The organism is Chrysosporum bergii ANA360D (assembly GCF_029891735.1).
GTDB classification, from domain to species: domain Bacteria; phylum Cyanobacteriota; class Cyanobacteriia; order Cyanobacteriales; family Nostocaceae; genus Umezakia; species Umezakia bergii.
Window position 1 is genome coordinate 1 of record NZ_JANQDH010000012.1, and the last position, 57,671, is coordinate 57,671.

Genomic DNA, 57,671 nt, shown 5'->3' on the forward strand with positions numbered 1-57,671 from the left:
CCAATATTTTTAGAAGCAGAAGAAGATATATTACCAGTACCAGAGTTTATCAGTGGTTTACAGTTGACTTTAGGGCAATTATTTGATTGCTTGAGATTATAAAGCATTTCTTAAAAGCATTTCTTAAAAGCATTTCTTAAAAGCATTTCTTAAGCACTAGGAGTTACGCATTGACAGAATAACAAAATAGTGAATTAATCTAGGGGGACTTTGATTCTCGGTTATTGCATCGGGTTGTAATGTGGTATCAGTAGCACCGGCTTCTAGCGGGTATTGGTGACAAGCAGGATGCTTGTGTTACAGGCGCTCGCGCATTCCGTAAGAGTCCGTTTTAACGGACTTGAGCTTTGAGACGGGGAATTTATTCCCCGGCTTCTTGTGTTACAGGCGATTGGCTTCGCCAGTGCCGTAGGCAATCCCATGATCTATATCTCATAGATCATGTTTTTTGTCAATGCGTAAGTCTTAAGCACCTGAAATACAAATGTAAATAATCGTCTTGTAGCACAAGTCCAGCTTGCTAAAAATGTACCTCACTTCGGCAAAATTCGCTCTAAACAATTAGCTCCTACCAATTATGAATTTACCTAACTTGATAACTTTTTCTCGACTACTGGGAATACCATTTTTACTTTATGGACTATATAATCCCACACCCCAAGCCAGATGGGTATGTTTGACCATATTTTTAGTTGCGGCGTTAACCGACTGGTTAGATGGGTATTTAGCGCGTCAACTCAACCAAATTACTGATTTAGGTAAGTTTCTTGATCCTTTGGTGGATAAGTTACTAGTATTTGCGCCATTGTTAGTCTTAGTTGAACTAGAGAAAATTCCAGCATGGGGAGTGTTTGTCATTTTAGCGCGGGAATTAGCGATCGCGGGTTGGCGGGTCAATCAAACTACAATTACAGGGGCAAATATTTGGGGTAAACTAAAAACCGTTAGTCAGATCATAGCCATATCCCTATTAATTGCACCTTTATCATTAGCTTGGCAACTTCCCACATTAATTGCTTTTTGGTTATCTGTGGTGTTAACAGTGATCTCTGGGGTAATTTATATTCTTGGAGCTTACCTATTTTCATAATTTTCTTTTAACCAATACTTATGTTCTCCCGAACGTACTTGATTCACCCAGTCTGAATTATTGAGATACCATTGCACAGTTTTTAATAACCCACTGTCAAAGTTTTCTTCCGGTTTCCAGCCCAACTCATCAGTGATTTTATGACAATTAACTGCATATCTCCGGTCATGACCCGGACGGTCTTTAACAAAAGTAATTAAAGCAGAATATTTGTACTCTGGTTTGGGTGCTAGTTGGTCAAGAATAGCACAGATTTTCTCAACAACTTGTAAATTAGTTTGTTCATTTAATCCACCAATATTATAAGTTTCGCCAATTTTACCTTGTTGTAGAACTAAGAGAATAGCCCGGCAATGGTCAATCACATAAAGCCAATCACGGATATTTTGCCCATCTCCATATATAGGTAGGGGTTGACCCTCCATAGCATTGAGGATCATCAAAGGAATGAGTTTTTCAGGAAACTGGTAAGGTCCATAATTATTAGAGCAATTTGTGGTTAAAGTAGGCAATCCATAGGTATGATAGTAAGCACGGACAAAATGGTCAGATGCAGCCTTAGAAGCAGCATAAGGACTATTGGGTGCTAGTGGGCTAGTTTCTTGAAAAGCCGGTTCTTGGGGATTGAGAGAACCATATACCTCATCTGTGGACACATGGAGAAAGCGAAATACCTGCTGTTGTGCTGCTGATAAACCTTGCCAATAGACGCGACTTGCTTCTAATAGACCAAATGTGCCAACTACATTAGTTTGGATAAAATTTTCAGGATTTAAAATAGAACGGTCTACATGACTTTCAGCAGCAAAATTAATAATTCCCTCTGGCTGATACTGTTGTAATAAATAACTAACTAATTCAAAATTACCAATATCCCCTTGAACAAAATGATAGTATGGGTCAGCCTGTACTTGAGATAAATTACCTAAATTACCAGCATAAGTTAACTTATCCAAATTAATTATCTTAGCCCATCCCAACCGTCTAGCCAGCAGGATAAAATTAGCCCCAATAAACCCCGCCCCTCCTGTCACTAATACTGTTTGCATATCCGTTCATAACCCCACGGTATTAATAAAACAACCACCCCGACTTAGGGAAAAATCGGGGAGCAAACTTAATTACATTTTAAACAGCTTGTAAAATCTCATCATCCAGGGAAAAATCAACATCAGCTTGATCTCGTCTATTAGCCAGATAATCATTTTCAAAAGAATCAGTCAGCCCAGAAATTAAATCATATTGAGGTCGCCAAGCTAACTCAGTCATAGCCTTATTTACTGATGCGAAAAAGTGCTGTACTCGCATGGGAAAAGCTTTACCCTTGCCAAAATCAAATTTTTTCGGGTCGTAGTGGACAATTTTCATGGTATCAGGTGACTTACCAGCAGCTACAGCACAAGCACGGGCTAAACCGTCAAAAGTAACATAGCGATCGCCCGAAACATTATAAATTTGTCCTATGGCTTGTTGATTACCTATCACCTGTGACATGGCTGTGGCTAAATCCTTAACATGACCTAACTGTGTAATATGTAACCCATTACCAGGAATAGGAATAGGGCGATGGCGGACAATTCTATCAAAAAACCAACTTTCTAAATCATTATAGTTACCTGGTCCGTAAATATAGGTAGGGCGAATAGAACTAAAAGGTAAATTCTCTTGAGTTAAGTAAGCTTCCGTTTCATGCTTACCTCGGTGACGACTCCTAGGGTCCACTGCATCACCCTCTGTGTGGGGTAATTGGTCAGACTTGAGATACACACCAGCAGAACTCATATAAACAAAATGTTGCACTTGACCCTGGAAAATTTCTGCCAATGGTTGAGTATCAGTAAGTTCCCGTCCGTTATTGTCAAAAATAACATCAAATTTTTCCGATGATAATTTTGCTTTGAGTTGGTCAGAGTTAGTGCGATCGCCTATAATTTGTCCTAATCCCGGCCAAGTCGGTACAGGACGATTACCACGATTAAACAGTACCACCTCATGTCCTTGTTCTACAAGCAACTGAGTCAGGTAAACACCAATAAACCTTGTACCACCCATGATTAAAATTCGCATAAATTCCCACTTTTTAACTTTTACAGGATGGGGAGTGGGGTAGTAGCTTTCCCCTCCCCAATTTGAGGTTAACAGGTTAGAGAGTTCATCTGGAACCTTTTTTGAGATAATCAGGTCTTTTGCCTCATCAAGATGCAAACTCAAGTAGTCACACAGCTAAGTATAATCTTAGTCAAGGTGAGTAAGGGAGTGTCAAACTCCCAAATGGTAAAGGTTGCGTAGGGTGTCTTCAGACCGCGTAGCAACAACAGTATAAAATCCCCTGTGTTTCCACCAGGGGAGATGTCAACCCTAAAAGTTAGCTCAGGTGTCCTTGAAATACGCTTTGGTTCATGAGTGGCTTACACCAAAAGCCACAGGCGGTTCGGAATTAGTTGTGCGGCAAATTCTCAATCATATTGATGCGAATTTATATGCCTTGATTGATTTTGAATCCAGCAATTGGGAAAGTTATTTATACAAACGTCAGATTGGTACAACCTTTCTCCAACACTTGCCTTTTGCCCGTAATGGCGTACAAAAGTACCTGCCCTTGTTGCCATTGGCCATTGAACAATTAGACCTGCGGCAGTATGACGTAATTCTATCGTCATCCCACGCGGTGGCTAAAGGAGTTTTAACCACTCCGGATCAGTTGCACATTTGTTACTGTCATAGCCCCATGCGCTATGCTTGGGATTTAACTTTTGATTATCTACGCGAAAGTAACTTGGGACAGGGTGTAGCTGGATGGGTAACTCGCTATTTATTACATGAATTGCGCCAGTGGGATGTATTGAGTGCTAATCGCGTTGATTACTTCATCGCTAATTCCCAGCATACAGCCCGGCGGATTTGGCGTTGCTACCGACGGGAAGCAACAGTCATTTATCCCCCAGTCAATATTGATAGTTGCCCATTTTTGGCCAATAAAGAAGATTTTTATTTGACAGTTTCCCGATTGGTCAGTTATAAGCAGGTATCTTTAATTGTTAAAGCCTTCAATCAATTAAAACTACCCTTAGTAATTATTGGTACAGGTTCAGAAATGCCCAACATTCGCAATATGGCTAACTCTAATATCCAAATACTGGGATGGCAGCCCGATGATGTTGTCAAAAAATATATGTCTAGAGCTAAAGCGTTTGTGTATGCAGCTTGTGAGGATTTTGGCATCGCTTTAGTAGAAGCACAAGCTTGTGGGACTCCAGTAATTGCCTATGGTGCTGGAGGTGCTTTAGAAACAGTGCGCGATTTACACTCTTGTATGGATACAGCAACAGGTATATTGTTTAAAAACCAAACAGCAGCGGCTTTAATGGAGGCAGTGGAAAAATTCACAGCTGATCAAAATTCTTTTAATCTGGAGTATATGCGATCGCACGTTTCCCAGTTTTCCTTGGAAATCTTTGGCCAGCGCTATCTCCAATTTATAGACCAATGCAACCAACAAAAAGCACGGTCAAAGTGATCAAATCAATGTAGTTAGGTGTTTTGTGGGCTTTTGGCAATTTATTCCCAGGAGCAGTTCATTTTAGCTTTAAGATTGAGATTATGTGTGGTGTGGATTATTAAGGAGTATAATGACTGCCCAAAGCTCACTCCTCTCCGGTAAGCGAGAACTACCCTTTAGGAATGGCAAAGCCCAACGGCAAGATGCTAACGCTTCTAAGCGTGCTTTTTTCAGACGCGGCCAAAAAACAAAACCGCCGGGGCTGAAACCTACAGGCTTGTCTTTTCAAGGTTTAAACGGAGAGTTTGCTAAACGACTATTTGATATAGTTTTTTCCCTGTTGGTATTGATTTTGTTCTGCCCTGTTTATTTAATTTTGTCCCTGCTGATTGCTGTAAGCTCAGAAGGTCCAATTTTCTACGTCCAAAAACGGGTGGGGAAAAACTACAAGGTTTTTAATTGTATCAAATTCCGGACAATGGTGACCAATGCCGAGGAAGTGCTTGTGCAAATGATGGAAACATCCCCCGATTTGCGCCAAGAGTTTGAAAGTAACTTTAAACTCAAAAAAGACCCGCGAGTTACTAAAATTGGTCAATTTCTGCGATTTACCAGCTTAGATGAATTTCCCCAGTTCTGGAACGTTCTCAAAGGAGATATGAGTGTTGTGGGACCGCGCCCTTTAGTTATTTCAGAATTGCCAAAATATGGTTGTCACATGGATTATATCTTAACCATTCGTCCAGGCATCACTGGATTATGGCAAGTTTCTGGACGTAATGACATTCCTTACCCAAAAAGAGTACAAATAGACCTGCATTATGTCAAATTTAGAAATTTTTGGCTTGACTTATGGATAATATTGAAAACAATTAATGTGGTTATTTGCCCCAAAAATAAAGGAGCATACTGAAGATACAGGGGTGATTAAAATGACAGTTAACCCCACCCCTTACCCTAGAAAATTAATTCAAGCTTAACAAAGGGAAGTTTATCTAAGAAGTTTATATAAATTTTTGACCAAGATTAAAAAAATTATACAATTGATCAGGTCGGTTTTGAGTTAAGCTGCTTGAGGTAACTTGTGAAATTAGGTTTTAATAAGTATATTTAATGACGGATAATTGTTAGAACTATTAGGTTGACTATTTCAAGGCAATCTGGTTTTCAATGACTAGGTTGCCAAAATCAACATGGGACTATATTGATTAAAGATAACAGGGGATAATTGAGCATGACCCAAAGCAAACGCGCGTTAATTACTGGTATTACTGGTCAAGACGGTTCATACCTGAGTGAGTTATTGCTAGAACAAGGTTATGAGGTGCATGGTATTATTCGCCGTACCTCCACCTTTAACACAGACCGCATTGATCACATATATGAAGACCCCCACAAACAGGGAGTGCGGTTGTTTCTTCACTACGGCGACTTGACCGACGGTACAACATTACGCCGCATCTTAGAAGCAGTGCAGCCCACAGAAATTTATAACCTAGGCGCTCAATCCCATGTGAGAGTGAGTTTTGACTCACCAGAGTATACTGTTGATGCCGTGGGTATGGGAACATTACGTTTACTAGAAGCAATCCGCGACTACCAGCAACGTACAGGAATTCAAGTGCGGTTTTATCAAGCCGGTTCCTCAGAAATGTTTGGTTTGGTGCAAGCAGTACCCCAAAAGGAAACAACGCCTTTTTATCCCCGCAGTCCCTATGCTTGTGCTAAAGTTTATGCCCACTGGCAAACGGTGAACTACCGCGAATCTTATAACTTGTTTGCTTGTAATGGCATTCTGTTTAACCACGAATCACCACGACGGGGGGAAACTTTCGTTACCCGTAAAATTACTAGGGCAGTAGCCAAAATTGTGGCAGGTAAACAGAAAAAACTTTATATGGGTAATTTGGATGCCAAGCGAGATTGGGGCTATGCTAAGGATTACGTGCGGGCAATGTGGCTAATGTTGCAGCAAGACCAGCCAGACGACTACGTAATTGCCACGGGTCAAACTTACTCTGTACGGCAATTTCTGGAAAAAGCATTTGGTTATGTCAACCTAAAGTGGGAAGATTATGTAGAGTTCGATGAGCGCTATATCCGTCCGGCAGAAGTAGATTTGTTAATTGGTGATCCTACCAAGGCTAAACAACAGTTGGGTTGGCAACCATCTGTAACCTTTGATGAGTTAGTAGCTTTGATGGTAGAAGCAGACCTACAGGCCTTGGGTCAAACTTCACCCAATGGTAATGGTACAGTTTCTCATGATATAGCCACTATTCGTCCAGAACTGGGCGCTCTTCATTTCTGATTTGTCCCCACACCATAAGATTATGAACGCCTTAGAACTAAACAATAAACGGATTCTCGTCACCGGCGGCGCTGGCTTCCTCGGCCGTCGCGTGATTGATCAACTATGTCAGTCCGGGGCCGATAGTGCGAAAATTACAGTGCCGCGATCGCGTGATTATGACTTACGCGTTCTGGAAAATTGCCAACGCGCCGTTGACCAGCAAGATATTGTCATTCACCTAGCAGCACACGTGGGCGGTATTGGTCTTAACCGGGAAAAACCCGCCGAGTTATTCTACGACAACTTGATCATGGGGACTCAGCTAATTCACACTGCCTATGAAGCTGGAGTAGAAAAATTTGTTTGTGTGGGGACCATTTGCGCTTATCCCAAATTTACACCAGTACCATTCCAAGAAGATGATTTATGGAATGGCTACCCGGAAGAAACTAACGCTCCTTACGGCATTGCTAAAAAGGCGCTTTTAGTTCAATTGCAATCTTACCGCCAACAGTATGGCTTTAATGGCATTTACTTGTTACCTGTCAACTTATACGGTCCTGAAGATAACTTTGACCCTCGTAGTTCCCACGTGATTCCGGCCTTAATTCGCAAAGTCCATGAAGCCCAAATCAGGGCAGAAAAACAACTTCCTGTTTGGGGTGATGGTAGCCCCACCCGTGAGTTTTTGTATTCAGAAGATGCAGCCAGGGGCATTGTTATGGGTACACAACTTTACAACGATTCCCAACCGGTTAACTTGGGAACTGGTGCAGAAATCTCCATCAGTGACTTAATTACACTGATCTGCGAATTGATGGAATTTAACGGTGAGATTGTCTGGGAAACAGATCAACCCAATGGTCAACCCAGGCGTTGCTTAGATATTGAACGGGCCAAGCAAGCCTTTAACTTTACCGCCCAAGTAAGTTTTAGGCAAGGGCTAAAAAATACCATTGACTGGTATCGACAAAACGCTGCATAGTAATAAGAATGTGGGCATTGCCCACTTTTTTTTCAGCAACATCACAGTGAGAAAAAGTGAACAAATTGGCAGTTTACCATGGATAAAGTTGATTTACGCCGTATTTTGCTTAAACAACGGCAATCACTATCTGTGACACAATGGAGAGAAAAAAGCGATCGCATTTGTCAGCACCTGCAACAGTCCCCTGTATTTACCCAAGCTCAAACAATACTGGCTTATTTTAGCTTTCGTCAAGAACCAGATTTGAGTCCCTTATTTAAAAATACTAATTATAATTGGGGGTTTCCCCGTTGCGTGGGTAAGTCTCTCCAATGGCACACCTGGAAACCTGGAGATTCCCTTCAAGTCGGTACTTATGGAATTACTGAACCTCATGCCCATACCCCCAGTATAGAACCAGGAGAAGTTGATTTAATTCTAGTTCCCTGTGTAGCCGCCGATTATGACAGATATCGTCTAGGTTATGGCGGTGGGTATTATGACCGCTTACTTAGTTCACCCCATTATGCCCATAAACCCACCATAGGCATTATGTTTGATTTTGCTTATCTCTCTCAAATACCTCGAGAAACTTGGGATAAACCCTTAAAGTATATTGTTACAGACAATCCCCACTATCTTACAGGTAAGATGAGGAATGATTAGAATTGAGGAACAAAATTGAGTAATTTTAAGACCAACCCTCACCCACCCAAATCACAACGTATTTTCACCTACGGGTTATTGTCTGCCATTGCACTGGTGACGCTTTTTCCTTTGTTATGGTTGCTTAGTACAGCTTTGAAGTCCCCCACAGAAAATATTTTACAGTCACCCCCCCAAATATTCCCCACTCAACCAACAATAGATAACTTTTTCAGAGTGTGGCAAGCCTTGCCCTTTGGACAATATTTATATAATAGTACCTTAGTGGCAGTGCTAACCGTGGCATTGAATTTACTATTTTGTTCTTTAGCTGCTTACCCTTTAGCCAGACTGTCATTTGTGGGGCGAAACTGGATTTTTATCGCCATTGTTTCCACCATCATGATTCCTTTTCAAATTGTCATGATTCCCCTTTATATTTTGACAGTGCAATTAGGACTAAGAAACACTTATTTAGGGATAATTTTTCCTAGTTTAGCCTCAGCTTTTGGAATTTTTTTACTGCGACAAGCCTTTATGGGCGTACCCAAAGAACTAGAAGAAGCAGCCCGCATTGATGGTAGTTCAGAATTGGGTTTATGGTGGTATGTGATGTTACCTGCCATTCGTCCGGCTTTAGTTACTCTGTCTATTTTTGTATTTATCGGTGCTTGGAGTGATTTTCTTTGGCCTTTAATTGTCATTCAAGATGAAAGCTTATATACCCTACCTTTGGGAGTCGCCAAACTAGCCGGCACATTTTCCCTAGACTGGCGGTTAGTAGCCGCAGGTTCGCTAATTTCCATCGCCCCAATCCTGCTATTATTTTTATTTTTACAGCGCTACATTGTCCCTACAGAAACCAGTAGTGGCGTTAAAGGCTGAATCAAAATTCAAAATCAACAGAGGGAACAATCCAAAATCCAAAATCCAAAATCTAAAACAGAATCCTAATCAGTCACTTGTACAGCAAAATTCACTGTGTAAGGTTCATTGATGGGTTGTTTAGTACTGGCTTTGATGGCATTTAAATAAGTTTGCAAAACCAACACCTGTGAAAAATTGGGACGATAAGAAAGATTTCCTTGCTTTTCAAACAGTGGTGCAGAAGCGATCGCCTTATAGTCTCGGTTATTCCGAGAACTAGAACTAAGCCAGGTAGAATCTGGAATTGCAGGTATCAAACCCGGAGGTAACTCATTTTCCAAGAAAGCTAATAAGCGTCGTTGACAAATACTGGTATTAATGCCGGAATCTTCAAATAACTGGAGAATTTCACCAAAAGATACTGTTCTATCTGGCACAAGTCGCAGCAATTCCATAAATAAGAAATAGTCGGTGTAATGTTGCTTGGGTTGTTCTAAAACCTGGGGATGTAGAGGTAAGGTTGCCAAACCATAGGCTACCCGACTACAATTAGGAGCGCCGTTTTCACCCAGATACAAATATTGAATAATTTTCGTGTGAGGCAATTTTTGACGTAGCCAATAATTTACAGCCCCTAAACAAGCCCCCCCTCCAGTGATAATGGCTTGATTAATTGCTTCCGTAGTTATACCACGAGCCGCCAACAACTTATTAAACTCTCGATTTAAACTGCGGACAAAAGGAGCAAATACACGGTTTTCTAAATCTCGTCGCTGTAATACCCATTGCACATCTGCCAATTCTAGAGTAAAAGAATCTTGCTGTTGTAAGATTAGCTTCAAAGCCAGAGCCGCATCAAGCACAGCCCGTCCCAACAAAGAACTTTCTAATTTTTGCTGGAGACGAATTCGAGCAGTCATATCCGGTTCAGCTACTTGGGGTAAATCCAACCCCTCCAACCCTAAACTTTCCCAACGCATTTGCTCCAAACCAGGAAAAGGGTTTTGCCATTGCCAAGAGTTATTAGTAGTTGTTGTATTATCTGGTGAATTAATCTGCCGAGGTTGGCGATAATCTGGAGGAAGTAACAACTGGCAAATAATATCTTGCTCAATTCCGTTACCAGCGTAAGCGAAACTATGCAGCATAAAGTCATCATGCTTCAGTTCCTGCAAATTATCAGGTAAGTCTACCAGTGTCATTTCTGTTGTACTTGCCCCAATGTTAATGACAAAACTATTACCAACTAAAGAATCATAGCTGGATTTAACCGGATGTAAACCTTCGGAATCGCTGATTTGCACTGTTTCACCATCAGCGCCATCCAGTATGCTAAGTAAACTAGCGATCGCCTCTTCCACAAAAAATATTTGCTGTGGATGTGAGACCAATTGGCTATTAAGTACAGCCTCCCGCACATTAAAGCGATATTGTTCCGACCAGCTAAATGGACAGGTACAGACAACACCAGCAATATTATTGATAATGTGACGGAAAGTTTCATGACTTAAACCCACAGCACTAGCGATTAAACCTTGAGTAGTACTGTAGCGATCTGACTTTAAAGTTAACAGTAACTTAGAAAGCGATCGCACCACCCAAGTTAAAGGACCAGCAGAAAATTGATTGAATTGCAAAACCGGCTCCCATCTTTGCTGTTCATTTTTATATGGGATAGCCACCTGCAAATAAGGCTTCAATTGTACTGAGTAAAAATTCTGCTGGTGATTTTCCGCCATTTTCTGAGCTTCTCCCCTCTCAGCCTCCCCTTGTGGTGAAGTAGGTAGATAAACTTCTGCTGGTAAACGAAACGATAGCGGAAAAGAAGTCAATCTTTGTTGGTTTTCTGCTGACCAGCAAATGGGATAAACAACAGCAGTAGAACGATTCAACAAAGCCGCAGAAATTCCACTTGTACCCACATCAACACCCAAGTACCAAACCGAGTCCAGCATATTGGGGGTAATATTTGTACTATTCACAGAGTCAGCACCCCCAAAAGAACTTTGTTGGTCAGCACTAGTTTGGGAAACTGTTATCTCATCTTTATTTGTGGGACTAAAATCTAAATCTATTTCTGTTTGCGGCCATGATATTGGCTTAACCTCCCGTAACTCCACATTAGACTCAGCAAGATTAGGAGTATCATAATCAACATTCAATTCATCAAAATTCGCTAAATCTTGATTTAATTGTTGGATCTGCTCCTCATCCAGAGTGATATCCGCCACATTAGCAGACTGGCTCTCATGTGATGCAAGTAAATTTTCTTGTGGAGAAGCTGAAATGTAGTTATCTAAATCCCCATCTTCTTGGTTAGGAGTTGCTACTTGCAATTGTTGACTATGAGCTATTACTGCTGCTGCTTCCCAACTAGAAGCAATTTCTAGTTTTTGCTCCTCAGTAAATAATTCACTCAGGGCTGTGATAGTATCAGCACTACTTGGTTGTACAGACAAATTATCAGGTGACATCACTGCTGTAGACGACGACCCAGAAAAATCTCCCCATTTTTCCGGGTTGGTATCCTCCTCAAAAAACAATTCTGTCCAAGACTCTAATTCTGCGTCTGCTTGCTCAAGCCAAGGGTCTGGAACCCTTGTTATTGGCGTAATTCTCGATGCTAATGTACTTTCAGTGATATTATTTTCTGGTATTACCTCTGGTTCTGAGGGATGAATTACAAATGTAGGTTGAGTTTCTGTGATGTGAGACGATGATAAATTTTCTTGATCAACCCTCAGATCATTGACATGATCAGTGTCTAATAAACTGGCATACAGTTGATCTACTTCATCACCTACTAACTCCAAATCATCCTGCTGTGCTGTCTTTGCCTTATCAAATGAGGAAGAATCATCTACACTTAGATCCAAAAGCATAGCATCCAGATCATCTGCCATACTGACATCATTTACATCTTCCTGTTCAGCTTCCGGTAATGAAAATCCCCAAGACTGGGATGTTTCCCCACTAGTGTAATCTTGTGGTGCTAGTTCTGGTGCAGTGGTGTTTGTGGGGATTGGTTTTGTGGGGATTGGTAATGATGCTGATGCAAATGGGGGTTGAGTTATTTCTAAATCTGGAAAAGATAACTCTGTCATCTGGGCTTGTTGCTGCAAATGCTGGGTTAAATTATGGAGAAAATTGACCATCAACTGCTGGCCTTGTACACCCGTGCTGTGCATTTTGGCTAAACCTTGAGATAAGGACTCGTAATAAGTGTTTATGTTGCGCTGTAATGCCTCAAAAACAAAATTTACAGTCCCATCTAAGGATAGTAGACGTTGATCTAGTTCCCCCGTCAGATATGTTAATTTTTGTAATTTTTCTGATGATTCTAAGATATCTGGAGTGGCTAAAGATGCAGTTTCTATACTGCTATAATTATCCTGATTAGCAGAACTATCTGCCATCTGAGGCGTGAGAGTAGATGCAACACGGCTCATCAGCAACTGCAAAAATTCTGAAATCATCTGCTCTTGGTGAGCATACTGCTGGCTCAGAGAGTAGTTGTGCAGTCTCTTTTGCTCTAGCTGTCTAATTTCTTGAACAAGATTTTCCCTCTCTTGCATCATTGCTGCTAATTCGGCTTGCAACGGCTGTATTAGTGAGGATAATTCGCTTTTTAGTTGCTGAATTAGCACATTACCTTGTTCTTGCTCTGGTTGGTTTTGCTGTCCCAAAGATTGCTTGTTACTTTGGTTGACAAATTTCTCTAATAAAGGAGACCTTCGCACCTCTCCAGTTTGGTTGTTTTGATGATGAGTATTTGAAATCTCACTTTCTCTTTCCTGGACAAGGAACTTGCGAATTGTTTCTAAAACCTCTCTGGCTTCGGTGTTTTGACCAGACAAAAGCCGAGATGATAGGCGCTTACCACGGATGTTCAGTAAGTTGTCAATGTCTGCAATCAATTTTTCAATTTGATCTACGCGGGAAGTCACTTTTAATTACCTTAGCTAAAACTGTACTTTAACTTGTATGAGAATTACTGGAAAACTACAAAATTTCCGAAAGTAGTAACCATTGGGACAGCTGACGAAAATTATGTTATTAATTTTATCAAGTGCCTAGCCCTATGACTGTACATACTATGTTACAAATTCTCCGATGTATCTAGTGATAGAAAACATCCAGAAATGCCACAGGTTTGCACCTATATGAGCAATTATGTACCTAAAGCCTGGCTGAATGGCAAGGGGGCATTTCTTTACTTAAGTTGGGTTGTGGGTGAATAGCTAAAAATATGACATGAGCAAAAATAATTATGTGTTTATGTTTTGTAGTCATGAAATTTGTAATATAATTAACTTACAAATAATATTCCGGAAAGTCAAGTAATTCTATCCTCCCGAATTAGTGTATGATTGAGGAATCATCACCAGTATATATATGTATTGTTTCTTTCTCAGTTTCATTCCTTTGTTCTTGACCATATAAGTAAACCAATTATTTGTATTAATTGTAACTTTTTTTAACACTGGGTACTTTTATTTGTAATAGGGCTTGTGGTTTGATACTTAGAGGTATTCACCGCTTTGTTTTTTGTATATAATAGCTTTAATAAATATGCCGTAATGGAAGACAGATATAGCTTGCAAGCCACCAGCGATCCCTCAATAATTAGATCAGCTCCCTTTTTTCAAGGGTTACCGGAGGCTGCTATAGAAGTAGCTCTTAGTCATCTGGTGACCCGTACACACCCAGCAAATCAAATGATCCTGCTGGAAAATGATTGGGGTGGATCAGTGTATTTTATTTTACAAGGGTGGGTCAAAATTCGTACTTATAATTTGGAAGGTAAAGAGGTAACGCTCAATATTATTGGTAAAGGCGAATTGTTTGGTGAAATGGCAGCATTAGATGAAGTACCACGCTCCACTGATGTAATTACCCTAACTTCAACCCTGATTGGCAGTTTACCATCTCAGGATTTTGTCAGGTTAATTCATACCGAACCATTAGCGGGATTGCGATTGTCACAATTAATGGCTAGACGCTTACGACAAGTAAACCGCAGACTGCGATTACGAGAATCTGACAGTCAATCACGAGTAGCAGATACTTTGTTATTTTTGGCAGAAGGACAAGGAACAAAAGGACAAACTGGTATGGAAATTCCCAATTTACCCCACCGAGAATTGAGTAGTTTGAGCGGACTAGCCCGGGAAACAGTGACAAGAGTATTAACAAAACTGGAAAAAAAAGGGTTGATTATCAGGGATTCTGATAAGATTTCCATACCTGATTTGTTAGCTCTAGAAAAAATCATCGCCTAAATTACCCATAACTGATAAGGATGAGGTCAATATGGTGAAAGAATAAAAACAAAGTTGTTAAAATTTATTTTATGAGTATTTCAGATTCTTTACCGAATGAGGACCCGTCCCTTGAACCTTCTAACTCCCTAAATAAAGAGTTAAATCAAGAGAAGTTGACAACACCTAGACTAAAACTTGATGCACCGTTACGAATGGTGGAAACAGCTTTTTTAGCCAGTGCTGGGAGTTTAATTTGGTTGATTAATTTGTATTTTCCTTTAGGTCCAGTACTACGGATATTTTTCCCCCTACCAATTGCTTTAGTTTACCTGCGCTGGGGTAAAAGAGCAGCTTGGATGGCTGCTGTCACTTCCGGGTTACTGCTATGTGTGCTGATTGGTCCAGTTCGCAGTGTATTATTTGTTATGCCCTTTGCTTTTATGGGCGTGCTGTTAGGCTTAACATGGCATCGTCGCGCTTCCTGGTTAGTATCTATTACTTTGGGTACGCTCTTGGGTACCTTGGGGGTGTTTTTTCGTCTGTGGTTGCTGTCTTTATTTTCGGGGGAAGATTTGTGGGTTTATGCCATTAATCAGGTCACAGAACTGATAGATTGGGCATTTATGAGGCTACAATTATTAGCTACTCCTAGTTTATTTTTAATCCAAATGGGGGCTGTGCTGTTAATTGTCTTCAATAACTTGATTTATTTATTTATGGTACACTTGGCAGCATGGCTGTTATTGGAACGCTTGGGAAATTCTATTCCCCTTCCGCCACAATGGGTACAGGCTCTCATGGATTACGAAGGTTGAATAATTGATTGCTATTTATACCCAAATAGAACAGGGTGAAAAATGGATTGCTCAGTATGGTAAATGTTTACCGACCTTTGCTTGTGTTTTAGGTTTTACAGAAACTGGTTTAATTCCCGGTATTTCTGCTGCTGGTAGTAGTCCAGAAGCTCGAAAGTATACGGCTTGTGCTGATGCTGAGTTTTTATACTACGGAGCAGAAAAAAAAGCAGTGTATCCTCTACCACCTCTGACCGCGGGGGCTTCACCTGTGCTAATTTCTCGTGCTGTGGTGGAGTCCCTGAATATTCCAGTTTATTTATTTAACGCTGGTTTACCTCAGCCTCCTGCTGTACCGGTGATTGATTTGGGGGGTAGTGCTGCTAAGTGTTTGAGTGGAGGTGCGGCTATGGAAATTTCAACAGTACACCATTTGCTCAAACAAGGGCTATTGTGGGGAGAACGCTTGGCTGCTAATGTTCAACAAGGGTATGTCATTTTAGGGGAGTGTGTTGTGGGAGGGACTACAACTGCTCTGGGAATTTTAACCGGCTTGGGTGTAGACGCAAAGGAAAAAGTTAATAGTAGCCATCCTGTTTGTAATCATCGGCAAAAGTGGGCAGTGGTACAAGCTGGATTGGAAAAGATGAGAAAAGCAAGGGGAAAACTATATTTCCCCTCTGCTACCATAGACCCCTTAGAACTTGTGGCTGCTGTGGGCGATCCCATGCAAGTAGTAGTGGCGGGAATGGCCATCGCTGCTAGTCGTAATTGTGGGGTTTTGTTGGCTGGTGGTACACAAATGCTGGCAGTTTATGCTTTAATCGTAGCGATCGCTAATGCTTATAGTTTGTTTTGGCGACCCACTGCAGTGGTTGTTGGTACTACTCGTTGGGTAGCAGAAGATCCAACCGGTGCTACTGTTGAATTAGCCCTGGGTTTAGGTAAAACAATTCCCCCTTTATTTGCCACTCAGTTAAGTTTTGCTAACTCCCGTTATCCCCAACTCCAAGCTTATGAGCGGGGGTTTGTGAAGGAAGGTGTAGGCGCAGGTGCTGCTTGCATTGCTGCTTCTCTCCGCCAAAATTGGCAAGAAAAAGAATTTTTAACCGCCATAGAGGCTCAATTAGAGATGCTGCTTACCAACAGAAATTCCACGACATAGAACCGAAAACCAAGGTCGTGTCCTCGGGTATCAATGAATTCTATCTTTCATTAACTGTTCTTCCAGAGCAGCAATGCGATTGTATGCTGCTGTTAATTGTGCTGTTAGTCGTTGTATTTGAATTTCTGGTGTTAAGTATTTATCTCCACTTTGCCGATTTATGTCTAAAGACATACCATCTGTCAAAACATCTTTATGTTCCATGTTTGGATTTAAGTTGATATGTCCTTTAAAATGCTGCTGGACTAGCTCACTATTTTCTACATAATTATTATTCTGTCCCTGTGTATTTGCTAAATAACATTCGGAGAAGGCTTGAGCAAGTTTATGATCAAGTTGCTCAACCACTTTGTAGAGGGCATCAAGTTTATGATTTAAAGTCAGGATATGTGTTTGTAATGGTTCCATTAAATACCCTTCTCCTTTTATTGGTATATTTTCTATATGTTATTCAATTTACTAGTGATATTAACTATATTTTTGAATTATTTAATTTTTGCCCGGATTGTGTCCGGATGGGCAGAGTGAGTGTTTACCGTTATATAATAAATTTAATTTAATATTTTTGAATAGCATTAATCATAATCTTGGTAAAGATAAATGAATCCATTAGCAGTTGTTATGAGCATAATAGTCTAAAGTGGTTCTTAGAGGATGTTTGCCCCTATTATTCCCAAAATACAGTCTAATAAGCAGTTAGGTTATAATTTTGTATAGTCAAAATTCCGCAGTTCCAAATCCAAAACCGATGGATCGACGCTCTTTCTTGCTGGCTGGTGGTGGACTCGCGCTTTCCCAACTTTTGTTAGGTTGTGGAGGAAGCAACCAGATAAAACTCAATGTCAAGTTATTAAAAGGTTCTATCCCCAATCAGGTAGTTTCTCAGTTTCGCCGGAGTTTAAAGCAACAGGTACAATTAAATTTTTCCCCCGTAGACCAAATACAGGATTTATTTAAACAATTGCAAAGTTGGCAAAATCCATCAAACACCACTGATGATTCATTTTGGGGTCGGTTTATACCATTTAGGTCTTCTGAACCACCATTACCATCTGATTTAGTCAGTTTAGGAGATTATTGGCTCAAAGGAGCCATTGAGAAAAAACTAATTCAACCACTAGAACAGGCGGAAATCAAAGAGTTAAAGCATTGGTGGGGTTTAGATGACAGGTGGAAGCAACTGGTAAGGCGGAATAATCAAGGAAATTTAGATACTCAAGGAGATGTTTGGGCCGCTCCCTACCGTTGGGGTAGTACAGTAATTGTTTATGATCGGGAAAAGTTCCAGGGTTTGGGTTGGACCCCCCAGGACTGGAGTGATTTGTGGCGAGATGGATTACAAAACCGAATTTCTTTACTCGATCAATCTAGAGAAGTAATTGGTCTAGTTTTAAAAAAATTGGGAAAATCCTACAATACAGAAAATCTGAACACAATACCAGATTTAGAAAATGAATTACGGGCATTAAATCAACAGGTAAAGTTATATAGTTCCCATCAATACTTAGAACCCCTAATTATTGGAGATACTTGGTTAGCTGTTGGTTGGTCAAGCGATATTATACCGATATTGGCGCGTTATCCCCAGTTAGCCGCAGTAATTCCGAAATCAGGAACAGCAATTTGGGCTGATTTATGGGTACGTCCCAAAGGAGTTAAAACAGATACTTTATCATCACAATGGATTGATTTTTGTTGGCGGACAGATACTGCTAAACAAATTTCTGTATTAACTAAAAGTAATTCGCCAGTTTTTCCTAATATTAGTGTCTCGGATGTGGAAAAACCATTCAGACCGCTGTTACAGAATAATCATCAAGTTTTTGATAAAAGTGAATTTTTGCAATGGTTACCTGCATCAGCAATAGACCAATATGAGTCTTTGTTTGCCAAAATTAAGCAAGGTTTTTGAGAAAGAGGTTTTAAGAAAACATGAGTGTCATGAACAGAATAATAATGGTGAAGTAGTTATTCTCATAGCAGTAGTGAAATTGTCATACTCTTGAGTATTTGTAGGAAAGCCATGACACCAGAAGAATTTTTAGAAAATTTGGCCACAGCAGCAACAGATCCCGAAAAACTAATAGTTGTTGCTCAATACCTAGAAACAACTGCAATGGATAATGCAACCACCCCAAAATGGCGCAGAATTCCTTATAGTTCTGAGATTGAGATGGCCCTTATCAATCTGGCCTTTCATTTAGAAACTCTTGCTGAAGGGAGAAACTAATATTATTGCTTCAATGGCCTTGTTTAATCCACTGTCGCGCGGCCTTCTCCGCAGCTTCCGGGCTATAGTAAATCTTATGCTCACCAAAAACTGCGCCTCCCGGAGTAACCAAGCGGAATTGCCAGTACTCTTGTTGCTGTGTATAAAACACTGCCAGGGTAACCTTATGAATGCCAACAATTAAATGAATTTTGATGGTACTCATTGCTGATGTTTGAACGTCTACCGTTTTTTTTATGATTTTCAGACTAACAAATATTATGCGATCGCCATATATATTACTATGTTATAAATCATACATTTTTTCAAACCAGGTTATAAATACCTGTACCCTTGGATCTTGCGGATTGAAAATATTATATTTAATAGCTTGATGTATTTGTCTACCCGGCTCTTCTTGCCATGCTAACCATGTGTAAATTGCCGCCTTCTCAATATAGGAATCTTTAAATTTTGCTCCTTGTTTTTTTGCCTCCCTTGCTACCTTTTGAGCATATTGCCACAAAGATTCACCCTGCTGAGGAATCATATAACCTAAAAATGTTTCTAGCATACCTGGTATAATATTATCTGGCATGATCCAAACTCCAAACTTCTGTCCATCTGGTGTATTAACAATTAAACCTGTTTCTGGTATTCTTTCAGGAATATCTATACTATTGTGATTGCTAAGACTTGACAAAATAGTATCTCTGAGACTTTGCCAACGTGAATCCGCATCATCATCTGCATCTACCATCAACCCTAAATGTGTGAGTCCTCTAGCCTGTAATTCTGTAGATATAAGGTCTGAAGTTATATTTGTGAAACCACCACATTCCTCAATTAATACAATTCCTTGTTTTTCATTATCACCCCAATAAATTCCATTTTTTTCAATTAATTCTGGTATAACTCGTAAATCATCTTTACCCTCAACTAATAGTTTTTTACTTTTATGATGTTTTGCCATTGCTAACGTACCTCAATTTCTCTTTGAGCAGCAATGACTATTTGAGGTTCTGTAAAAACTATACTTCTGTGTTTGTATTTTTCGATTCTATGAATTTTAATACCATCATTAGACATATCTTCCTGTTTTACAATATCGGTTAAACTTCGCCAACAATCATTATTATGTGTAGTCGCAAAAACTTGTACATTTAATCTTTTGGCTGTTTGCCAAATCATTTTCCACATATCGGACATGGTAGTAAAATGGAGTCCTGTATCTATCTCATCTATAAATAAATATCCATCTTTGGCGCATACTGTAGCTAGTATAATTCCTAAGATACGCCAGATACCATCCCCCATACTACCAATTGGTACACGCTGTTTAGTATCAGCAAGACGTACAAAAAAACCACTACGTGACTCAGGGTAACTTAATCTCCTCATTTGACTAGCTTTTTGAACATTAGCTGAAGCAATACGTTCAATTTTATGATCAATAATTCTCAAGGCTTCCGTTACCAATTCTTCTTCAGGACTTAACACTACTTTCTCAAATAATTCTGTCATTTTGGCAGTAGTTAAGGAAGAAGAATTAATAAATATAGTTTTGGGTGCTTTATTTTTTCTATCCCGGCTAGAACGTTTAATAAATTTTACATCTAGACCATTGTCATCTGACAATGGTAAATTTAAAACTTCTTCTTCTTCCTCTTTGCGATTCCAAGTGACTCGAAAGTTGAAAATTTTGATGTCACTTGATAAATCCTCAAAAATTTTCTGTTTTATTTCTTCATCTAAATCATGAGTATTTAAATCAGATAAATCAAACTGAATATGTGATTTCCGTTCGCCTATAGTTATATAAAATTCCTCCTGAAAGTTAGCATTAATTCCTGAGATTGAAAATGCACTGTCTATCTGAAATTCATGGTCATGAAATAAGTGACAAATATCAAGTTCACGTTCCTGTAGGAGATTATCACTCCAAAAATACTCGCCTCGGTTGAGCATCATTTCACCAAGTGGCTCAAGATTAGTCCGTGAGCATAAAAGCTGAATAGCTTCTAATATAGATGTTTTGCCACTATTATTTTCACCTACGAGCAGATTAATTCTACCTAGCTGCTGAAGCTCAAAAGATTTGAAACATCTAAAATTCTCTATTTTTACGTTCTTCAACATAATTTTTAATTGGGAAGCAACAAACAGTTATAATGTAAATCATCGTCTTGTAGCGCGAGCATCCTGCTTGCTAAAAATGTAACTCAATTGGGCAAAATTCGCTATAAGTACCAACTTCAACTCGATTCTGTGACATTAGATTCTACCAATTCAAATTTAACCTTGTTGTATAAGTCTGCTAAGGAAATTTCCCAAGGTACGGTATTAAATGCGATCGCTTGATCCTCTGCATCATACTCACGCAGTGACCATTGTTTTTTCCCAGTCTTAAAATATTGCTCTACACGGATTTGAGTTTGGTCTATGTGTAGATATTCTTGAAATGTAGAAATAGTGCGGTAAGCCTGAAATTTATCTTCCCGGTCATAGTCCTGGGTAAACTTTGATAAAACCTCAATTATCACCCGTGGGTTAAGGACTACATCTTGACGGTTGTTGAAAAACTCCGGTTTACCTGATATAATCATCACATCTGGATAAGTATACATACGCTTTTCCGGTATCCATAAACGAATATCACTCATAAAAACTTCGTAATCCTGCTGTTTGAAAGCAAAATTTAAAGCAGCGTAAATATTGCCTGTGATTCGGTTATGATTAACTGTTCCACCCGCCATTGGAATAATTTCCCCATCAATATATTCGCTTTTATAATCAGCAGCTTCTTCCAAAGCCAAGTATTCTTCTGGGGTATAGTATCGCCGTTGTATTGCTTGCATTGTTCTTTCTGATAGCGATGTCTACCAACATTTTAACCTGTTCAGATCAACAAACTTAATTAAAGTACATTATTGCCATAGTCTTCTTTTAGTTTTTCCGCTTAATCTTTGGTGAGCATCATCTAACAAACCAGGAATATTTAAATTTTCTGGACACCGGGGTAAACATTCACCGCATTCTGTACACTTGTTAGCCTTCATCCCTGGGAACCAATGACCAGCATTTTCAAACATTCCATAACGATATTTTCCGTATTCTTGCATATCGTAAGCAACAGCTAAATTTCTTAACCGCAATACTTCTGGAATATTGATATTTTCTGGACAAGGTAAACAAGCATAACACTGGCTGCATTGTTCAGTTTTTAAAGCTGCTTTTTGCTGTTCTGTTAACTTTTGGAAAGCTAAAGTTTCCGACTGTGTTAATTTGTCACCACTATCAGCAAATTGTAAAGGTTCGATTAATTCACCTGGAGTAGCTGCGCCTAAGCTCAAAGTAGTAATGCGATGGTCACTGAGTAAAAAACGATAATTTAATTCTAAAGGTGAATAAGGTTGACATAAATCTATTAATGTTTGGGAAGGGGTGTAAAGGCGACCTCCTTTATCAGCCGGGGAAATGATGAAAATACCCATGTCTTTTTCAGCAGCTAACTGAATTGCTGGAGCGTGGCGCTGGAAAAAATAGTAATAATGCAGATTGACAAATTCAAAAAAATCTGTTTTAATAGCCGCCAGGATTACATCTAATGAACCGTGGGTAGAGAAACCAACGTGGCGCACTCTACCATCATCCAGGGCTTCTTGAACCGCTTTCATACAGCCGCCCTTAGCCTCTACCCACTGGAGATGTTCCCAAGTATTTAAGCCATGAATTGCCAAGCAATCCAGGTAATCCAGATTTAATCGTCTCAGGGACTCATTGATGTACCGATCCATACTATCACCATCAACTGTGGGAGTGATTTTTGTGGTGATGTAAATCTGAGAACGGGGTACTAATAAGCCGCTTTTAATAGCTGCACCCAGATACTCCTCGCTTTTGCCATAACCCCTGGCTGTTTCTAGATGATTTACTCCCATGGCTAAAGCTTTGCTGATGGTTTGTTGGGCATTTTCGCTACTAGCCAGGTAGCGCATTGTTCCTAAAGAAAAAACCGAGAAGAGCAGGTTAGTTTTACCAAAGCGTCGGTATTGCATAAAACAGCGAACAAAGAACCAGTTTTTGAGGATTTATTCAGCCAAGCCCAATCATGGGTGTATACACCGTAGGAAGAAGGACAGGGCGACAAGTGCAATTTTTTTTCTGTATTCTTGTGCTTGTTCCTGCTTCCTACTTTTGACTCATTTAGCTTTCAGTATTACCAAAGCGCTTAATCAAGTCCTCTGGACGCAGATTAGAGATAAATTCACGGAAAGCCTGCTGTTCCGCCTCATCAGCATCCCGGTCAACAGGGATGGAAGCATCAGAAATCACTTCTTCCATCACCCAAATAGGGGAATTAGTCCTAAGCGCCACGGCGATAGCATCGCTAGGGCGAGCATCAATTTCTTTTTTGATTTCGCCTTGCTGGACAATTAAAGCTGCATAAAATGTATCCTTTTGTAAGGAGTGAATGATTACCTTTTCCAGAATCATGGAACATGACTCTAAAAGATTAACAATTAAGTCATGTGTTAGCGGTCTAGGAGGCTTTTGATTTTCTAGCGCACCCATAATTGCCCTAGCTTGCTCTTGCCCAATATAAATTGGCAAAGCGCGTCGATCTGAGGCATCCTTCAAAAGTACTATGGGACTGCGGGTTATGGCATCTAATGCTATGCCTGCGACTCTCATTTCAATCATTGCCTTAGCCTCTACAATCCTTGATGTGATTGGGTGCTGTGTAACAAATATACCCTAGTATGGGGTAACTTGGGGACGGGAATAAACATAACCATTGTTCTCTATAATTGCTTCTATTAAACTCCGAACTTGTTGTGAACACCAGAGTAGGTCAAAGTGGTCTATATAGACAATAACCGGCTTAATCAAGTATGTCTTGTGAAAGATGGAAATGTGTTCATAAATCTATAATAAAAACAGTCAGGAATTATACTTAAATTTTCTGGATTAATGTCAGAATTACAGTAGATTTTGGACATAATTAGGCAATAAATAGAATTAGTTTGCAAAAAAAAGCCGTGTTTACAGGATTAGTTCAAGCTTTAGGAAAAATGAAACCCCTAGGGGGCGACAGTTGGCAGATTAGCTTAATAAGTCAGTCCTCTGCTGAGATTATGCAGGATTTGGCTTATGGCGATAGCGTAGCGGTGGACGGGGTTTGCTTAACAGTGGAGCAAATTTTAAATAATGGGTTTATGGCTACTGCTTCACCGGAAACTCTACGCCGGACAACTTTAGGTCATGAAGAAACACAACAGAGGTATGTGAATTTAGAAGCTTCTTTGCGGGTTGGTGGTAAAGTGGGCGGTCATTTTGTCATGGGTCATGTAGATGGTGTGGGTCGTATGGTAGAGTCCGCACAAACGGCTAGTTCCTGGGAGATGACTTTCACAGCACCCGAAGCGATCGCCCGGTATATTGTTCCCAAAGGTAGTATTGCTATCAATGGTGTGAGCTTGACAATAGCTGCATATGATCCAGAATTATCTCAATTTACAGTGGCAGTTATTCCCCTCACCTATGAAGAAACAAATCTCCGTTATCTTGTCTCTGGTAGTTGGGTCAATTTAGAAGGGGATATTTTAGGTAAATATGTAGAAAAATTCCTTTCTTTTAGTCAACAACAGCCGAAAAGTGAGATGTTAACACCAGCCTTTTTAGCAGAACATGGGTATTTGTGATGGGGGGTTAGCTAGAGACGCGAATCATCGCGTCTCCAAAACATTCAGGCTTGACCTTTGATTTCCGCCTTGGGCTACTAGCTGTCTGGTTGTTGGCTAACTCGAGCCGTTTGTAAAGCTTGTACCAGCTGATTAAGGGCTACTTGTAATTGTACACCTGAGTCAACAGCAACCCAACCTTGTGGGTTAAGATGACGGACTTCAAAGTGTAGGTGAGGACCCGTGGAATTACCAGTGCTACCAACTCGACCAATAACGGTTCCTTTTTCTACCCTTTGACCGGGTTGAACAAATAGCTCTGATAAATGACCATAAAGGGTTTGTTGGGCGGAAGGGTGGTTGAGAATTACAGTTAAACCATAACCCCCCAGCCAGTTAGCTGTTTCCACCTCACCAGCTGCGGCCGCTACTACCGGTGTACCCATGGGCGCACCTAAATCTGTACCAGCGTGGAACCGGCGATCGCCTGTAATGGGGTGAATTCTCCAACCAAATACAGAAGTAATGCGAGCGGGTATAGAGAGAGGAAACATCATCCCTCGGTGGTTAGCATAGGCGAAACCACCAGTAAAGGGAATTTGTGGCAGTACCGATGCTAAAGGAAAATCATAAGCTACCCTACTAGCGCGGGGTGCAATATTGCCAGATGCCATTGGTGGCGGTAGAGTTTCGCCATTGGAGGCCATGGGAGACCCAATGGCGGTTGTGGTGGCAAAATCCCCGGGTTGAGGGATAAACCGATTCGGGCGATAGGCCGTTTTTGTTGTATTACTAGATGCGGTTGTTTGCGGCCGCCATGTATTGTTACTCTTTTTGGTGGCTAATGGTGTAACAGTGGCAACCTTAGCTACTTGAGTATTTTGGCTGGCTTTCAGCCAGTTGGGGGTTGTTTTACCCTCAGAGTTAGCTAAACTCTGATTGGGTGCGGGTGTTTGGGGTGCGCCTGCACAAGTATTGCTTGATATACTTTGCCCCGATGGTAAAACAGTCTCACAACCACTAGAGCGTTCTGTTAGCACCACCGATTTAGGTGCTTGGTAGGTAGCTGTAGTGTTGACATTATAGTTGATTGGGTCGATATAGGCGTTATTATAATCCTTGGTTTTCTCCACTGTTGTACTTGTGACCCTGTTTGTGTTTCCGGGTCTGGCAACTTCTGGGAGTTTTTCAGGCAAGGTACTGGGTTTAGTGGGTTGGGCTACCTGTATCCTTGGTTTCTCCAAAGTCACATTTGCTTTAGGTGGGGAAACTGGTTTTCTACTCCGGAGTTTCTGTATTAGGTCAGCTTGCCGTTCTTCCAGGTCTGACTCTGGTGTAGATATAGCGGAAGTATCAGTATTTTTTTTTACTGGATTATTTCCCACTGCTGTTGACTGGGAAGTTTCCACAACGGGAACAGTGGGAACAGCGGGAACAGCGGGAACAATATTATCTATAGCCGTTTCTGTTTGAGCAACTGCTAACCCGCCACCTAAGAAGCTAACACTACTGAGCAAAAAAAAGCTTTGTGCTGGTAGTGTAGATACGTAGATGTGGAATAATTTCCCGTAAGGATAGCGTTTTGATGAATTCTGGAAATGGTGATGGGTAGATTGATGGCGCTGCGTCATTGTTTCTCTCAGTTGTTTTCAATTAGTCTAAAGAGATGATCTCAGTGGTTTGTGTTGCCCAAAGAGCGTATTTTTTAACAAACCTAAAGTCAAACCGAAGATTCTCGGTAACCCAAACTGATTGTACCGGGTTCTAGATAAATTTCTGGTATTTTTATCTCATCTGTTTTCTTAGTTGCAAAAGATACATGGAGTTTTCCTTGTGAAGTTACGCCCACCACAGTGCCTAAAAGATTATTGATGTATACCTGATCACCGATATTTGTCAACAATTCTAAATATCGAGACAAGAGTACACTTACTCCTTCTTGGCAAAGACAGTTCATACCGGATTTTATTCCCAGTAAAACTGTGGCGGTGAGTGTTTCCAGACAAGAAATAGCCCGGTGAGGTTGGGAAGCTTGCCAAGACTGGAGATTGATGCCAGTATCAGGTACTGGGTTAGCCCAGTTAATACCAACGCCAATCACTGCTTGGGTGATCTGTCCATGGAGGACCTTTGTTTCTGTCAAAATACCCCCCAGTTTGCGACCATGCAATACTAAGTCATTAGGCCATTTAATGCCTACCCCTACGCCGCACTGACGCAATTGATCCGCAATTCCCCAAGCACTAGCTAAAGTCAGCTGATAACCATCAGTAGCTCCTAGTTTAGGAATAATGCCCACCGAAAGATATAGTCCCCCGGTGGGAGAAATCCACTGACGACCCCATTGTCCTCTACCAGAAGTCTGCTGAGTAGCAATGACAATGGAGTAAGGATCAAATCCCCGTGTGAGCAAATCCCAGAGAGTCTGATTAGTTGAAGAAACACTGTCAAAAATGTGTAGGTAAGATGGTAAATAACCATACTCAATTACCGAGTGTAGGGCAGTTTCCAAGAGTTGCCGATTAAATCTCACCGCAGTTAACCGAAATCCCGTTGTTCACGTTAGCATTAATTGATTGATTGTGATTTTTGTTGAGGTTGGGTTCAAGATGCACATTTGGCACTGGCACCATTGGCAAGGGTTATCTTATCTAACTTGTAGTCTTCTGAATGATTGGCATCACGGCTTTTTTACTCAACAGTTTTGGCCGCGTACTCCTGAAGATTTGACAAAAGTGCTGCACCCAGATGCACAAGCATATCGCTTGAAGCAGGTACATGGCAATATAGTTCTTACCCCCCAAGAAATTGCAAGTCAGACTGGAGAAGAAAATTCTGGCTTGGTCTTGGGGGATGGTGTCATCACTGAAAAACCACTACAAGCTGTTTGGGTAGCCAGCGCAGATTGTACACCTGTATTAATTGGTGATGTAAAAACTGGGCAAGTGGCGGCACTACACGCCGGTTGGCGGGGGACAGCTAAGAAGATTGTTCCCCTAGCCATCGCCAGACTGCAAGAACGAGGTACTAACCTGGATGATTTACGCATTGCCATGGGACCAGCCATTGCAGGTGAAGTTTACCAAGTTTCAGTGCAGGTAGCAGCGGAAGTTGGCGCTAGTATTACACCAATACCAGAGGAACAGCAGATTATCGCTGCTTTACAGGACTTACCCAACTCACCTTTGTTAGCAGACCCCAACCCGGGAAAGGTGAGGTTAGATGTGCGACGAGTTAACGCTTTACAACTGGAAAACTTGGGTGTTAGCCCGGAACAAATAGCGATCGCTCCTTATTGTACTTACCAAACTCCAGAATATTTCTTTTCTTATCGTCGGGAGCAACAAAAAAAAGTGCAATGGTCGGGAATTGTTAGTTTGACTCACCCACGCTGATCAAAGTTGGCGGATGGCAGGAAATAATTTTTACAGTTACAGTTTTTGATAAGCTGTAAACACTGGTATAAGGAGTCTCTGTTACACTATGCACTGGTTGTTTACGGGGCGTTTAAGTATAGATGAATTAAAAGTTAAGATTGCGGACCTCCCACAATCTTTGCACGGTACAAAGCTGGTACATTTGACAGATTTCCACTATGATGGTGTCCGACTATCTGAAGAACTTTTACAACAGGCGATCGCTGCCAGTAACGCAGCTAACCCAGATATAATTGTCTTAACTGGCGACTATGTAACCGACGACCCTAAACCAATTAACCAACTAGCTTTAAGACTGAAAGATCTACAAAGTCGGTGTGGTGTTTACGCTGTCCTTGGCAATCATGATATACATTACAAGCACTCAAAGGCCGAAGTAACATCAGCCCTCACCAGCATTGGTATTCATGTATTGTGGAATGAAATTGCTTATCCTCTCGGTCCACAGTTACCAATAGTGGGATTGGCTGATTATTGGTCAAAGGAATTTCAACCCGCTGTAGTGATGAACCAACTCAATTGTCATACACCCAGGATTGTTTTATCCCACAACCCAGACACTGCTGAAATTTTGCAACAATGGCGGGTAGATTTGCAACTATCTGGACATACCCACGGCGGTCATATCGTCTTACCAGGACTTGGCCCTGTGATTGTTCATTATCAAAAGCTACTAAAACAACTTCCGCAAAAACTGCAACGTTGGCAACCATTATCACTGGGTGACTGCTCAAAGGTAGTAAAACATTGGGAGTGGGCAAAAGGTTTCCATCAAGTGTCGAATAATCAGTTATACGTCAATCGCGGCTTAGGAACTTATCGTCCAGGGCGTTTATTTTGCCCACCTGAAGTGACCGTCATTACCTTAATGACCCAATAGTTATTTATTCGTAAACCGCCATAAGTTACGATAAAAAATCATCAGTAACCCACGGCGGTTGATTAAATATCCAGTTGTTGGACACTCCCCGTCCCAAAGGATCGGGGATTCTGTTTAACGCGGACAATCGCAACCGCCGCTCTCAAAATTGAGCATCCCTAATCATAACAAAGACAACAAACACAAAAAACAGGTATCTATGGCTATAAACTCAAAAAACCTCCAGAGGAAACAAATAAATAAAAACTAAAGTATTTGGGGGTGAAAAACAAACAAAAAGAAACAAACTTTGAGTGGATGCAACAAATAGAGTAACAATTGTGAGGTGATTACAGCAGAAGGTACAGCCTGCTTAATAAAACCTAGACAAAGCTAGACTTTACTTCTTACTTCAACGGGAGCATGGAAGCAGTTATCCCTAGGTAAGCTTTCACACTTTAGCCAAACGCGATAACTTGAAATCAATTACGGCATTTAGATCCCTGTCCATCTCAAAAATGCAACTTAGGACAAGCTCTAAAAATATCCGTTACTTTTAGTTGAGTTCTAGTTTTGCACCTTGAGACTAATCTAGCATCATAATTTCATTTATGTGAAGTATTTACCAAACTTGAACAGCATTAACCTGTTGTAATAACTTAGTAACTTTTCTTAACCTTTTAGCCATATGCTTCAATTTACCGAAACCCCTCATAGTGGATACCATTGGGATGGTAGTAGTCGCCGTTTCTTTGAAGGTTGGTATTACCGGGTAACCCTACCCCATTGCGGTCAAACCTTCGCTTTTATGTACTCCATTGAAGACCCCATTGGTGGTCAACCCCATAGTGGAGGCGCAGCCCAAGTTTTAGGGGCAAATGATGAGTATATATGCCGTACCTTTCCTGATGTGAAAAAATTTTGGGGTAGTCGAGATATTCTCGCATTAGGTCATTGGGGTAAAACCGACCTCAACACTCAACCTCTGTACCTCCCACCGGCGGAGTTTGCACGTCATATTCAAGAAGGCTATCAAGCTACAGCCAGCTTAAATCAAGGAGCGATTTATGATCCTGGTACGGGTAATTATTGCCGTTGGCTATATGAAATTCAGCCCATATACCACTGGGGAAATCAAAATAGTATTCAGCAATCAACCGCAGGCTGGCTATCATTTTCGCAAATTTTTGAACCTGGATGGCAAATTTTAATGGCACATGGTTTAGCCAGTGGTTGGATTGATTGGAATGGTAAAATTTACGAATTTACCAACGCCCCAGCCTACGGAGAGAAAAATTGGGGGGGTGCTTTTCCACAAAAATGGTTTTGGTTGAACTGTAATAGCTTTGATGGGGAACCCGATTTAGCCTTAACCGCCGGTGGTGGTAAGCGCGGAGTATTGTGGTGGATGGAATCTGTGGCCATGATTGGGTTGCACTATCAAGGCAAATTTTATGAATTTGTTCCCTGGAATGGAACGGTGGAATGGGATATTCAGCCTTGGGGTAGATGGCAAATGACGGGGAGAAACTTAGATTATGAAGTTAAATTAACGGGAATCACCGATTTACCTGGTACACCCTTGCGTGCGCCTACGGCAAATGGTTTCTTATTCTGTTGTCAGGATACCATGCAAGGAAAGTTAAATTTGGAGTTAAGAAAGTTAAGTGACAGAAAATCTCACACCATCCTCACAGCACATAGTTCTGTTTGTGGTTTAGAAATAGGCGGCAGTTCTTGGGATAATTCTTGGCAGTCTAGCTAAGATTAATGCTATAATCATGCACACTATATATTTTTGAGTTGGGGCTGTAGCTCAGATGGATAGAGCGAGCGCCTCCTAAGCGCTAGGTCGCCGGTTCGAGCCTGGCCAGTCCCGTTATCAAATCAAAGTTGTATAAAGCAGGGTGTGGAAAATCTTTGTATGTCCTGTTAATAAGACTATGACTCTGTATTAAATATAAATATCAGTTCATATCCGGGTAGGTTTTTGTCAAAATCTGCTAGTGTACATACTTGTTTATCTTTTCTGATCAAAAATCCTGGACTCACCAAACGAAAGTATCAAGCCTTGAAGAATAATCTATTATTTACAGGTCATTCATTTCGGTTTATGGTTTTCGCCCTACCAGTATTAATGTGGTTGGGATACCAGGAATCGAAAATTGAGAACTTACCACCTCAAGCAGTATTGGTATTGGGTGGTTCTACATCACACTTAGAACGAGAGAAGTTCACAGCTAATTTTGTCCGCGATCATCCAAGTTTACCCATTTGGATTTCTGGAGGTAGTCCACCTGAATCCACCGAAAATGTGTTTACCAAAGCTGGAGTTAATCTCAAAAGATTACACTTGGATTACGAAGCTGTAGATACTGTAACTAACTTTACCACACTAGTGGATAAATTGCAAGCTCAAGGTATTAAGAGTGTTTATTTAATTACTTCTGAATATCATATGCGCCGCGCTCGTGTGGTTGGGGAAATAGTTTTGGGTAGTCGGGGTATTCAATTAAAACCAGTATCAGTACCTTCCCAAAATATCGGTGAACCAGTGGATAAATCTATCCGTGATGGAGTTAGAGCCTTACTGTGGGTGGCTACTGGTTACACCGGTGCAGAATCTAATCAAAATCGGTGAGTTGTGGGGAAATGGCCTATGGAGATGGAAACTTCATGATGCCATTTCCTGGATGAGAACATAGGGCTGAATGATCAACGTGTAAAATCGCTTGCTGCGATCGCCATTCCAATTTCCCATTTGTGTATCTGATGGTTTAGCCATTAGTTGTTGATCAATCCAGTTTTGCACGGATGAAACTTGATCACTCGCGATGGCCACTCCCACATCCAGCAAGTCTAAATCCTGTGATACCAAAATCACAGCATCCCTTTGGAGATGAGGAATTAGCCAATCCCACTCAGCCTCATCTAGATTTGCTGTTAGTTCGGTTCTTAAATCGGACATAATCCCTCATTTTTCATCGCTACCTACCTCAAATATATTCTTTAATGCCTTGACACACTCACCGACCTAAATGGTGTAACTCATTAATTGCTATAGCACATTGACTTGTCAGAGCTTGTAATTCCTCTTTATTAGTGGAACTGGGCGGATCAATTAATTTCCCAATTCTAATAGTTAGGGGAACAGCACGAGGAAACCAGTGGCTTTTTTGTAATATCCTGTCAGAACCCCATAAACTCACCGGTAATAATGGTGCTTTGGCCTTTGCTGCTAGTAGTGCAGCACCTCTTTTAGGATCTGTGATTTTGCCATCAGGAGTGCGAGTACCTTGCAAAAAAACACCCACAGCCCAACCATGATCAAGATATTCTAGAGCAGAACGGATAGCTTGGCGATCGCTACTGCCGCGACTCACAGGGTAAGCACCATACAATTTAATTGCTGTCCCTAAAACCGGGACTTTAAATAACTCTTCCTTGGCCATGTACGCCACCGGACGACCTAAACAATTAGAGACAATAGGGGGGTCAAAGTTACTAGCATGATTACTCACTACTATTAGTTTTCCTGATTGGGGGACATTTTCCGCTCCATAAATTCGCCCCCGAAAGTAAGCATGAAGCATGGGGCTGACAATTGACCACTTAAAAGCGTGGTAAAGAGCCAGACTGATCAAAGGTTCGCGTTCTCTAGTCACGGAAAATAATTTAACTCAAATGAATTACCTAACACCCGGCTCTGGCAAATCTCCAGCATTACGGATATTTTTTAAGATTAAATCAGGAGTAGTGCGCTTAATTAAATTAGTTAGCACATTACCAGGTCCAATTTCCATCACCTGCTCAATACCATTGGCGGGTAATTCTAGAGAAACTTCTCGCCAGCGTACCGAGGCGGTCATTTGTTCGCTAAGGCGCTGTTTTATAACTTTGGCATCAGTGGCAGGAGAAGGATCTACATTAGATAATATTGGTAGAGTAGCCGATTGAAATTCTACCAACTCCAAAACATCCTGGAACTCTGCCGCAGCAGCAGCCATCAAAGGTGAGTGAAATGCTCCAGAGGTTCTTAAGGGTATGGCACGTTTTGCTTTAACCTTGGTCATGACTGCTCTCACAGCTTCTGGAGTCCCAGAGATCACCACTTGAGCCGGACTGTTATCATTAGCCAAAACAACATCCCGTGTTTGACTAAGAACTACTTCCAGTTGTTCCCGGTCAAAGTTCATCAAAGCTGCCATCATACCACCAGCGGCACTATCCATGAGTTCAGCACGACGCTTGACTAAGTGTAGCCCAGCAGACCACTCAAATACACCTGCAATGTAAAGAGCAATGTATTCACCCAAACTATGACCAGCAACTACATCTGGTTGATACCCCCGTTCTCGGAGGATATCAGCCAAGATGGTTTCCACAACATAAAGACTTGGCTGTGTGTAGAGCGTCTGTGATAACTTTTGTTCCTCATGTTCACACAAATCTGTTACAGACCAGCCCAAAATTGTTTCAGCTTGGGCAAATTTATCTTTGGCGGTAGGTATATCTAACAAATCAATTCCCATTCCCAGAGTTTGAGAACCCTGTCCGGGAAACACCCATGCAGTTTTAGTCATTGGTCAATCAATTTTCGATTATCTTCCCCATTTAAAGATTGCTGCGCCCCAGGTGAGTCCAGCACCGAAGCCCGATGCAGCAATAACTTGATTAGGTTTAATTTTACCCTGCCGCACCGCCTCATCTAAAGCTAGGGGGATAGAGGCCGCAGAAGTGTTACCGTAATTGGCAAGATTGCTAATTACTTTATGTTCTGGAATATTGAGGCGTTGGGAAACAGCATCAAGAATCCTTTGATTAGCTTGATGCAACAGTAGCCAATCTATTTGGTCAACAGTAAGATGGGCTTGAAATAAAGCTTTATCAATAATTTCAGGGACTTTCTGCACAGCAAATCGGTAAACTTCTTTACCGTTCATTGTGATAGGCTGGTAAGTTCCTTTAGTAATATTTACCTCTGGGAGTAATTCTTGGGGAGAAGGGGTATAAGCTAGATTAAGGCAGTGGTTTTGCGTCCCATCGCTTTTCAGACAAAACCCCAATAAGCGATCGCTAGCATTAGCTTGTAATACTACCGCTCCAGCACCATCACCGAACAATACACAAGTGCGTCGGTCTTGCCAATCCACCCAGCGAGAGAGGATATCTGCCCCTATCAACAATACATTTTCATAAACACCGGTTTTGATATACTGGGCAGCTGTCACCAGACCAAACACAAAGCCAGAGCAGGCAGCTGTCAAGTCAAAAGCCACCGCTTTAGTTGCTCCTAATTCTGCCTGAATTTGACAAGCAGTGCCAAATAAATCATCAGGGGTGGATGTTGCCAGCAAAATCAAATCCAGGTCTGTTGCTGCAATGCCAGCTGCGGCAATAGCTTGATTGCTTGCAACAGTAGCCAAACTACTCAAAGACTCTGTTGGTAGTGCCAAACGCCGTTGACGAATTCCGGTTCTGGTAGCAATCCATTCATCTGAAGTTTCCACCAGTTGGGTCAGCCCCTGATTAGTTAAGGAAGTCTTTGGTACCGCCGAGCCGCTTCCTGTAATTGCTATGCCTAACTTTTCCACTCCTAATCTCCCCTAACTTGTTTCCTGCTGTAGGATTTTATATTGGGACTTAAGTCTTTGCAGCACTTGATTATCGACAGCTTCCTTGGCCGTGCGAATTGCATTAAAAATTGAAGCAGCTTGAGAGCTACCGTGGCCAATAAAACATACTCCAGCAACTCCTAAAAGTAAAGCGCCGCCATGTTCTGCGTGATCCATGCGCTGTTTAACTCGCTTCAGGTTAGGTTTTAAAATTGCTGTACCGATTTTACCTTGTAATCCTTGGGGTAATTCTTCCCGGAGGATTTGCAAAATGACTTCCCCCACTGCTTCCGCAAACTTTAATAATACATTACCCACGAAGCCATCGCAAACAATTACATCAAAATTACCAGAAAGTACATCACGCCCTTCAGCATTACCAATAAAATTAATTTGGGAATTTTCCCTGAGTAATTGGTGGGCACGTAGAGCCACCTCATTACCCTTAGTGTCCTCTTCACCAATATTCAACAAACCTACTTGAGGCTTACTAACACCCAATACATACTGGCTATAGGTTGACCCCATGACAGCGAACTGCTCTAAAAACTTAGGGCGGCAGTCTACATTTGCACCAACATCAAGTACGATTACTGGTTTACCTGGTTTCACCGTGGGAAAGACCGTGGCAATAGCTGGGCGGTCAATTCCTGGCAATCGTCCCAGGCGCAGCAAAGCTGATGCCATAGCCGCGCCGGAGTGTCCCGCAGAAAACACAGCATCTGCCTGTTGTTGCTTAACTAAATCCATGGCCACGTTAATGGAAGCCTTGGGTTTGCGTCTAACTGCATTTAAAGGCTCCTCATCCATTGCGATCGCTTCTGAAGCCGAAACAATCTCTACCCGTTCCAAATTAGTTTTTGGCGGCAGGGCAGCTGCAATTTTTTGGGGATCACCAACTAATAATACTTTTACATCCAGTTCTTCACTGGCACGCAGAGCGCCAGTAACGATTTCACCGGGTGCATGATCTCCTCCCATTGCGTCAATTGCTATCCGTATGCCTGTCAATCCCATTGCTAAGAGCTACTATAAACCTTACAAATTTTACCAGATCGCTGGGCTGAAAAGTTAAAATTCTTTGACCAAAAGAATGGGAGGAGAGCGACGTTGGAATCCCCCGGCTAAAGCCTGGGGGAGTGTCAATCGGTAACAAGTTACAGTGAACCGTCAAAAATCACCCACCAACTTGGTAGGTGAGTTTGTCAATATATAAACCCATTACTGGAGGAGTGGAAAGTAGGGACTTGAGATTCCGGTCAAAACTACCCAGTCATTATTCCCTACCTTCTGGCTTTTAAGAAGCTAATACCCAATTTACTAGCGTTCGCACACCGTAACCTGTAGCTCCTGAACTGTTATAACCCTTTTCTTTATCCGTCCACACTGGTCCCGCAATATCCAAGTGCGCCCAAGGGGTTTCTTTGACGAATTGTTTGAGGAAAAGGGCTGCGGTAATGGAACCACCGGAACGCGGTCCAGTGTTTTTCATATCAGCAATTTCCGACTTCAATCCTTCAAAATATTTTTCTTCCATTGGCATCCGCCACAACTTTTCTCCCGCGGTTTCAGCTGCTTGTTGCAGTTGTGCTGCTAAAGCATCATCAGGACTATACAAGCCCGCGATGTCCTCACCCAAGGCAACGACACAAGCACCTGTGAGGGTAGCTAAATCAACCACGCCATCCACTTTCAATTTATCGGCGTACACCAAGGCATCAGCCAAGGTCAAACGTCCTTCCGCGTCAGTGTTATTCACTTCTATTGTTTTGCCGTTGGATGCTGTGAGGATGTCCCCTGGGTGCATAGCGTGACCGCTAATCATGTTTTCTGTGGCGGCTGAAATAAAGTGAACTTCCACATCTGGTTTGATTTGGGCAATGGCTTTGGCAGCCCCCAAGGTAGCACCAGCACCCCCCATATCAATTTTCATGGTTTCAATGCCGCTACCAGCACCCTTAATATTGAGTCCACCAGAATCGAAGGTTAAACCTTTACCAATAATTGCTAGTTTGCGTTTTGCCGTACCTTTGGGTTTGTAGGTCAGGTGAATAAATTTAGGCGGTAAATCTGAAGCTTTGGCAACGCCTAAAAAGGCTCCCATACCCAACTTTTCGCAGTCTTCCCGTTCTAAAATTTGCACTTCTAACCCGTGTTCTGTGGCTATGGCTTGGGCTGTTTCTGCCAAGGTGATGGGGGTCACTTCGTTGGCTGGTGCAGCTACCAATTCTCTGGCTAAAATTACCCCGGAAACAATTTGATTGGCTAGGGTTATGGCTGCTTCTTGTCCACTTAATCCCAGTAAATCTACAGTTGCCAGTTTTATTTCTTTGTCCTCTGGTTCTGACTTAAAGCGAATGTCTTTGTATAGCGCCAATTGTAACCCTTCTGCCATGGCTTGAGCCGTTGCAGCAGGTTGGTTATTCCACAATGGCAAACTCAAACCCAGGCTTTTACTTTTCTGCTTTTTCGCTACCCTAGCTACAGCAGCTGCTGCTAGTCGCAGGGTTTCTAAGTTCAGGGCTTCGGGTTTTCCTAAACCCACTAAAATCACTTTCCGGATGGGACTATTGGCACTTACACGGGTGAAAATAGTGCTGTGGGCTTTGGCCTTAAATTCTTCTTCGGCAATCAGTTCTTTTAAAACACCGCCCAACTGATCATCCAATTGTGCTAGTTGATCAGTCAACTCAACTGCATCTTCAAATAATCCAATTGCTAAACTATCCCCCCCCCACTCTAGCACAGGTTTGTTACTAAGTTGAATTTTCATTTTCTGATTTGATGTAAGTTGTCCAGCTTGTACCAGTATTACTTAAAATTCGCCTTTCTTAGTGATTGGTCTTTTCTAGTTTTGCTGATTAAGGGGGAAACTCTGGTCTAATAGGTGTTTTATCCCAGGATTTGGCATCATATCTCGCCAATTTGATACTTGACAAGTATTCTCTAAAAAGTTATTATCATACATAATTTTATAGAGATTAACATCTTTTTCTAGTAGGCAAGCGTGTCCACTGTTGGGCAATACCAGCATTTTGCTCTTAGGTAAAATACTGACCAAACGTTTGGCTTCGTTGACGGAGGGTAAAAGGCGATCGCCACCACCGGCAATGAGTAAAACCGATTGGGTCAGGTGGCGTAACTGATTTTCAGCTATACTAAATTCTTTCAATAAAGACAGTCGCCAGTTAACTGTGGCTGGAGGTACAGAACGCATGGTTTTCAGGAGTTCGTAGCGCACGTTACGGGGAATACGGGGTAACGATGCCAGAAAGGGTAATAACCCTAGTGCGCCAACATCATAAAAGCATTCTGGGACAAAGTAAGTGAGTTGGGAACTCCACATCAACCAAGGGCGGAGTTGAAAAGCAGATGCAGGGTTAACTAAAATAATCCGCTTAAATAACTGTGGTGCTTGGGTTGCCACTTTCATGGCCAAACAACCCCCAAAAGACTCGCCACAAAGGTAAACTGGTCTGTGAGAGCTTTTTTCTAATTCGGCGTGGATTAAATCTAAGACGTGATTGGATAACACATCCCAGGTGGCGAGGTCTTGTCTGGGAATGGCTAAACACCGGACATCAAAGCCAAGTTCTAAGCCTGCTGTTTGCGATCGCAGTAGTTGACCAGTTCCATCCAATCCTGGTAAATATACAAACAACGGATACTGCATTTGTACTCGGTTAGGAGTAAGGAAACAAGGTTTTAGCTCAACTTTTGCCATTGTCAAATTCAACTTTTTGGGTTAACGGAATTGCTTCAGACCTGGGCGTGGGTAGCAAAAACCACACTTAATATAAATTAAATCTTTCACCTCAACTCAATTGATAAGAAAAGATTAAATTTTGGCGCTGAGAAATATTTGAGAAATATTTGAGAAATATTGATTAACTAACTACTCTTATTGTCACCTATAATTTATTCTCTAATATCCCACCCTTCAAATACAACCTTGTTTGAGCAAACTGGCAATTTCATAGTGGCAATGCTCAGTTAGTTCAGCCACAACATTTTTAGCTTGTCTGCCGTGATATTTTTCTTGATGTTGTGGTGTAATCCAATAAGGGCAACCAATGAACACAGCAACCCGACGATAGATAACCAAAGGGTGTAAACCTGGTTGATGAAATAAAGGTTCTGAAGGGTCGAATAAACTTAACAGTCGCAGCGGTAAAGCATAAGTGTTGACTTCTTGTAGGGAGGCGATGGCAATTGGTAAAATTACCAAATCCTCAACATTACACCGTAATGCTAAATGAGCAAATCCCCGGTGAAATTCCCCTACTTCATCGGCAGGGGTAGATGTTACCATCGGGAGAGTACCTTCAGGAAAAACACCTACCACCTGCTTAGACTGCAAAATTTTCTCCGACTGCTGAAAAAAGCTGTGCTGGCGACTGGGGGGATCTTCTAAAGGAAAACAGCCCAATTGTCCGGTGACAATTTCCCTCATGACTGGTACCTGTCCCATATAACGATGGCAAGCAAAGCGAATTGGAGTGGATAGCGCTGACATTAAAATCAGTGCATCCATAAAGCTACGATGATTGCTCACCACTAACACACTAGCATCCCTGGGAATGCGATTTTCGTGATAGCGAAAAATTTGCGTTGATGATGCCGCCAGCAAATAACGAGAAATATCCAGGGGACTATTGCCACTCATAGCTAAGTTAATATGTTTTTTCTGCTCTTGACTTAACTTAACTTAATTTTTACATTTAAATATTGATAGTCAGGCAATCTTCAGGTAGAAAATTTCTATCCATTTTTTGAAGTTTACGGCTGTGTAGTCACCACCACAATCAAGCTCATAGCCATAGTTGACAATGTGTTGTGACTCAATACTAACCCGCTTGATACACATTAATAAACAATTTTGGCGGTCAGAAATTTGCTAATATTAAATTACAGTTTGTCAAACTAGGAGTATGATTATATAGTTGCTTGGTTTTGCCAAAGTTCAGATACAAAACAAAACATTTTAATAATTTATTTTTAAATTGTGTATGGATTTAGTGAATAAAACAGAAAAGACATTTGCATTGACAACACCCCTCTATTATGTCAATGACGTTCCTCACATTGGCAGTGCTTATACAACTATGGCTGCGGACGTGTTGGCGCGGTTTCATCGGCTGTTAGGGCATAAAGTATTGCTAATTACGGGTACAGATGAACACGGGCAGAAAATTCAGCGTTCAGCAGAGAGTTTAGGGAAAGCCCCACAAGAGTTTTGTGATCAAATCGTCCCTAGCTTTATCCGCTTATGGCAGTTACTAAATATTCAATTTGATCGCTTTAGTCGGACTAGCGCTCCTCGCCATGAAGCCATCGTTAAAGAATTCTTCCAGCGGGTTTGGGAAAAAGGCGACATCTACCAAGGACAACAGAAAGGTTGGTACTGCGTATCCTGTGAAGAATTTAAGGAAGAACGGGAACTACTAGAGGGAAGGCGCTGCCCTATTCATACTAACAAGGAAGTTGAGTGGCGCGACGAGCAAAACTACTTTTTTCGCCTATCTAGTTATCAAGCACAACTAGAGGAATTTTACCAAGCTCGACCAGATTTTATCCAGCCTGAAAGTCGTCGTAATGAAGTCTTAAGCTTTGTTAGTCAAGGTTTACAAGACTTTTCCATCTCCAGGGTAAATGTGGACTGGGGTTTTCCAGTACCAGTTGACCCCAACCATACCCTTTATGTCTGGTTTGATGCCTTACTAGCTTATGTTACGGCGTTACTAGAGCCGGATGCAGAACCAACTTTAGCCAACGCCTTAAAAAATTGGTGGCCTATCAACCTGCACTTAATTGGTAAAGATATCTTACGATTCCACGCAGTTTATTGGCCAGCTATGTTGATGTCAGCTGGTTTACCCCTACCACAGCAAGTATTTGGCCATGGTTTTTTAACTAAAGATGGCCAAAAAATGGGTAAATCTCAGGGTAACACCCTCGATCCTATTGGGCTAGTTCAAGGCTATGGTAGTGATGCAGTTCGTTATTACTTCCTTAAGGAAATCGAATTTGGTAAGGATGGCGATTTTAATGAAGTTAGATTCATTAATGTTTTAAATGCAGATTTGGCTAATGACTTAGGTAATTTGCTAAATCGCACCTTAAACATGGTGAAGAAATACTGTACTGATCATGGACTATCAATTGCAAATGAGGCAATTAACGACGAAAATCCCTTAAAAGCTATGGGGTTACATCTAGGGGAAAAAGTAAAACAAGCCTATGAGGCGTTAGCTTTTAACCAAGCCTGCGAAGCTACCCTTGTCCTGGTAAGAACCAGCAATAAGTTTATTGATGAACAAGCCCCTTGGACATTATATAAACAAGGAAAGCAGCAGGAAGTGGAAATAGTGCTGTACGCAGTTCTAGAATCTGTTAGACTAGCGGCTTATCTTCTCTCCCCGGTCATTCCCAATATCAGTAGTGCTATTTATCAGCAGCTGGGCTTTGGAGTTGACTTTAATGATCAAATCACAACTGCAACCCTTACCCCTTTTGCTACCCATTCCCAATGGGGGCTACTAACCAACCAACAAATATTGGGTCAACCCCAACCTGTGTTTAAACGCATAGAATCTCTAAAAAACCATTAACCTCTTAATTTACCATCATTTTCTTAATTTTCTCAAAAAACTGATCGGGGCTTAACTCACTGATTAGCCCCGAAATATTATCATAAGCCGTTCTTAGATATCAGTTGGGTAAATGAGTATCAAACAAACGAGAATAATAATGAGGTATGACAACAATGTTGAATAATCTAGAAAGTGATTCCATATTTACGCCGGAACAAGTCTTAGAAAATCGAGGTCGTGTAGCTATATTTATTGATGGTTCCAATCTCTTTTATGCTGCGTTACAACTGGGAATCGAAATTGACTACACTAAGCTACTGTGCCGATTAACAGGCGGTTCTAGACTGTTACGTGCTTTCTTTTATACTGGTGTAGACCGTACCAACGAAAAGCAACAAGGTTTTTTGTTGTGGATGCGTCGCAATGGCTATCGAGTTATTGCTAAGGATTTAGTACAGTTACCAGACGGATCAAAGAAAGCTAATCTGGATGTAGAAATTGCGGTAGATATGATGGCTTTAGTAGATTCCTATGATACCGCAGTATTAGTCAGTGGCGATGGGGATTTGGCATATGCGGTAAATTCAGTCAGTTATCGTGGTGTGCGGGTAGAAGTTATTAGTTTACGTTCAATGACAAGTGATAGCTTAATCAATGTTAGCGATCGCTATATTGATTTAGAAGCCATCAAAGAAGACATCCAAAAAAATCCCCGCCAAAGCTATCCATATCGACCTTTATCTACCATGGGTTTTCTCGAAGAGATTAGAGAAGCTGATCCACATTTAGAAATCCAAGATTAATGAAAGCTCCCAAAGTTAGGCAGAAAAAACAATTCAATTGTCTGAAAAAAGCTCAAATTAACCAAATTTTAAACCCTTTATTTTCATCCCTCAATTTTTCACAACTGAAAGTAAATTTGTTTTACCTGCCTTTAACTTTTTTCTTGGTACTTGGGTTAGTGGCTTGTGGGGGTAAATCCCCCCCTGCTTCTTTATCAAATAATGCTGATTCATCCCGCCAAGACAGCAATTTGACCTTTTTTGATGTCACCTTAGAACAAGCAGACGAAGTAGGAAAACCACTTTGGAAAGTCCGGTCTAAAAAAGCCATATACACCAAAGAAAAACAAATTGGTCAAGCGGAAAGCCCTGTGGGGGAACTATATCAAGATGGAAAACCAATTTACAAAATACAAGGAGACCGAGCAGATATAGAACAAGATGGTGAAAGGCTATTTCTCAAAGGAAAAATACTGGCAACAGATCCCATTAATGGGATTATATTACAAGGTAATGAATTAGAATGGCTGCCTAAACAAAATTTATTAATTGTCCGTAACCAATTAAATGGCACTCATAAACAACTAACCGCAACCGCCCAAGAAGCACGAGTGAAAACCAGAGAACAGCGCATAGAGTTTTTTGGTGGCGTAGTCGCCAAATCTGTTGATCCCCAAATGCAACTGCGAACAGAAAATTTAACTTGGCTGGTTAAACAAGAAACATTAATTAGCGATCGCCCCATAGCAATTGATCGCTACAATAACAATAAAATTACTGACCGTGGTCGGGGAGATGGTGCCAAAATCAACTTAAAAACTAAAACTGCTACCATCCAAAAAAATGCCCAGCTAGACTTAGTAGACCCACCAACCCAGATAGCTAGTAACTCTATGACCTGGGACATGAAAGCAGAAGCAGTGGAGACCAACTCTCCCGTGACGGTACTCCAACGAACTGAAAATGTGACTGTAACCGCCAATCAAGGGGAATTGAAAATACCGGAAAAAGTTGTTATTTTCAGAGGTAACGTCAAAGCCACAGGTCAGCGTAGTCAAACCCTCAAATCTAATCAACTCAACTGGTATTTAGACAAAAAACTGTTAGCGGCTCAAGGAAATGTGGTTTATCGTCAAACCGACCCCCCCATAAATTTTACAGGAGAAACAGCCCTGGGTAATTTGCAAACACAGGATATTGTAGTGAAAAGTGGTCAATCCAGTAGTAGAGTGGTAATAGAGATTATTCCTGAAGATGTTGATTAGTCATCGGTGGATTTTGAGCAATAATTTCATTACGACTAGCCCCACCCAACTGAGGTGAAAAATATTTGGGAGTATGGGGAGTAATGGTGGCGGGAATATTGGCAACAACTGCTAACTTTTTGACTAGACTTTGTAAAAACTGGTCTTGACTAGCGCGGAAAGCTGAGATTTGTGGACCACGGTTAATAATAGTAAACCAAACCAAACCGCGATCGCCGGTGGGGATCACACCAGCCAAAGCACTCACATCCCGCAAAGTACCAGTTTTCATTACAGTAGCATAAGGCATTTTTCTCCCTTCCATTGTTCCTCGACGATCAAAACCTGAAGTAGGAAACAAATCAGCCACATTCATCTGATGGGCTACTGCCACTTTTTGGATAGCCATTAACATAGCACAGGCCGCTCTCGGAGAAATACGATTGTCCACTCCTAATCCTGAACCATTCATTAACTGAATTTCCGCCTCTGGTACTCCAGCCAACTTAGCAGCTTCAGACTGTACCACACCAGCGCCTCCCACTGATTCCGCCAACATCTCGGCCATGACGTTATTACTAAAAACGTTCATTTCCTTAATCAGTTGGTGCAAAGGTAAAGAACGACGACGCAGGAGCAGATTTTTTTCCCGGTTGGCTTGTGATGCTAATTTCACATTACCTGCAATCACCACTTGGGGTTTCGCTGTTCCCTTGGGCATAGTTGAATATATATAATTTGCCCCAGGAGTCCAAGTTGAATGATTTAATGCTTGCTTGAGCATCTCACCCGCTAATATGGGGTTTTGTTGAAAATTCATGGCGAAATTACTGCTGATCAGCAAATTTCCCTTTACCTGCTTAATCCCCATTTGATTCAAAGTATTACCCACCGCGATGGCCTCTTCCCAAACAAACATAGGATCACCACCACCAGTAATCACCAAATCACCCTGTAATACCCCCTTCACTATCGGTCCCGTAGCGCTGACCACAGTTTCAAATTGGTGGTTTGGTCCCCACCTTTTCAAAGCCACCAAGGAAGTGGCAATCTTAGTTAAAGACGCTGCCGGTAGAGGTTTTGTACCTTGGTGATTAGCCATCAATATTGGACCTGACTGCATCCAAATTCCCTGACTACTGGTTAAGTTTTCCGTCACTAATTGGGAGGAAATCAGTACTTGTAAATATTCTTCTGCTGTAGTGCTTCCGGTGGGATTTGGATCAGGTGCTAGAACCAAGCCAGGGCTATTTTCCCAGCCCAGCACCTCCAGAGCGATCGCAGGCTTAATTTTTACACCAGCCATTTCTAGCCACAGAGAAATTAAACCTGAACCCAATAATTCCAGCATATTTCACTCCCTTCACTGTTTCCTGTGTTCATATACAGGCTTTTGCAACACGACTCAGAATTGATCAACTAATATAGTGGTTACTTTCTTTCTGGATGTGCTTTTTCTTCCTGGGAAGGAGTCCCCATGTGGTTAATTGCTGCAATCATTTGATACAAACGACCCAAATCACGCTGGTTAAAATACAAAACTAACCGGGGTAGTTCTACCGTTTCATCTTGGTTTTCTTGGGGTAAAGCCTGACTCTTTTCAATTTTTCCTTTTACCAAAATGTCGCTAAAATTAGCATTTAACTTTTCCACCGCATCATCTGATAAATCGGCCGACAGACGAATTACCAACTGCTCTCCCACGTAGCGACTAGAATGATAAACTCGATAAAAACCAGTAATAGCCTCACAAGCGATTTCCAAGCTATCTGTTACAGTGTAAAGGCTGGAGTCATCAGGACTGACCAGACCTTTCTGCACCAGTTGCTGATCAATATATCTACTCCAAGACCGCCAATAATCTCCACCTGGATGATCAATTAAAACCACAGGAACAGGTCCAAATTTACCCGTTTGGCTCAGGGTCATACATTCAAAAGCTTCATCTTGAGTCCCAAAACCTCCAGGAAATAAAGCCACAGCATCACTTTCTTTGAGCAGAAACAGTTTCCGGGTGAAAAAATACTTAAAATGAATCAGCTTAGGGTCACCCTCAATAAATGGGTTAGCCTGCTGTTCAAAGGGTAACTGAATATTCAAGCCAAAGGAATTATCTCGCCCAGCGCCTTCGTGACCAGCCTGCATAATACCACCCCCCCCGCCCGTCATCACCATGAATCCCAACTGACATACAGTGCGAGCAAACTGAAGGGCCATCTGATATTCCGGTGTTGTCGGCGATAGACGAGCAGAACCAAAAATAGTTACTTTGCGGACGTGTCGGTAGTCATAAAAAAGCTGAAAGCCTCGCTCCATATCTGCTAAAGCAGCAGACAGGATTTTCCAGTCAAGCCGCTCAATTTCGCTATCAGCTAGACGTATTATGGTAGCCAGGGCTTGCTGAATCAGATGCCCATTTTTTAATGTCGGTAACCGATCAAATAATTTAGTTATATCACTTAGATTCTCTGATGTGTCAAATGGCTCAGATGAGGTCATGAGAACTGTCGCTATAATGGCATTACATTTTACCAGATTTTGGAGTGCAGTTGTCAACTGCTGCAAGTAATTGCTGTGTGATATTTTGTGGTTGGTGATGATAACCACCACAAAAAAGTTTTGTTGAGACGCGGGTTGGCGCGCCTCAAAAACCTGTTTACAAATATTTACTTAGGAGGTGTAATATATTTGTCCAAAGTGTTTATTAATGTGGATTTAGGCACTGCACCGACAACCATATCAACTTTTTCCCCACCTTTAAAAATCATTAATGTGGGGATGCTGCGGATACCGTAAGTACTGGCCACTTGAGGATTTTCGTCGGTGTTAATTTTGACAACTTTGAGTTGATGTTCATACTGTGCGGCTATTTCTTCCACAACCGGAGCTACCATGCGGCAAGGACCACACCAAGGTGCCCAGAAGTCAACTAAAACTGGTACATCGCTTTCGAGTACTTCTTGCTTAAAACTTTGATCCGTAACTTGTGCTGCTGCTGACATCCCTAAAAACCTTTGCCAATTATATTTGGTTAATTTGGTGAAAATTCTACCATAGCAAAAACAGCAGCCCATAAGTCAAGAATGTACATTTGCAACGAAAATAAAGAAATTATGTACCAACATAAGGAACCGCCCGAACAGTAGTCCGGGCGGAGTGTGGTGTGAGGAGTGAACGGAAACATGCGTCTCCGCTATCTCTATTGTAGGTTAGATATCTAATTTTTCCAGAGATTGTTTGGGAGTCTGGAGAAAAATATTTCTGGAATCTAGAATAATGCCCTACTGCCTATTGCCGATTTTTTTATTTACCCATGCCTAATTGTTGGGCTTTTTGGTACACTTTACCTTCAGTTAGTAGGGAAGGAGCAATTACCACTTCAACTTGCTGCATTTCTTTGATATTTTTGGCTCCTAATGTACCCATGCTAGTTTTTAAGGCTCCCACAAGATTATGAGTACCATCATCTAGTCCAGCAGGACCAATAAGGATTTGCTCTAAGCTGCCAGTTGTACCAACGTTAATGCGTGTGCCACGGGGCAGTACAGGGCTAGGTGTTGCCATTCCCCAATGATAGCCCCTGCCCGGCGCTTCAGCCGCTCTAGCAAAGGGAGAACCAATCATCACAGCATCGGCACCGCAGGCGATACATTTACAAATGTCGCCACCAGTGATTAAACCACCATCGGCAATGATGGGAATATAGTTCCCAGTTTCTTGATAATAATCATCTCTGGCTGCGGCACAATCAGCGATCGCCGTTGCTTGGGGTACACCCACCCCCAACACCCCGCGAGAGGTACAAGCCGCACCAGGGCCAATTCCCACTAATACCGCAGCCGCCCCAGCTTGCAACAAATTCAAAGTCACTTCATAGGTTACGCAATTGCCCAGCGCCACAGGTATGGGCATAGAACGGCAAAATTCCCCTAAATTCAGGGGAACTATAGATTCTGGGGATAAATGTGCCGTAGAAACTACCGTAGCTTGGACAAAAAATAAATCTGCCCCAGCTTTGGCCACCACTTCACCATACTTACTGGCTGCTGCTGGAGTAGCACTCACAGCTGCTATACCGCCCTGCTGTTTAATTTCCTCAATGCGCTTGGTGATTAATTCTGGTTTTATCGGTTCGGCATATAGTTCCTGCATCAAGGACACAAACTCACCTTTGCCCACAGAGGCAATGCGATCTAAAATCGGCTCTGGGTCAGCATAGCGAGTTTGGATACCCTCTAAGTTGATCACTCCCAATGCTCCCAACCGTGACAAATGTACGGCCATCTTCACATCGACTACGCCATCCATTGCACTGGCAATAATCGGGATTTCTCGCTCAATATTGCCAATAATCCACTTAGTCTCTGCTAGACTCGGATCGAGTGTTCTATTACCAGGGACTAGAGCAATTTCATCAATTCCATAAGCTCGACGAGCTTTCTTTCCCCGACCAAGTTGAATGTCCACGCTTTAACTTTTCTCAAATCTGTTTAAGCTAGGGTATCAAATTGTGAAGATGTTTGGAGCAGTTTTTTTGCTGCTTACAAATGATCCCAGAATAATCCCAGATAGATTGTATGGGAAACCAGGAAAATTTACCCTTCAGGTTTTTACCTTTCAGCCACTGGAATTGTTACAATTAGTTCAGATTAGACATTGAAGCCTTGATCCAATCTGAAACTTTAGAACTACTCGAATGGCATCGCCTCTGCCAGCATCTTTCCACATTTGCGGCAACCAAGCTAGGGGCGATCGCTTCACTTCATCTACAAACACCCACATCTCTGGCAGCCAGTCAGCAGTTATTAGCCCAAACCAGAGAAGTATACCAGTTGGAAACTCACTTAACAACTGGATTATCCTTTGACGGGATTAAAGATATTGGGGATTCTCTAGAACGGGCAGAACTTAGCGGCACTTTAGCAGGAGATGAACTGTTAGCCATCGCCACGACTTTGGCTGGTGCCAGAAATTTACGTCGTGTTATTGACGGACAGCAAAACCTAACTGTACTTTCTCACTTAGTCGCAGATTTGCGGACTTATCCCGAATTAGAGCAAGAAATACACCGATGTATTGATGAACGGGCACAAGTCACAGACCGCGCCAGCCAAAAAATGGGAGAAATTCGCACAGAATTACGTAAACTACGCACTCAAATTACCCAAAAACTGCAAAATATTTTACAGGCTAAATCCGGTGCGGTTCAAGAACAGCTAATTACCCAACGGGGCGATCGCTATGTCATCCCGGTGAAAGCACCCCAAAAAGACGCTATCCCCGGCATTGTTCATGATACTTCCACCAGTGGAGCCACTCTATACATAGAACCTAATTCTATAGTCACTTTAGGTAATCAACTGCGCCAAACTGTGAGAAGAGAACAAACAGAAGCAGAAGCGATTCGTCGCCAACTCACACAGCAAATAGCAGCAGTCAAACCAGACTTAGAACGCTTATTAGCAATTGTCACCACCTTGGATTTAGCCACCGCTAGAGCTAGGTATAGTTTTTGGTTGGGAGCCAACCCCCCCAGATTTATTAACCGGCAAGATAATGACATCATTACCCTGAGACAATTACGCCATCCTTTGTTAGTGTGGCAACAACAACACGAACACGGCCAAGCTGTGGTTCCCGTGGACTTGCTCATCAGTCCCCATATTCGCATAGTAACCATTACCGGACCCAATACAGGAGGAAAAACAGTCACCTTAAAAACCCTGGCTTTGGCGGTATTGATGGCTAAAGTAGGTTTATTTGTCCCCGCCCGGGAACCAGTAGAAATACCTTGGTTTCACCAAGTGTTAGCTGATATTGGCGATGAACAATCATTACAGCAAAGCTTATCTACATTTTCTGGACACATCCGCCGGATTAGTCGAATTTTAGACGCTTTGGCCACTGATGAACAGATTAACAATGCTTCATCCCTAGTATTACTCGATGAAGTAGGTGCAGGAACCGATCCAGCAGAAGGAAGTGCATTAGCCATCGCTTTACTAAAATATCTGGCTGATCATGCCCAGCTAACCATCGCCACCACTCACTTTGGTGAATTAAAAGCCCTCAAATATGAAGATGAGCGATTTGAAAATGCTTCAGTGGAATTTGATGAAACAACACTCTCACCTACCTATCGCTTATTGTGGGGCATTCCTGGACGTTCTAACGCCTTGACAATTGCCCAGCGCTTGGGGTTAAAACCAGAAGTGATAGAACAGGCAAAAACTCAAGTGGGAGGGGGAACAGACGAAGTTAATCAAGTAATTGCTGGGTTAGAAGCCCAACGTCGCCGCCAAGAAACTAAAGCTGCAGAAGCTCAAAGTTTATTACAGCAAGCAGAACGCTTGTACAAAGAAGTGTCGGCAAAATCTCAAGCCTTGCAAGAACGGGAAAAAGCTCTACGCCTTGACCAAGAAATGGCAGTACAACAAGCCATTACCCAAGCTAAGTCCGAAATCGCCCAAGTAATTCGCCGTTTGCAACAAGGTCAAGCCAAAGCCCAAGATGCCCAACAAGCAACAGAAGCGTTAAATAAAATTGCTCAAAAATATCAGCCCCCAGCCCCGCCCAAAGCCAAAGTGCAGTTTATGCCTAAAGTTGGCGATCGCGTGCGGATTTCCCAGTTTGGGCAAACAGCAGAGGTTTTAACAGCCCCTGATGGCGATGGTGAATTTAGCGTCCGCTTCGGCATGATGAAAATGACAGTCAAGCTAGAAGATATTGAATCTTTAGATGGTCAAAAACCCGAACCAGTAGTTAAAACAAAGCCAGCCCCAGCCCCTGTGACTCAACCGGAACAAAGCGCCCCCAAACTTCGCACCTCCCGCAACACAGTAGATTTACGCGGTAAACGGGTAGCTGATGCAGAAATTATTTTAGACCAGGTAATTTCCCAAGCCACCGGCCCATTATGGATTATTCACGGACATGGAACCGGCAAACTGCGCCAAGGAGTTCACACTTTTTTACACCAGCACCCCAGAGTTAGCCACTGTGAACCCGCAGAACAAGCTGATGGCGGTAGCGGTGTCACCATTGCTCATATTAAAGGGTTGTAGGATTTTGGACTGTTCCCCGTTCCCTGTTCTATTATTGAAGAGTCTGGTTTCAAAAAGGGTAACAGCAATAGCCTCCACACGCCCGATCACCTATGCTAAAAGTTATGCACTCGGCCGCCGATTCAGCTACGCCAAATCCCCAATGGGCTGATTTAACTAAGCTTCCAGCCCCAAACATACTTCAATGGGACAACATTAAAACCCAGTTGGACTTGGTGATGTTAGCCCTAGAAACTTTAACTTGTATTGGTTCCGAGGCTATGCTATCTGCGGCCATTAATCTCAATTTAGAATCAAGAGTGCCAGACCGGGTAGCTTTATGGCGATTGCGTCAGTCTAACCCCTTACGCAAAGGTCAAGGTGGGCGGAAAAAGCTGGATGTAGAAGAAGCGCGATCGCTGGTTCTGATTACTTGCTACCTCGCCAAACAGTACCAAGAATTGATTCGCCGTGCTGTTGGTCTATTAGAACAAATGGCGGAAAACAAGCGGGAACCTCATCAAGCTGCTTTACTAGGAGACTACATTGATGCTTTCTGTAATACCTACCAAGAACGGATGGAAGAAAACGAGCAAATAACCACAGATATGCTGACCCATTTGGCACTAAAACTGTTGGTAGATTTACTGTTTTATAGTGCTAATGGTGGACACCGCCGATTATGGCTAGCACTCATAGACAGTTCTGCCAAATTTTAGATCATCCTCTCCCTCGCCGTTTCTGCCATGTCACGATTAAATTCAGTCATTAGACGCTACACACCCCCCACCTGTACTCTGGAAATATTAGGGCAAAGTTCACCCCTATCTCGTTTGATGGGAAAAACAGTGATTAAGCAGCTCACCTTTGAACTGTATTTTGATGCTCCCCAACCACCAGAGGAAGGTAAAATCTTTATTCAGGGCGATCGCGATCAACTAGAAATTTTGTGTGATGTTGTCTACAGCTATGTCCAAGACTTCATACAGCAACCCCCTGATAATTTTTGGCTAAATCTCACCCAACCCCAGGATTCTAGTCAACCATGCCATCAGCCCCAGTTGATAGGGTTTAACCAATCTTCACTCCTCAACAGTAATACTTACAAATCTTTTACTTCTCCAACATCAGCGAAAAAAATCTACTTAGAACCAGGAAACTATTTAACTCATAATCTGTTTCTAGGTTCCCTGGCTAATCCCACATCTGGTTCTGTAATTAAACTAAGTTTGCTGCAATTATTCGACCTAGCAACTGCTTTAGATGAGTATTCCGCTGATATCATGGCTTTACCCAATATAAATGAAAATAATTTGACTATGAAATTATCTGCTTGGGCCCCCATCGCCGCAGTTATGGTGTTGGGTGTGGGTTTGTTACCAATGACTTGGCAACTTGCCAATAATAGACAAAATCAAGGACAAATAGCCACAATATCACCACCAGAAGCGGCTAAACCCACCCTGGAACCTTCCCCCGTATTCACACCCCAAGATAATTTAAGCCCCAATTCTCAACTTCCTACAGCCAGTTTCTCTAAACAGCCCCCGTCAAAATTTACCCCTAGTCTATCTATCCCATCGGCACAAAGTCCTCTGTCTTTATTTGAGTCCCCAATTGCAACCACCAGCCCCCAGAGTGAAACCGCGCTACTGCAAAAGCAATCTTTACCACCTAGCCTATCTGCTAACAAAGACAAATTAGTCAATATTTCATCACTTCCCCCCAATAATACCAACAACAATGTTAGTCCAACCCCTTCGCCATCTAACTCACTGGTTAAACCACAGCAAGTAAGCGTAAATTCTAGCTCAACATCTCAACAAGTTGCTACCAGTGGTACTGTGTTAAAGACATCTCAAGTAGCAGAAGCCCAAAAAATCCTCACCAAGCGCTGGCAGCCCCCTACTGGGTTTACATACACTTTAGAATATAGTTTGGAAGTGGATGTTGATGGTAAGATAGAAAAAATTTATCCTATCAATAAGGCAGCAAGAGAATTTATCGACAGTAGCGGAATGCCTAAAATTGGTCAACCTTTTGTTTCTGCCAGTGCCAATGGGCAAAATTTCAGTATTCGGGTGCTTCTTAGTCCTAACGGCAAGGTTCAAACCTTCCCTGAAGATTAATTATTGGTAATAATTAGTAAATTTAATCAATAAAAATACATATCAGGTGTGTGTTAAAAATACATACACCTGATATAATAACGCCTTTGGTGGGGTTTTCGATGATCAATTCAATTATTAATGGGGTTTTGTGTTGGTGAACTTTTGTTTCTTACGTCGCATTTGGCTAGTAGATACCGCTTGTTCTACTGGATAGCCGGCAATGGGTATTACTTGATATTTGCGCTCTGCTTCTAACTTTTTTAGTTCGGTGTAATCAACCCAATGAATACAATTCACTGGACAAGTATCAATTGCTTCTTGGATCATATCCTCACTATCACCATCTTGGCGAATCACGCGCGATCGCCCATAGTCTGGTTCAATATAGAAGGTGTTACGCGCCACATGAGCGCAGTGTAAGCAGCCAATGCAAGTAATTTCGTCAACGTAAACGCCCTTTTGTCGCTCAGTACCACCCAGTTCTGGCTCTAAACCAGAGCGTTCTGGTTGGTGGCGTAAGAAACCCCCTAACTCTGGTTCCAAACCGGAACGGTTGTCTTTTGGTTCTGAGGACGGGACAAAATCAGCCATTAGGCACTCCAGCGTTGTACTACTAAGCGAATTGAGCCATCTTGATTTTTTTGTTCTTCAGTAACTTGAAAGCCTGCGCGGGTGGTTTCTTTAACAACTGATTGATAAGCGTAGCGTTGAGTTACTTGACGTAAGAATCCATCCACAGACAAGCCTTGTTGCCAATATTGTAAGTCGGCTACTAATTCATATTCTTTGCCATTCCATCTGAAGCCGATGTCATAGCCATTTTCCTGTTCAATGGTTACTTCCGCCGGATAGGTTTGACCCCGATAGCCGCGTACTTCGCCGGGGCCTGGTTTCCAGTTGATCCCCAATTCGCTGAGAGCATCTTTGAGAGAGTCAAGGTTACGGATTTGAGTCTTAATTTGGCTAAAGTGTGACATGGCAGTTGTTAAATAAATGACAATAAATCACAGTAGAGTTTTGAGGAAACTTACCAATCGCTGTATGTGGCTTGTGTATTCGCCACAGCAGATTGCTGTATCTGAGTAGCAAAAAATTCTGAGGTTGGCTCGTGACTAAGTACTTGCCCCAGCTGTGCCTCTATTGCTGCTGTGACTTCAGCGCAAGAATTGCCCATAATGCCAGTGACTTTTTCTTGTACTCGACCGTCTGGATAGATGATGAACTCTAATGTTTCCATGCTTTTGGCCAACTAGGGTAAATTCAAGATATCTCAGAATCTTTACAAAATTTATTATTATTATAAGCACATACATCAGTCATAAATTAGTTTCTCTTAACCTCAATAATTAGTCAAGCTGACATTCTTTCTCTATGAATTAGCCCAAAAGCCGTCAAAATCAGCATTTGCAGTAGTATACTCCGTTGATTGCTTCACAAAAATATAAAATTTATTGCTAAACTTTAGCATTACCATAGATAAGTGTAATGGTACTGATGACACTTGTGGCTAGTGTATTTAGATGTACATATCGCAGCAAGCCCTAATTATTGGTTGGGCAAATTAGCTACATTGACTCTAACCAACCAAAAAAGTCTTTGCTGGTACTGACATATTTTTTTATGCCGACAGCACCCAATATTTGCCTTATTTCTTTTGTCCCAAAATCTTGATAGTTTCCAGTTAAAAGAATTTTTTGGTCATCTGAACAAGTTTTAGCATGATCCAGAATACAATGGAGAATTAAATTATCCGTTGGTTCAGGAATAAATTCTTGATTAACACTACTAATAAGTATAGATGGTTTTAGATTTATTAACTCTACATTTATGGCTGCCCACTTGATCACTTCAAAGAGGCGAATACTAATATCATTAATCCGGGTGTTGTTTTGAATTGTTAATTGTTCTAGATAGCTTTTAATTACTTGCTTGGAGTAGTTAGAGTTGATATCTACTTTAACTTCACTTATTTCTTCCGCTAGGCGCAGTTTAAAAGTATTATAATTACGTTCATCTTCTAGTATAGAAAGAGATTTCATCAAACAAATTGCCGGGGAAACAATTTGATTGAATAAAGTTACCTTATTTAGATACTTCACTAATTTTTGAGGTTCTTGCTCTTTATCTTTAGCAAAATTAGTGAAAAAATTAGTTTCAATATAAACTGTAGTCATTAAATTTCATTCCTGGAATGATGCTGTATCTGCCAGTTTTTTTTTACCAAACCTATAGCGGTTTTCACGCTTAGTGAGATAAAAATATAAATGACATAAATCTTGTAGAGCGGGCATCTTCCCTACGGATGTACTTCACCATCATCATGAGAAAGGCTATATTATCTGATTGTGATTATTAAATAATAATTATATTCACTATCAATCTATCTCAAGTAAGACTAACCAATTTATCAGAAGGGGTGACAACTTCACAGCCTCCTCTTCAAAAAATGTTTTATAAGTACTTTCACTCACAGCCAGAAATAACTTATATTCAGGATAATAACGCTTTTTGTCAAACGGTTAAGCTGCATAATCATTGTCATCTCAACAAAAACATTAATTAATTAAAGATTATGGAGCATAATTAACCTTTATAGTTATTAACACAACCGGAGTAATTGACTATGAATACACAAGCAACACACCAACCCATCCGCGTGGGAGTCCTGGGTTTTGGTGGACTGGGACAAGCAGCAGCTAAAATACTAGCCGGGAAACGGGAAATGATCTTAGTTGCAGCAGCCGACCAAAAAGGCTACGCCTACTCCACAGAAGGTTTAAATACTCAAGACTGCATTAAAACCTACCAAAAACAAGGTTCTGTGGGTTATTTAGAACCATTTGGCACATTAAGTAATCACAGTATTCAAGATTTAATAGCCACCACACAGCCTGTGGATGGGTATTTCTTAGCATTACCCAACTTACCCAATGATTTTATCCCCTCAGTCACCCAGGAAATTATCAAATCCGGTTGGCGCGGAGTGCTAGTAGATGCCATCAAGCGTACTAGTGCAGTAGAACACCTGTTATTAATGAAAGCAGCACTAGAAGCTGCGGGAATTACTTATATGACTGGATGTGGAGCCACACCGGGACTATTAACAGCAGCAGCAGCATTAGCCGCCCAAAGTTATGCAGAAATTCACCGAGTAGAAATTATCTTTGGTGTGGGTATTGCCAACTGGGAAGCCTACCGGGCCACAGTGCGGGAAGACATTGGACATATGCCCGGTTATAGTGTGGAAACAGCCAGAGCCATGACTGATGCAGAAGTAGAAGCAATACTGGACAAAACTAATGGCGTGCTGACCTTAGAAAATATGGAACACGCTGATGATGTGATGCTGGAACTTGCCGGCATTTGTTCCCGCGATCGCGTTACAGTTGGGGGAGTAGTAGATACCCGCAACCCCAAAAAACCCCTCAGCACCAACGTTAAGGTTACAGGACGCACCTTTGAAGGTAAAATTTCCACCCATACCTTCACACTAGGAGATGAAACCAGCATGGCTGCCAATGTTTGTGGTCCCGCCTTTGGTTATCTCAAAGCCGGAAAACACCTACACCAGCGCGGTATTTATGGCATCTTCACCGCAGCTGAAATTATGCCCCAATTTGTCCAATAAACAAACAGACCTATCAGGGGCTAATCTTTAGCCCCTCTGAAATTTCCTCTGGTGATAAAAAAGAAGGAGTTTGCATAATAAAAGGCAAATCTGCCCCCACTAGACCCTTTTTAATACGTTCCGAAGTTTCACTAAAAATCACAAATAAAGGATATACAGTATTTGCCCCGTCACTAAAAATATGGCGATGGCGTAAAGGCATCAGCCATTCATAATCCTGATCCAGCAAAACTTGAGATTTGCGCCAACGCCCTAATAAATCAGAAAAATCCTCCTGGGGGCGATGAATGAAAAGTAAAATTTCCACTCCTGTTTTTACTTTCCACTCTGGATCACACATAATAACTGCAATATCACAAGGTAAACCAGTTATTTGTGTATCCGTTGTCCTAGTGGCACGCAAGCGAACAACAGGCAAGGGGATAGTAATAATACTCTCATCTGGACGACGCAAACTAGGAATCATTTCCAAGTATGGTCGGTGTTGCTTAAGTAAAGCGATCGCCGCCAAATTATTGCTATACTCCGCCAAACTCGCCTCATAGTCAGATTTTTTTACAGGCATGATTAATTACATCATCAACTTTTACAGTCAGGAAGAAAAAGTATTCATTCCCAACTCATCAACCAGCAAAAAACATCACCTAGCCCAGAGTTTCAAACACCTTAAACATAGGCAAATACATAGCCAGCAAAATTGTACCCACCATACCACCCAAAACCACAATCATTAAAGGTTCTAAAATACTAGTTAAACCCTTAACAGTTTGTTCCACCTCATCTTCATAAAAATCTGCCACTTTCATTAACATAGCATCTAGTTCTCCAGTTTCCTCACCAATGCTAATCATCTGAATAGCCATAGCTGGAAACACATTTTCCTTTTGCAAAGCCAAGCTAATCACACCCCCTTGTTGAATGTCCGTCTTAGCTGCATCAATAGCATTAGCCACCACCTGGTTTCCTGAAGTATCCCGGACAATTTCCAAGCAAGTAAGAATTGGCACACCTGAACGGGTCAGAGCGCCAAAAGTCCGGCTAAAGCGTGCAACCGATGACTTTTGAATTAAGTCACCAAATAAAGGCATTTTTAGAGCCAGACGGTCAATAGTGATGCGCCCAACCGGAGTTTTGTAATATTGCTGATAGGCAATATTCAAAACCACAAAAGCACCAACCAGAACTAAAGACCACAAACTTCTCAATATTTGACTGCAGGCCATCAGAAATTGGGTCAGTGGTGGTAATTCTGTACCTATGTCTGTAAAAATGTTGGCAAAAATGGGAATCAAAAACACAGTCATCCCCACAAAAATAGCCGTAGCTAAAAAACCAACCACCATCGGGTAAGATAAAGCCGACTTAATTTGGTTTTGCAAGCGTGCCACATCTTCTAATAATTTAGCCAAACGATCCAGCACCTCATCCAAAACACCCCCCACTTCACCCGCTTGAATCATACTCACATACAAACCATCAAAGCAAGCAGGATGTTTCCGCATAGAATCAGAAAGATTCATCCCATTCTGCACATCATTACTTATCTCAATAAGTGCCTGTTTTAACTTAGGGTTGCTACACTGTTCAGCAAGTACCCCTAAACTTCTCACAATTGCCACACCCGCATTGATCAAAGCTGCAAACTGACGAGAAAAGACAGCCTTATCCTTAACACTCACGCTAGTCAAAGCCAGCTCAATTTTCTTCAAATCAAAGCCAGTAAAACTCTGAGACTGCTTTAAATCTTGGATAACAAAGCCCTGCCTTCTGAGAGAAGTCCGGGCTGCTGACAAAGATTCAGCAACTATTTTTTCCTGTCGGGATTGTCCTTGACTATCCCGAACACGGGCGACATAGGTTGGCATAAATTAAATAATTCCAA

Annotated in this window: 54 protein-coding genes and 1 tRNA gene; 25 read left to right on the top strand and 30 right to left on the bottom strand. The window is 41.7% G+C overall.

The window, feature by feature from the left end:
• The first annotated feature begins 577 nt into the window (after window positions 1-577).
• On the top strand, window positions 578-1,090 hold the full coding sequence (pgsA, locus tag NWP17_RS00960) for a CDP-diacylglycerol--glycerol-3-phosphate 3-phosphatidyltransferase (protein ID WP_280653045.1): 513 nt from the start codon (window positions 578-580) through the stop codon (window positions 1,088-1,090).
• Here pgsA and rfbB read toward each other — a convergent pair.
• A complete protein-coding gene (gene rfbB / locus NWP17_RS00965) occupies window positions 1,075-2,139 on the bottom strand; it encodes a dTDP-glucose 4,6-dehydratase (protein WP_280653046.1) in 1,065 nt (354 codons plus the stop codon). The two genes, pgsA and rfbB, sit on opposite strands and share 16 nt — an antisense overlap.
• 79 nt (window positions 2,140-2,218) lie before the next feature.
• Complete coding sequence (locus NWP17_RS00970) at window positions 2,219-3,157, bottom strand: NAD-dependent epimerase/dehydratase family protein (RefSeq protein ID WP_280653047.1); 939 nt, start codon at window positions 3,155-3,157, stop codon at window positions 2,219-2,221.
• Window positions 3,158-3,464: 307 nt separating this feature from the next.
• On the opposite strand from NWP17_RS00970, the gene NWP17_RS00975 reads away from it, so the two are divergent.
• From NWP17_RS00975 to NWP17_RS01000, 6 genes are all read left to right on the top strand, one after another.
• Window positions 3,465-4,607, top strand: coding sequence for a glycosyltransferase (locus tag NWP17_RS00975; protein WP_280653048.1), 1,143 nt, complete (start codon window positions 3,465-3,467; stop codon window positions 4,605-4,607).
• A gap of 112 nt (window positions 4,608-4,719) precedes the next feature.
• Window positions 4,720-5,502 (top strand): undecaprenyl-phosphate galactose phosphotransferase family protein, encoded by a 783-nt coding sequence (locus NWP17_RS00980; RefSeq protein ID WP_280653049.1) that lies wholly within the window; start codon window positions 4,720-4,722, stop codon window positions 5,500-5,502.
• Between the two features lie 321 nt (window positions 5,503-5,823).
• Window positions 5,824-6,900 (top strand): GDP-mannose 4,6-dehydratase, encoded by a 1,077-nt coding sequence (gene gmd / locus NWP17_RS00985; protein ID WP_280653050.1) that lies wholly within the window; start codon window positions 5,824-5,826, stop codon window positions 6,898-6,900.
• A 22-nt stretch (window positions 6,901-6,922) separates the two neighbouring features.
• Window positions 6,923-7,867 carry a GDP-L-fucose synthase family protein gene (locus NWP17_RS00990; RefSeq protein WP_280653051.1) on the top strand — a complete coding sequence of 315 codons (945 nt, stop codon included), beginning with the start codon at window positions 6,923-6,925 and terminating at the stop codon, window positions 7,865-7,867.
• A 78-nt stretch (window positions 7,868-7,945) separates the two neighbouring features.
• Window positions 7,946-8,515: a 5-formyltetrahydrofolate cyclo-ligase gene (locus tag NWP17_RS00995; RefSeq protein ID WP_280653052.1), complete on the top strand. Its 570-nt coding sequence runs from the start codon at window positions 7,946-7,948 to the stop codon at window positions 8,513-8,515.
• Window positions 8,516-8,530: 15 nt separating this feature from the next.
• On the top strand, window positions 8,531-9,379 hold the full coding sequence (locus NWP17_RS01000) for a carbohydrate ABC transporter permease (RefSeq protein WP_280653053.1): 849 nt from the start codon (window positions 8,531-8,533) through the stop codon (window positions 9,377-9,379).
• A 65-nt stretch (window positions 9,380-9,444) separates the two neighbouring features.
• On the opposite strand, the gene NWP17_RS01005 is transcribed toward NWP17_RS01000, so the two are convergent.
• Window positions 9,445-13,308, bottom strand: coding sequence for a hypothetical protein (locus NWP17_RS01005; protein WP_280653054.1), 3,864 nt, complete (start codon window positions 13,306-13,308; stop codon window positions 9,445-9,447).
• A gap of 633 nt (window positions 13,309-13,941) precedes the next feature.
• Here NWP17_RS01005 and NWP17_RS01010 point away from each other — a divergent pair.
• The 3 genes from NWP17_RS01010 to cobT all read left to right on the top strand — a co-directional run bounded on the left by NWP17_RS01010 (window position 13,942) and on the right by cobT (window position 16,584).
• Window positions 13,942-14,643 (top strand): Crp/Fnr family transcriptional regulator, encoded by a 702-nt coding sequence (locus NWP17_RS01010; protein ID WP_280653055.1) that lies wholly within the window; start codon window positions 13,942-13,944, stop codon window positions 14,641-14,643.
• A 71-nt stretch (window positions 14,644-14,714) separates the two neighbouring features.
• Window positions 14,715-15,440 (top strand): DUF2232 domain-containing protein, encoded by a 726-nt coding sequence (locus NWP17_RS01015; RefSeq protein ID WP_280653056.1) that lies wholly within the window; start codon window positions 14,715-14,717, stop codon window positions 15,438-15,440.
• A 4-nt stretch (window positions 15,441-15,444) separates the two neighbouring features.
• A complete protein-coding gene (gene cobT, locus NWP17_RS01020) occupies window positions 15,445-16,584 on the top strand; it encodes a nicotinate mononucleotide-dependent phosphoribosyltransferase CobT (RefSeq protein WP_280653057.1) in 1,140 nt (379 codons plus the stop codon).
• A 30-nt stretch (window positions 16,585-16,614) separates the two neighbouring features.
• Here the strand turns inward: cobT and NWP17_RS01025 are convergent, their stop codons facing one another.
• Window positions 16,615-16,992: a hypothetical protein gene (locus NWP17_RS01025; protein ID WP_280653058.1), complete on the bottom strand. Its 378-nt coding sequence runs from the start codon at window positions 16,990-16,992 to the stop codon at window positions 16,615-16,617.
• 340 nt (window positions 16,993-17,332) lie between these two features.
• On the opposite strand from NWP17_RS01025, the gene NWP17_RS01030 reads away from it, so the two are divergent.
• Both NWP17_RS01030 and NWP17_RS01035 read left to right on the top strand, forming a co-directional pair.
• Window positions 17,333-18,496: an extracellular solute-binding protein gene (locus NWP17_RS01030; protein ID WP_280653059.1), complete on the top strand. Its 1,164-nt coding sequence runs from the start codon at window positions 17,333-17,335 to the stop codon at window positions 18,494-18,496.
• A gap of 111 nt (window positions 18,497-18,607) precedes the next feature.
• The gene (locus NWP17_RS01035; RefSeq protein WP_280653060.1) at window positions 18,608-18,814 is read left to right on the top strand and encodes a hypothetical protein; all 207 of its coding nucleotides are present in this window, start codon (window positions 18,608-18,610) and stop codon (window positions 18,812-18,814) included.
• A 10-nt stretch (window positions 18,815-18,824) separates the two neighbouring features.
• Here the strand turns inward: NWP17_RS01035 and NWP17_RS01040 are convergent, their stop codons facing one another.
• The 6 genes from NWP17_RS01040 to NWP17_RS01065 form a co-directional block, all read right to left on the bottom strand.
• Window positions 18,825-19,019 carry a hypothetical protein gene (locus tag NWP17_RS01040; protein WP_280653061.1) on the bottom strand — a complete coding sequence of 65 codons (195 nt, stop codon included), beginning with the start codon at window positions 19,017-19,019 and terminating at the stop codon, window positions 18,825-18,827.
• 81 nt (window positions 19,020-19,100) lie between these two features.
• Window positions 19,101-19,766 (bottom strand): DUF3226 domain-containing protein, encoded by a 666-nt coding sequence (locus tag NWP17_RS01045; RefSeq protein ID WP_280653062.1) that lies wholly within the window; start codon window positions 19,764-19,766, stop codon window positions 19,101-19,103.
• Between the two features lie 2 nt (window positions 19,767-19,768).
• Complete coding sequence (locus NWP17_RS01050) at window positions 19,769-20,932, bottom strand: AAA family ATPase (RefSeq protein WP_280653063.1); 1,164 nt, start codon at window positions 20,930-20,932, stop codon at window positions 19,769-19,771.
• 116 nt (window positions 20,933-21,048) lie between these two features.
• A complete protein-coding gene (locus NWP17_RS01055; RefSeq protein WP_280653064.1) occupies window positions 21,049-21,651 on the bottom strand; it encodes a Uma2 family endonuclease in 603 nt (200 codons plus the stop codon).
• Window positions 21,652-21,720: 69 nt separating this feature from the next.
• Window positions 21,721-22,851 carry an aldo/keto reductase gene (locus NWP17_RS01060; protein ID WP_280653065.1) on the bottom strand — a complete coding sequence of 377 codons (1,131 nt, stop codon included), beginning with the start codon at window positions 22,849-22,851 and terminating at the stop codon, window positions 21,721-21,723.
• Between the two features lie 148 nt (window positions 22,852-22,999).
• Window positions 23,000-23,497: a bifunctional nuclease family protein gene (locus tag NWP17_RS01065; RefSeq protein ID WP_280653066.1), complete on the bottom strand. Its 498-nt coding sequence runs from the start codon at window positions 23,495-23,497 to the stop codon at window positions 23,000-23,002.
• A 338-nt stretch (window positions 23,498-23,835) separates the two neighbouring features.
• On the opposite strand from NWP17_RS01065, the gene NWP17_RS01070 reads away from it, so the two are divergent.
• A complete protein-coding gene (locus tag NWP17_RS01070) occupies window positions 23,836-24,498 on the top strand; it encodes a riboflavin synthase (RefSeq protein WP_280653067.1) in 663 nt (220 codons plus the stop codon).
• A gap of 77 nt (window positions 24,499-24,575) precedes the next feature.
• Here NWP17_RS01070 and NWP17_RS01075 read toward each other — a convergent pair whose 3' ends face one another.
• Together NWP17_RS01075 and NWP17_RS01080 are read right to left on the bottom strand one after the other, a co-directional pair.
• Window positions 24,576-26,108 (bottom strand): M23 family metallopeptidase, encoded by a 1,533-nt coding sequence (locus NWP17_RS01075; RefSeq protein WP_280653068.1) that lies wholly within the window; start codon window positions 26,106-26,108, stop codon window positions 24,576-24,578.
• Window positions 26,109-26,197: 89 nt separating this feature from the next.
• Window positions 26,198-27,010 (bottom strand): biotin--[acetyl-CoA-carboxylase] ligase, encoded by an 813-nt coding sequence (locus NWP17_RS01080; protein ID WP_280653069.1) that lies wholly within the window; start codon window positions 27,008-27,010, stop codon window positions 26,198-26,200.
• Between the two features lie 76 nt (window positions 27,011-27,086).
• Between NWP17_RS01080 and pgeF the strand changes: the two genes are divergently transcribed.
• The 5 genes from pgeF to NWP17_RS01105 all read left to right on the top strand — a co-directional run bounded on the left by pgeF (window position 27,087) and on the right by NWP17_RS01105 (window position 31,414).
• Complete coding sequence (pgeF, locus tag NWP17_RS01085; protein WP_280653070.1) at window positions 27,087-27,872, top strand: peptidoglycan editing factor PgeF; 786 nt, start codon at window positions 27,087-27,089, stop codon at window positions 27,870-27,872.
• Between the two features lie 88 nt (window positions 27,873-27,960).
• Window positions 27,961-28,794, top strand: a complete 834-nt coding sequence (locus NWP17_RS01090; RefSeq protein WP_280653071.1) for a metallophosphoesterase — start codon at window positions 27,961-27,963, stop codon at window positions 28,792-28,794.
• A 667-nt stretch (window positions 28,795-29,461) separates the two neighbouring features.
• Window positions 29,462-30,538, top strand: coding sequence for a tocopherol cyclase family protein (locus NWP17_RS01095; RefSeq protein ID WP_280653072.1), 1,077 nt, complete (start codon window positions 29,462-29,464; stop codon window positions 30,536-30,538).
• A 40-nt stretch (window positions 30,539-30,578) separates the two neighbouring features.
• Window positions 30,579-30,652 (top strand) — tRNA-Arg (locus tag NWP17_RS01100).
• A gap of 234 nt (window positions 30,653-30,886) precedes the next feature.
• On the top strand, window positions 30,887-31,414 hold the full coding sequence (locus NWP17_RS01105; RefSeq protein ID WP_280653182.1) for a YdcF family protein: 528 nt from the start codon (window positions 30,887-30,889) through the stop codon (window positions 31,412-31,414).
• A gap of 33 nt (window positions 31,415-31,447) precedes the next feature.
• Here NWP17_RS01105 and NWP17_RS01110 read toward each other — a convergent pair whose 3' ends face one another.
• From NWP17_RS01110 to NWP17_RS01145, 8 genes are all read right to left on the bottom strand, one after another.
• Window positions 31,448-31,741 (bottom strand): DUF2288 domain-containing protein, encoded by a 294-nt coding sequence (locus NWP17_RS01110; protein ID WP_280653073.1) that lies wholly within the window; start codon window positions 31,739-31,741, stop codon window positions 31,448-31,450.
• A 58-nt stretch (window positions 31,742-31,799) separates the two neighbouring features.
• The gene (locus tag NWP17_RS01115) at window positions 31,800-32,438 is read right to left on the bottom strand and encodes a lysophospholipid acyltransferase family protein (protein WP_280653074.1); all 639 of its coding nucleotides are present in this window, start codon (window positions 32,436-32,438) and stop codon (window positions 31,800-31,802) included.
• A gap of 24 nt (window positions 32,439-32,462) precedes the next feature.
• A complete protein-coding gene (gene fabD, locus NWP17_RS01120) occupies window positions 32,463-33,356 on the bottom strand; it encodes an ACP S-malonyltransferase (protein WP_280653075.1) in 894 nt (297 codons plus the stop codon).
• A gap of 18 nt (window positions 33,357-33,374) precedes the next feature.
• The gene (locus tag NWP17_RS01125) at window positions 33,375-34,367 is read right to left on the bottom strand and encodes a beta-ketoacyl-ACP synthase 3 (RefSeq protein ID WP_280653076.1); all 993 of its coding nucleotides are present in this window, start codon (window positions 34,365-34,367) and stop codon (window positions 33,375-33,377) included.
• A gap of 12 nt (window positions 34,368-34,379) precedes the next feature.
• Window positions 34,380-35,405: a phosphate acyltransferase PlsX gene (gene plsX / locus NWP17_RS01130; RefSeq protein ID WP_280653077.1), complete on the bottom strand. Its 1,026-nt coding sequence runs from the start codon at window positions 35,403-35,405 to the stop codon at window positions 34,380-34,382.
• A 280-nt stretch (window positions 35,406-35,685) separates the two neighbouring features.
• Window positions 35,686-37,161: a leucyl aminopeptidase gene (locus NWP17_RS01135; protein ID WP_280653078.1), complete on the bottom strand. Its 1,476-nt coding sequence runs from the start codon at window positions 37,159-37,161 to the stop codon at window positions 35,686-35,688.
• A 75-nt stretch (window positions 37,162-37,236) separates the two neighbouring features.
• Entirely contained in the window at window positions 37,237-38,112 is an 876-nt protein-coding gene (locus NWP17_RS01140) for an alpha/beta fold hydrolase (protein WP_280653079.1), read from the bottom strand.
• A 216-nt stretch (window positions 38,113-38,328) separates the two neighbouring features.
• A complete protein-coding gene (locus tag NWP17_RS01145) occupies window positions 38,329-39,054 on the bottom strand; it encodes a lysophospholipid acyltransferase family protein (RefSeq protein ID WP_280653080.1) in 726 nt (241 codons plus the stop codon).
• 343 nt (window positions 39,055-39,397) lie between these two features.
• Between NWP17_RS01145 and metG the strand changes: the two genes are divergently transcribed.
• The 3 genes from metG to lptC all read left to right on the top strand — a co-directional run bounded on the left by metG (window position 39,398) and on the right by lptC (window position 43,028).
• Window positions 39,398-40,999 carry a methionine--tRNA ligase gene (gene metG / locus NWP17_RS01150; protein WP_280653081.1) on the top strand — a complete coding sequence of 534 codons (1,602 nt, stop codon included), beginning with the start codon at window positions 39,398-39,400 and terminating at the stop codon, window positions 40,997-40,999.
• A gap of 155 nt (window positions 41,000-41,154) precedes the next feature.
• Window positions 41,155-41,784 (top strand): LabA-like NYN domain-containing protein, encoded by a 630-nt coding sequence (locus NWP17_RS01155; protein ID WP_280653183.1) that lies wholly within the window; start codon window positions 41,155-41,157, stop codon window positions 41,782-41,784.
• Window positions 41,785-41,840: 56 nt separating this feature from the next.
• Window positions 41,841-43,028 (top strand): LPS export ABC transporter periplasmic protein LptC, encoded by a 1,188-nt coding sequence (gene lptC / locus NWP17_RS01160; protein WP_425332633.1) that lies wholly within the window; start codon window positions 41,841-41,843, stop codon window positions 43,026-43,028.
• On the opposite strand, the gene NWP17_RS01165 is transcribed toward lptC, so the two are convergent.
• The 4 genes from NWP17_RS01165 to NWP17_RS01180 form a co-directional block, all read right to left on the bottom strand.
• A complete protein-coding gene (locus NWP17_RS01165) occupies window positions 43,006-44,358 on the bottom strand; it encodes a D-alanyl-D-alanine carboxypeptidase (protein ID WP_280653083.1) in 1,353 nt (450 codons plus the stop codon). The two genes, lptC and NWP17_RS01165, sit on opposite strands and share 23 nt — an antisense overlap.
• Window positions 44,359-44,438: 80 nt before the next feature.
• Window positions 44,439-45,506 carry an LOG family protein gene (locus NWP17_RS01170; RefSeq protein ID WP_280653084.1) on the bottom strand — a complete coding sequence of 356 codons (1,068 nt, stop codon included), beginning with the start codon at window positions 45,504-45,506 and terminating at the stop codon, window positions 44,439-44,441.
• A gap of 167 nt (window positions 45,507-45,673) precedes the next feature.
• Window positions 45,674-46,081, bottom strand: coding sequence for a thioredoxin (trxA, locus tag NWP17_RS01175; protein WP_280653085.1), 408 nt, complete (start codon window positions 46,079-46,081; stop codon window positions 45,674-45,676).
• Between the two features lie 229 nt (window positions 46,082-46,310).
• Window positions 46,311-47,474: a GuaB3 family IMP dehydrogenase-related protein gene (locus NWP17_RS01180; RefSeq protein ID WP_280653086.1), complete on the bottom strand. Its 1,164-nt coding sequence runs from the start codon at window positions 47,472-47,474 to the stop codon at window positions 46,311-46,313.
• A 197-nt stretch (window positions 47,475-47,671) separates the two neighbouring features.
• Here NWP17_RS01180 and NWP17_RS01185 point away from each other — a divergent pair, with 197 nt between their 5' ends.
• From NWP17_RS01185 to NWP17_RS01195, 3 genes are all read left to right on the top strand, one after another.
• A complete protein-coding gene (locus NWP17_RS01185; protein WP_280653087.1) occupies window positions 47,672-50,071 on the top strand; it encodes an endonuclease MutS2 in 2,400 nt (799 codons plus the stop codon).
• A 92-nt stretch (window positions 50,072-50,163) separates the two neighbouring features.
• Window positions 50,164-50,769 (top strand): DUF3038 domain-containing protein, encoded by a 606-nt coding sequence (locus tag NWP17_RS01190; protein ID WP_280653088.1) that lies wholly within the window; start codon window positions 50,164-50,166, stop codon window positions 50,767-50,769.
• Between the two features lie 27 nt (window positions 50,770-50,796).
• The gene (locus NWP17_RS01195; RefSeq protein WP_280653089.1) at window positions 50,797-52,179 is read left to right on the top strand and encodes a DUF4335 domain-containing protein; all 1,383 of its coding nucleotides are present in this window, start codon (window positions 50,797-50,799) and stop codon (window positions 52,177-52,179) included.
• A 117-nt stretch (window positions 52,180-52,296) separates the two neighbouring features.
• Here NWP17_RS01195 and NWP17_RS01200 read toward each other — a convergent pair whose 3' ends face one another.
• From NWP17_RS01200 to NWP17_RS01215, 4 genes are all read right to left on the bottom strand, one after another.
• On the bottom strand, window positions 52,297-52,752 hold the full coding sequence (locus tag NWP17_RS01200; RefSeq protein ID WP_280653090.1) for a ferredoxin: 456 nt from the start codon (window positions 52,750-52,752) through the stop codon (window positions 52,297-52,299).
• Window positions 52,752-53,138: a DUF1257 domain-containing protein gene (locus NWP17_RS01205; protein WP_280653091.1), complete on the bottom strand. Its 387-nt coding sequence runs from the start codon at window positions 53,136-53,138 to the stop codon at window positions 52,752-52,754. Before NWP17_RS01205 ends, NWP17_RS01200 begins: the two co-directional genes overlap by 1 nt.
• 50 nt (window positions 53,139-53,188) lie before the next feature.
• A complete protein-coding gene (locus tag NWP17_RS01210) occupies window positions 53,189-53,398 on the bottom strand; it encodes a DUF2997 domain-containing protein (protein WP_280653092.1) in 210 nt (69 codons plus the stop codon).
• Window positions 53,399-53,726: 328 nt separating this feature from the next.
• Window positions 53,727-54,335, bottom strand: a complete 609-nt coding sequence (locus NWP17_RS01215; protein ID WP_280653093.1) for a PIN domain-containing protein — start codon at window positions 54,333-54,335, stop codon at window positions 53,727-53,729.
• 449 nt (window positions 54,336-54,784) lie between these two features.
• Here NWP17_RS01215 and bioU point away from each other — a divergent pair, with 449 nt between their 5' ends.
• Window positions 54,785-55,789 (top strand): (S)-8-amino-7-oxononanoate synthase BioU, encoded by a 1,005-nt coding sequence (gene bioU, locus NWP17_RS01220; protein ID WP_280653094.1) that lies wholly within the window; start codon window positions 54,785-54,787, stop codon window positions 55,787-55,789.
• A gap of 13 nt (window positions 55,790-55,802) precedes the next feature.
• Here bioU and NWP17_RS01225 read toward each other — a convergent pair whose 3' ends face one another.
• Window positions 55,803-56,354, bottom strand: a complete 552-nt coding sequence (locus tag NWP17_RS01225) for a hypothetical protein (protein WP_280653095.1) — start codon at window positions 56,352-56,354, stop codon at window positions 55,803-55,805.
• A 79-nt stretch (window positions 56,355-56,433) separates the two neighbouring features.
• Window positions 56,434-57,654 carry a type II secretion system F family protein gene (locus NWP17_RS01230; RefSeq protein WP_280653096.1) on the bottom strand — a complete coding sequence of 407 codons (1,221 nt, stop codon included), beginning with the start codon at window positions 57,652-57,654 and terminating at the stop codon, window positions 56,434-56,436.
• Between the last annotated feature and the right edge of the window lie 17 nt (window positions 57,655-57,671).

Coding starts and splice junctions, on each gene's coding strand:
- pgsA (WP_280653045.1), top strand. CDS start 578: ATGAATTTACCTAACTTGATAACTTTTTCTCGACTACTGGGAATACCA.
- rfbB (WP_280653046.1), bottom strand. CDS start 2,139: ATGCAAACAGTATTAGTGACAGGAGGGGCGGGGTTTATTGGGGCTAAT.
- NWP17_RS00970 (WP_280653047.1), bottom strand. CDS start 3,157: ATGCGAATTTTAATCATGGGTGGTACAAGGTTTATTGGTGTTTACCTG.
- NWP17_RS00980 (WP_280653049.1), top strand. CDS start 4,720: ATGACTGCCCAAAGCTCACTCCTCTCCGGTAAGCGAGAACTACCCTTT.
- gmd (WP_280653050.1), top strand. CDS start 5,824: ATGACCCAAAGCAAACGCGCGTTAATTACTGGTATTACTGGTCAAGAC.
- NWP17_RS00990 (WP_280653051.1), top strand. CDS start 6,923: ATGAACGCCTTAGAACTAAACAATAAACGGATTCTCGTCACCGGCGGC.
- NWP17_RS00995 (WP_280653052.1), top strand. CDS start 7,946: ATGGATAAAGTTGATTTACGCCGTATTTTGCTTAAACAACGGCAATCA.
- NWP17_RS01010 (WP_280653055.1), top strand. CDS start 13,942: ATGGAAGACAGATATAGCTTGCAAGCCACCAGCGATCCCTCAATAATT.
- NWP17_RS01015 (WP_280653056.1), top strand. CDS start 14,715: ATGAGTATTTCAGATTCTTTACCGAATGAGGACCCGTCCCTTGAACCT.
- NWP17_RS01025 (WP_280653058.1), bottom strand. CDS start 16,992: ATGGAACCATTACAAACACATATCCTGACTTTAAATCATAAACTTGAT.
- NWP17_RS01030 (WP_280653059.1), top strand. CDS start 17,333: ATGGATCGACGCTCTTTCTTGCTGGCTGGTGGTGGACTCGCGCTTTCC.
- NWP17_RS01035 (WP_280653060.1), top strand. CDS start 18,608: ATGACACCAGAAGAATTTTTAGAAAATTTGGCCACAGCAGCAACAGAT.
- NWP17_RS01040 (WP_280653061.1), bottom strand. CDS start 19,019: ATGAGTACCATCAAAATTCATTTAATTGTTGGCATTCATAAGGTTACC.
- NWP17_RS01045 (WP_280653062.1), bottom strand. CDS start 19,766: ATGGCAAAACATCATAAAAGTAAAAAACTATTAGTTGAGGGTAAAGAT.
- NWP17_RS01050 (WP_280653063.1), bottom strand. CDS start 20,932: ATGTTGAAGAACGTAAAAATAGAGAATTTTAGATGTTTCAAATCTTTT.
- NWP17_RS01055 (WP_280653064.1), bottom strand. CDS start 21,651: ATGCAAGCAATACAACGGCGATACTATACCCCAGAAGAATACTTGGCT.
- NWP17_RS01060 (WP_280653065.1), bottom strand. CDS start 22,851: ATGCAATACCGACGCTTTGGTAAAACTAACCTGCTCTTCTCGGTTTTT.
- NWP17_RS01065 (WP_280653066.1), bottom strand. CDS start 23,497: ATGATTGAAATGAGAGTCGCAGGCATAGCATTAGATGCCATAACCCGC.
- NWP17_RS01075 (WP_280653068.1), bottom strand. CDS start 26,108: ATGACGCAGCGCCATCAATCTACCCATCACCATTTCCAGAATTCATCA.
- pgeF (WP_280653070.1), top strand. CDS start 27,087: ATGCACATTTGGCACTGGCACCATTGGCAAGGGTTATCTTATCTAACT.
- NWP17_RS01090 (WP_280653071.1), top strand. CDS start 27,961: ATGCACTGGTTGTTTACGGGGCGTTTAAGTATAGATGAATTAAAAGTT.
- NWP17_RS01095 (WP_280653072.1), top strand. CDS start 29,462: ATGCTTCAATTTACCGAAACCCCTCATAGTGGATACCATTGGGATGGT.
- NWP17_RS01105 (WP_280653182.1), top strand. CDS start 30,887: ATGGTTTTCGCCCTACCAGTATTAATGTGGTTGGGATACCAGGAATCG.
- NWP17_RS01110 (WP_280653073.1), bottom strand. CDS start 31,741: ATGTCCGATTTAAGAACCGAACTAACAGCAAATCTAGATGAGGCTGAG.
- fabD (WP_280653075.1), bottom strand. CDS start 33,356: ATGACTAAAACTGCATGGGTGTTTCCCGGACAGGGTTCTCAAACTCTG.
- plsX (WP_280653077.1), bottom strand. CDS start 35,405: ATGGGATTGACAGGCATACGGATAGCAATTGACGCAATGGGAGGAGAT.
- NWP17_RS01135 (WP_280653078.1), bottom strand. CDS start 37,161: ATGAAAATTCAACTTAGTAACAAACCTGTGCTAGAGTGGGGGGGGGAT.
- NWP17_RS01140 (WP_280653079.1), bottom strand. CDS start 38,112: ATGGCAAAAGTTGAGCTAAAACCTTGTTTCCTTACTCCTAACCGAGTA.
- NWP17_RS01145 (WP_280653080.1), bottom strand. CDS start 39,054: ATGAGTGGCAATAGTCCCCTGGATATTTCTCGTTATTTGCTGGCGGCA.
- metG (WP_280653081.1), top strand. CDS start 39,398: ATGGATTTAGTGAATAAAACAGAAAAGACATTTGCATTGACAACACCC.
- NWP17_RS01155 (WP_280653183.1), top strand. CDS start 41,155: ATGTTGAATAATCTAGAAAGTGATTCCATATTTACGCCGGAACAAGTC.
- NWP17_RS01165 (WP_280653083.1), bottom strand. CDS start 44,358: ATGCTGGAATTATTGGGTTCAGGTTTAATTTCTCTGTGGCTAGAAATG.
- NWP17_RS01170 (WP_280653084.1), bottom strand. CDS start 45,506: ATGACCTCATCTGAGCCATTTGACACATCAGAGAATCTAAGTGATATA.
- trxA (WP_280653085.1), bottom strand. CDS start 46,081: ATGGGCTGCTGTTTTTGCTATGGTAGAATTTTCACCAAATTAACCAAA.
- NWP17_RS01190 (WP_280653088.1), top strand. CDS start 50,164: ATGCTAAAAGTTATGCACTCGGCCGCCGATTCAGCTACGCCAAATCCC.
- NWP17_RS01195 (WP_280653089.1), top strand. CDS start 50,797: ATGTCACGATTAAATTCAGTCATTAGACGCTACACACCCCCCACCTGT.
- NWP17_RS01200 (WP_280653090.1), bottom strand. CDS start 52,752: ATGGCTGATTTTGTCCCGTCCTCAGAACCAAAAGACAACCGTTCCGGT.
- NWP17_RS01205 (WP_280653091.1), bottom strand. CDS start 53,138: ATGTCACACTTTAGCCAAATTAAGACTCAAATCCGTAACCTTGACTCT.
- NWP17_RS01210 (WP_280653092.1), bottom strand. CDS start 53,398: ATGGAAACATTAGAGTTCATCATCTATCCAGACGGTCGAGTACAAGAA.
- NWP17_RS01215 (WP_280653093.1), bottom strand. CDS start 54,335: ATGACTACAGTTTATATTGAAACTAATTTTTTCACTAATTTTGCTAAA.
- bioU (WP_280653094.1), top strand. CDS start 54,785: ATGAATACACAAGCAACACACCAACCCATCCGCGTGGGAGTCCTGGGT.
- NWP17_RS01225 (WP_280653095.1), bottom strand. CDS start 56,354: ATGCCTGTAAAAAAATCTGACTATGAGGCGAGTTTGGCGGAGTATAGC.
- NWP17_RS01230 (WP_280653096.1), bottom strand. CDS start 57,654: ATGCCAACCTATGTCGCCCGTGTTCGGGATAGTCAAGGACAATCCCGA.